Source organism: Serratia montpellierensis, assembly GCF_020858655.1.
GTDB lineage: Bacteria > Pseudomonadota > Gammaproteobacteria > Enterobacterales > Enterobacteriaceae > Serratia > Serratia montpellierensis.
Genome location: NZ_VOSN01000013.1, coordinates 151,353 through 207,744, shown reverse-complemented (window position 1 = coordinate 207,744; position 56,392 = coordinate 151,353). Strand labels below are relative to the sequence as shown.

Below are 56,392 nucleotides of genomic sequence, written 5' to 3'. Positions count from 1 at the left end.
ATGGGTGCTCCAGAACGGCTGCGGCGCCCGATCGTGCAGGCGATCCAGCAGGATATCCAGATGGGTGTGCCAGCCGCCGGCGACGCTGAGCATCTCGTCGCGGTTGGCCAAGCGCCGGTGGGTCACCGTCAGCAGTACCGCGTTTCCCTGTTCCGTCAGTTCGAAAGTCACCTCGGAAGGGCGGCCCTGATCCTGTTCGGCCCAGGTAAAGCTCAGCAGACGCGGCGGGAACAGGCAGGTGATGTGGCCGCGGTTGCTGACGCAGCCGCCGTGCTGTTTGTACTTGGCCGGCGGTGGTTCGTGCTCGCCCGCCAGATCGGAGTTGCGAAACTCCAGCGCCAGCGGCGCGCCGTTTTCCAACTTCATGGCGCCGGCCGCCAGCCAGGTGGCGCGCTTGTCGGATTCGGTCAGGTAAGCCCACACCCGCTCGATGGGGCCGGGCAGCAGCCGCTGGATGCGCAGCGTGCCGGGTTCGATAATCATGCCGTAATCATTCATGGTTCACTCCTTGGGAGGAAGCTGTTCGGGCTGCAGCAGCGCCTGTTCGAGCGCATCCAGCCGTTCAGTCCAGAAATGTTCATAGGTTTGCAGCCATTGCATGGCCTGCGCCATAGGCTCGGGTTCGAGCCGGCAGATATGGTTTCTTCCTTGCACGGTGCGTTGCACCAGGCCCGCATGTTCCAGTGCTTTCACGTGCTTGGAGGCGCCGGCGAACGACATCTGCAGCGGCGCGGCCAGTTCGCCGATGCTGCGTTCACCGCCGGCCAGCGCGCGTAACATCGAGCGGCGGGTCGGGTCGGCCAGCGCATGAAAAATGGCGTCCAGCTGTGAGGAAGATAATTCAACCATATGGTTGAATATAGAACAGGCAGGCTAATATTCAACCGTTTTGTTGAATATTTTTTGCCCCGGCGAAAAACCGGGGCGAGGATCAGGCGCCGGCGTGCGTCAGCAGCGCGTTCAGCAACACGTCGGCACCGGCGGCGGCCCAGGCGGGGGTGATGTCTTCCCGTTCATTGTGGCTGATGCCGTCCACGCAGGGGATGAAAATCATGGCGGTCGGGGCGACGCGGTTAAGGTAACAGGCATCGTGGCCGGCGCCGGAAATCATGTCGCGATGGCGATAGCCCAATGCTTGCGCGGCGTGGCGTACGCTGTCGATGCAGCCCCGATCGAAAGCGATCGGAGGATACTGAAAGATGCGCTCGGCGCGAGCGGTCAGGCCGCCGTCGTTGACGTGGGCGACCGCCGCCAGCAGGCGCTGCTCCATTTGCTCCAGTGTAGCCTCCTCAGGATGGCGGAATTCGACGCTGAAAAAGACCCGGCCCGGCACCACGTTGCGTGAATTGGGGGTGATGTGCGCCATGCCCACCGTGGCGCGCGCGTCGGGCGCGAAATCCCAACCGATGCGGTTGACCGCCGTCACCAGCTCCGTAAAGCCCAACAGGGCGTCGCGGCGGCGATCCATCGGCGTGGTGCCGGCATGGGCGCTGAAGCCGACGACTTCCAGCTCGTACCAGCGCTGCCCTTGTGCGGCGGTCACGACGCCGATGTCGAGGTGTTCCGCTTCCAGAATCGGCCCTTGTTCGATGTGCAGCTCGAAGGCGGCGTGGATCGGCATGCCGCCCACCGGATGCTCACCGGCGTAACCGATGCGCTCCAGCGCGTCGCCGAGGCTGACGCCATGTTCGTCGCGGCGCGACAGGCCGTACTCCAGGTCGAAGACCCCGGCGAACACGCCGGAGGCGATCATCGCCGGCGCGAAGCGTGCGCCTTCTTCGTTGGTCCAGTTGATCACTTCAATTGCGCGTTCGGTGACGATCTGCCGATCGTTAAGCGTGCGAATAACCTCCAATCCGGCCAGCACGCCGTAGATGCCGTCGAAACGGCCACCGCGGGGCTGCGAGTCGCCGTGAGAACCGGTAACCACCGGCGCCAGCTCGGGCCGGGAGCCTTCACGGCGCAGGAACATGTTGCCCATCCGATCGACGCGCACGCTGCAACCGGCCTCCAGCGCCCAGAGGCGCAGCTGGTCGCGCGCCTGCCGATCCTCTTCGCTGAGCGCCAAGCGGGTGACGCCGTTTTCGGCGATGGCGCCGAACTGCGCCATCGCGTGCAGGCTTTGCCACAGGCGCTCGCCGTTGACCCGATACGTCATTATTCTTCTCCCGGTGTTTTGGCGGTGTAGCGGAAATCGCAGCAGGGGGCGCCGGACATGATGGTTTGGCTGCGCTGCAGCTCGACCTCCGGGGCATAACCGACAATGAACTGGCTGTCGCGCGCGCAGGAGAGCAGGTGGCCGATTTCCCCCAGCCCCATCTCGTGATACATCTCGGCGTAGCGGCAGCGGGTGACGTTATAGTCGAAGTGCTGTTCGTCCTGGTTGATCACCTCGACGCGCAGCGCATCGTCTTTTTCCCACAGGTACTGTAAGGCGGCGAAGCTGCGCAGATCCGCGCCGTTCGGCTCCTGGGCGGCGAACTGTTTGCCCGCTGCGATGGCGGCATTCTCGATGGCTTCGCCGATCACCGCCTGAGCGCGCACCTTGCCGATTTCACGCACCAGGATCTGGTAGATCGGTTTGATGATCTCCGCTTCGATCTTTCTGCGGGCCAAAATGCCCAATTCGTTATTTGCACAGCTCATCGCCTTGCTCCTCTTGATTTATTGTGGTTTGGCGCCGCCCAACACGGTTTGCGGCTGCCATTTGCCGTCGACCACCCGGTACAGGGTGAAGCTCGGCTGCTGCAGGTTGCCTTGCGCATCGAAGGCGATGGCGCCGGTCACGCCCTGGTAATGTATGGCGCGCAGTGTCGGCAGATAATCGGCCGGATCGGCCGAGCCGGCCTGTTCGATGGCGGCGATCAGCACCCGGGTGGCGTCGTAGGCGAAGGGCGCATGCAGTTCGATGTGGGTGTGGTAACGATCGCGGTAGGCTTGTTCAAACGCCTTGCCGCCCGGCATCTGTTCCAGCGGCAGCCCTGGCTCCAGCGCCACCACGCCTTCGCCTTCCCGCTGCGCCAGCGTCAGGAAGGTCTGGCTGACAAAGCCGCCGGCGCCCATCAGCTGCGCGCTCATGCCCAGCTGTTTCAGTTTGCGCGCCAGCGGCGCCGCCTGGGAGTCCACGCCGCCGAAGAAGATCAGATCGGCGTTTTTGCTGCGCACGGTGGTCAGCACGGCGCTGAAATCGACGGTCTTGTCGTCGACATACTCGCGGGTGACCGGCTGCACGCCCTGGGCCTGCAGCGATTTGATGAACTCATCCGCCAGGCCCTGGCCGAAGGCGGTGCGATCGTCGATTACCGCGATGCGCTGGGCTTTCAGCGTTTTCACCGCATATTGCCCGGCGTAGTTGCCGCCGTCGTCGTCGTGGCCCATCACGCGGAAACTGGTGTCAAAGCCTTGCTGCGTGTAGCCGTGACCGGTCGCCACCGGCGCCACCTGAGCGATGCCGGCGTCGTGGTAGATGCGTGCCGCCGGGATGCTGGTGCCGGTGTTCCAGTGGCCGACCACGCCGGCGACGCCTTCGTCGACCAAACGCTGCGCCACGGCCACGGCGGTGCGCGGATCGGACTGATCGTCCTCCGACAGTAATTTGAAGGTGACCGGTTTACCGTTCAGCGTTGGTTTTTGCGCGTTGGCGTCGGCGATCGCCAGGCGCGCGCCGTTTTCAAGATCTTTGCCGATGCGTGCAGAAGGGCCGGTCAGCGGCCCGGCCAGGCCGATCAACACGGTGTCATCCGCCAGCGCCGGGAGGCTCAGGATGATCGTCACGGCGGCCAGCGCCAACGGTTTGATGCGAAAGTTCTGCTGCATGTCATACTCCTGGTGCGGTTAAGGTAACAACGGTTATTCACCCAAATAGATCTGTTTGATTTTTTCATCGTCCAGCATGTCGGCGGAGCGGCCGCTGTGGCTCAGGCTGCCGCTGTCCAACACATAGGCGCGATCGGTAGACTCCAGCGCCAGGCGGGCGTTTTGCTCGACCAGCAATAGCGTGACGCCGTCACGAGCTAACTGTTTGATGACCGAAAAAATGGCCTCCACCACAATCGGCGCCAGCCCCATCGACGGTTCGTCCAATATCAACAGGCGCGGGCGGCTGAGCAGCGCGCGGCCCATTGCCACCATCTGTTGTTCGCCGCCCGAAAGCAGCCCGGCCGGTTGATGCAGGCGCTCGTTCAGCCGGGGGAAGGTGGCGCACACCCGTTCGAAATCGTGCCGTACCGCCGATGCGTCACGGCGCGCATAGGCGCCCAGCTGCAGGTTTTCTCGCACCGTCAGGCGGGTGAAAATGCCACGCCCTTCCGGCACCATCACCAGCCCCTGTTGCAGCAAGCGGTGCGGCGGTACGCCGCGAATCGAACGGCCGTCGAACAGGATGTCGCCCTCGAACGGCTGCAGGCCGATCAGCGCCCGCAGGCTGGAGGTCTTGCCTGCGCCATTGGCGCCGATCAGCGTGACCTGTTCGCCGGCGTTCACCGTAAAATCGATGCCTTTGACCGCATGAATGCCGCCATAAGACACTTTGAGTCGTTTAACGCTCAGCAAGGCTTCAGACATGCGCGCCGCCTCCCAGATAGGCCTGAATGACCGCCGGTTCACGCCGAACCTGCGCCGGTTCGCCTTCGGCAATCGCTTTGCCGTAGTCCAGCACCGTCAGACGATCGCACAGGCCCATGACCAGTTTGACGTCGTGTTCGATCAACAGCAGCGTTTTGCCGCTGTCTCGGATGCGCAGCAGCAGCTCGCGTAGCGCCACTTTTTCTCCGGCGTTCATGCCGGCCGCCGGTTCGTCCAGCGCCAGCAGCCGGGGCTCGGTCGCCAGCGCGCGGGCGATCTCCAGGCGGCGCTGGTGACCGTAGGCGAGATCGCCGGCGCGGTAATGGGCGAATTGGCCGATGCCGACATACTCCAGCAGCGTATGGGCCTTGTCGCGCACCGCCTGTTCCTCCTCCCTGGCGCGGCGGTGGCGGGCGATCGCCGCCCACAGACCGTTGCGGGTGCGTACGTGACAGCCGACCATCACGTTTTCCAGCACGCTCATTTCGTTGAACAGCCGCAGGTTCTGGAAGGTGCGGGCGATGCCGGCCTGCGCCACTTTATCGATCGCCTGGGGCCTGTAGCGCTGGCCCGACAGGCGAAATTCGCCCTCGTCGGCACGGTACAGGCCGGTGATCAGATTGAAGCAGGTGGTTTTACCGGCGCCATTCGGCCCGATCAGGCCGTAGATTTCCCCCTGGCGGATGCTCATGCTGACGTCATCCACCGCCGTCAGGCCGCCGAAGCGTTTGCTGACGTGGTGTAAAGCGAGCAGCGGCGTCATGCGGCGTTCCCTCTTAGGTGGCGGGCCGGCCACAGGCCCGCCGGGCGATACAGCATCACCAGGATCAGCGCCAGGCCGTAAAACAGTTGGCGGATAATTTCCGGATCGATCAGCACCTGGCCGAACAGCGCCTGCTGCAGCGGCCCCATGCTGCTGCGCAGCAGCTCCGGCAGGGCGGCCAACAGCAGCGCGCCCAGGATCACGCCGGGGATGTGCCCCATGCCGCCGAGCACCACCATCGCCAGTACGGCGATCGATTCTTGCAGGGTGAACGATTCCGGCGATACGAAGCCCTGAAACGCAGCGAACAGCGCGCCGGCCACGCCGCCGAAGGTGGCACCGATGGCGAAGGCCAGCAGCTTGAAGTTGCGAGTGTTGATGCCCATCGCCCGGGCGGCGTCCTCGTCTTCACGGATCGCCGTCCACGCGCGGCCAATGCGCGAGTTTTGCAGCCGCAGGCTGATAAACAGGATCGCCAGCAGCAGCGCGGCGAACAGGTAGTAGTAGAGATACAGCCCGGAGAAACGCACGCCGAACCACTCATGCATGCCGGAGAACTTCAGGCCGAACAGGCTGACCGGGTCGATGCCGGAAATGCCTTTAGGGCCGTTGGTGAGGTTGACCGGGCGATCGAGGTTACGCATCAGAATGCGCACGATCTCGCCGAAACCGAGCGTGACGATCGCCAGATAGTCGCCGCGCAGCCGCAGCGTCGGCGCGCCAAGCAGGATGCCGCACGCCGCCGCCAGCAGCGCCGCCAGCGGGATCAGCCACAGCATCGACAGGTGCAGCCCGTCGGGGAACCACTGCAGCAGCAGCGGGAACTGTTGCGTCAGATGCGGTGACGACAGCAGCGCGGCCAGATAGGCGCCAACGGCGTAAAAAGCGATAAAGCCCATGTCCAGCAATCCGGTCATGCCCACCACGATGTTCAGCCCGAGCGCCAGCATCAGATACAGCAGGGCGAAGTCGACGACGCGCACCCAGTAGTTGCCGCCGGCGGCGCCCGCTACCCAGGGCGCCAGCATCAGGGCGAGAATGAACAGCGTCAGCCCCAGCCTGGCGCGCCGCGGCGTGGCCAGGGGAAGCGTGGAAGTTAAAACGGTCATCGTGATGTCCTTATGCGCGTGTGGCAATGCGTTCGCCCAACAGCCCGGAGGGGCGGAAGACCAGTACGGCAATCAGCACCAGAAACGCGAACACATCCTGGTAGTTGCTGCCGAATACGCCGCCGGTCAGCTCGCCGAGATAGCCGGTCCCCAGCGACTCGAACAGCCCCAGCAGCAATCCGCCGAGCATCGCCCCGCGCAGGTTGCCGATGCCGCCGAGCACGGCGGCGGTAAACGCCTTGATGCCGGGCAAAAAGCCCATTGAGAAACCGGCGTTGCCGTAATTGCTGGCCATCATGATGCCGGCCACCGCCGCCAGCGCGCCGCCGAGCGCAAAGGTCAGAACGATGATGCGGTCAGGACTGATGCCCATCAGGCCGGCGACCTGCGGGTTTTCCGCCGTGGCGCGCATGGCGCGGCCGAAACGGCTGTGTTCGACCAGCAGCCAGAGGCCGGCCATGACCGCCACGGCCACCACCAGCGTGACGATCGCCGTGCCGGTGATCACCGCCGGTGCATGTTCGGCGCTGCCTGCGGTCAGGGCGATGGGCGTCATCGGCAACAGCTGTGGAAACATCAGGGGATTGCGTGACCAGATCAGCATCGCCAGGGTTTGCAGCAGCAGCGAGACGCCGATGCCGCTGATCAGCGGGGCCAGGCGCGGTGCAGTACGCAACCGGCGATAGGCCAGACGTTCGATCGCCATCGAGGTGATGGCGCAGACGGCCATGGCGAACAGGGCCGCCAGCAGCAGCGTGGCGTAGGGCGGTAACGCGGGGAAATGATGCTGCAACACGCCGATCGCCGACAGCGCGCTGAGCGCCCCGACCATCAGCACGTCGCCGTGCGCGAAGTTGATGATGCGCAGGATGCCGTACACCATGGTGTAGCCGAGCGCGATCAGCGCATAGATGCTGCCGAGCATCAAACCGTTGACGGTTTGCTGTACCAGCGTATCCATAGGGAGAGTCCGGAGATAATGAGTCAGGAGGCTCACAGTAGAGAATTTAAAAAAATTGTAAAATACGGAAAAATACTTTCTTATACAAAAAACGAGTGATTTTAATGCTTTGATTTTTATGTATATTAAATAAATCCTTCTTCCAGATTTTCCATAAAACAATCGATATATGAAAAAAACAGAACAGTACGAAGAGCCGCTGCCGACGTTGCCGAACGATCCGCCGCTGCGCGCCGTGCGCGCGTTCGAGGCCATCGCGCGCCTGGGCAGCATCAGCGCAGCGGCAAAGGAGCTGATGATTTCGCCTTCGGCGGTCAGCCATCAGCTGAAAACGCTGGAGGCATTCTTGCAGATGCCGTTGACCGAAAGGCAGGGGCGTCATCTGGTGCTGCGCAGCGAGGGGCGAGAATATTACCGCTCGATCCGCTCGGCGTTTAACGTGCTGCGCCAGGCGACCGAACACGTGCGCGAGCAGTCCGCATCGCGGCAGGTCACCATCAGCCTGATCCCGCTGTTCGGCATGGGCTGGTTCATTCCGCGGCTGCGTGGCTTTTTGCGCGAAAATCCGGATATCGACATCAATGTGGTTTACGCCAACCACCGCAATTACCTGAGCGACGCCGCCGATCTGTCGATCCGCTTCGGGGTTGGGCAGTGGACCGGTTATCGCAGCGAAAAGCTGATGTCTGGCCAAATGGTGCCGGTGTGCAGCCGGGCATTCAGTAAACTGCACGGTTTGCTGGATACGCCGGATCAGCTGGCGACGCTGCCGCTGCTGCACGACGAGGAGCGCAATACCTGGATGCAATGGTTTCAGCTGGCCGGCGTTAAACGCCCGCTGCGCAGCATCGGGCCGATGTTTGAAGACGGATTGTTGACGCTGGCGGCGGTGCAGGCGGGATTGGGGTGTGCCTTGATGCGCGAGCCGTTAATTGCCCAGTATCTTGAGAGCGGCGAGTTGATCAAAATGTTCGATCTGCCGATCGACGACGGCCGTGATTATTACCTGTGTGCTCGTCTGGATAGCGAACTGTCGCAGGAAGGCGAAAACCTGCGGCAGTGGCTGCGCCGCGAAGCCGATGGGCGCAGGCTCGCTTAGAATTCGACGTCCTCCAGGCTGAAAAACGCCGTTTGATCGTTGTAGGAGAAGATCTCGGCGTAACGGCCCCAGTTGATTACCGTATCCAGCGTCTCTTTGGCGGCGCTGTCCGACAGGGAATCCTCCAGCTCTTGCTCGAAACGCACGCGCGGCGCGCGGTGCCCCGGCCGTTCGTCCAACACGTTTTTGATCAGCGCGGCCAGCGGCACATAGCGTAGCAGATGTTCCGCGAACAGCACTTTGCGCGCCTGAACGTCGCCGTCGGCGAAGGCGCGCGCCGGCGGCGTCAGGAAGATGTCGCCTTCGCGCACGTCGGCGAAGCCCAGCGACTGCAGCACTTCGGCAATGGGGAACAGCTCATCAACCTCCAGGTGCAGCGAGAGGGCGATCTCCGGCATGTCGGCGCGGCCGAAATAGGGCGCGGCGGCCAGCGTTTCGATCAGGCCGGCGATCAGGTTGGTGGAAACGTGCGGCAGCCACGTTCCGAGCTTCAGCCCTTTCTTGGCGGTGCCGTCAGTCGGGCGGGCGGTCATCTTGGCGTACACGTCGTCTACCAGGCGGCGGAACTGTGGATCCAGCCGGTTGCGCGGGTGGCTGAACGGCACCTTGATTTCGGCGATCACCCGGCCGGGGTTGGACGAAAGCAGCAGGATGCGATCGCACATGAAGACCGCTTCCTCGATGTTGTGCGTGACGATCAGCACTGACTTGATCGGCATTCGCCCCTCGGTCCACAGATCCAACAGGTCGGTACGCAGCGTTTCGGCGGTCAAGACGTCCAGCGCCGAGAACGGCTCATCCATCAGCAGCAGCGTCGGATCCACCACCAGCGCCCGGGCAAAGCCTACGCGCTGGCGCATGCCGCCGGAAAGCTCACGCGGGTAGGCGTTTTCGAAGCCGTCCAGGCCGATCAGATCGATGGCCGCCAGCGCCCGTTCACGCCGTTCGGCAGGGGCGACGCCCAGCGCCTCGAGCCCGGCCTCGACGTTTTGCAGCACTGTCAGCCAGGGGAACAGCGCGAAGGTTTGAAACACCATGGCGACGCCTTTGGCGGGGCCGTGCAACGGCTGCCCCAGATAGTTCACCACCCCGGCGGTAGGGGTGACCAGGCCGGCGATGATGCGCAGCAGCGTCGATTTACCCGAACCGGAACGGCCCAACAACCCGACGATCTCGCCCGACCGCAGCGACAGATTGACCCCGTCGAGGATCAGCAGCTCGCCGTGTGCCTTGTCATAGCCATGGCTGACCGCGTTGACCGCTAAAATTTCCTCGCCGGGCGAGTGCGTCGCCTGCGTTGGGTGAAGTTCTGACATCTGAACGGCTCCTTAATCGATGCGGAAGCGGGATTCGGCGTAGGCGTAAAGCGGCCGCCACAGCAGACGGTTGAACAGCGTGACGAACAGAGACATCACGGCGATGCCCAAAATGATCTTGGGGAAATCGCCGGCGGCGGTGGTTTCGGCGATGTAGGCGCCCAGCCCATGCGCCTTCACCTGGGTGCTGCCCCATTGCACGAACTCCGCCACGATGCTGGCGTTCCAGGCGCCGCCCGACGCGGTGATGGCGCCGGTGATGTAATAGGGGAAGATGCCCGGCAGCATCACCTGGCGCCACCATTGCCAACCGCGAATGTGAAAATTGGCGGCGGCCTCGCGGTAGTCGTTGGGCAACGCGGTGGCACCGGCCACCACGTTGAACAGAATGTACCACTGGGTGCCCAACACGATCAGCGGCGACAGCCAGACATCGGGGTTCAGCCGGAAGTGGACGATGGTGATGACGAACACCGGGAACAGCAGGTTGGCCGGGAACGCGGCCAGAAACTGGGCGATCGGCTGGATTTTCCCGGCCAGCGTCGGGCGCAGGCCGATCAGTACCCCGAGCGGCACCCAGATCAGCGACGACAGGGCGATCAGCACCGTCACGCGCAGCAGCGTGATCAGCCCAAGCACCATCACATGGCCCACGTCATTGAGCGTCACGCCGGTCTGCACATAGAGAATGACGCGCCAGGCGATCGCCAGCGTCAGCAGGATGACGATGGCGCTCCAACACCGATCGATCACGCGTGAACGTCGCCGCCGTTGGGCGCTATTGCCGTGGCGCGGCGAGCGGGCGGGCAGGCTCAGTTTCAGGCGCGCGGTTTTGGCCAGCAGCACGCCCAGCGGGGTCAGCAGCAGGTGGATCAGGCGCGTGCGGCGCATCAGGTTCAACAGCCAGGAGGTCGGGGCGCTCGCCGAGCGGGTGGTTTCCATGCGGAATTTGTCCGCCCATGCCACCAATGGCCGGAACAGCAGCTGATCGTAGGCCAGGATCACCACCGTCATGGTGAGCAGCACCCAGCCGATCGCAGGCAGATCCTTGCTGAGGATCGCCTGCGCAAGATAAGCGCCGATGCCCGGCAGCGTAAAGGTGTTGTTGCCGACGGTGATCGCTTCCGACGCCACGATAAAGAACCAGCCGCCGGACATCGACATCATCATGTTCCAAATCAGCCCCGGCATGGCGAATGGCGCATCCAGCTTCCAGAAACGCTGCCACGGGCTGAGGTGAAACCCGCGCGCCACTTCTTGCAGATCGCGCGGCACGGTGCGCAGCGACTGGTAGAAGCTGAAGGTCATATTCCACGCCTGGCTGGTGAAGATGGCGAACATCGCCGCCAGCTCGACCCCCAGCACCCGGCCGGGGAACAGCGCGATGAAAAAGGTGACGGTGAAGGAGATGTAGCCGAGTACCGGCACCGACTGCAGGATGTCGAGGATTGGCACCAGCACCTTTTCGGCGCGCCGGCTCTTGGCCGCCAGGGTGCCGTAGGCCAGCGAAAACGCCAGCGAGGCCGCCATGGCCACCAGCATGCGCAGCGTGGTGCGCAGGGCGTATTCCGGCAGGTTGGCAGGATCGAGCGATATCGCCTGCGTTTTCAGCGTGACGATCGGCTGCAGGGTTTGGTGCAGGCCGATGGCCATCATGGCGATCAGGCCGATGATCAGCGGAAAGGCGATGACGTCCCAGCCGTTGGGCAGCAGGCGCCGGGCGGAAACATGGGTGTTGAGCCGGACGTTCATTTCACTTCTCCCACGGCGGGCGCAAACAAGAAAGTGACAAGCGCATAAGGACTATAGACCATCCGGCGCGGGCGATTCTAAACCGTTGCTCACCGGCGGCGGTTTCTGTGCCGCAAACGGGCGATACTGTAACCCGTGAAGATGACGGTTAAGTTATGCTTATCGCTGCCGAGCGAGTGGCGCGGCGGCAATAAAGTGACAATAATTCCAACTCACTGTGCAAGGCTAAGGAGCAAGCAGATGTCTGTCGGCAATGATACGGAAACCTCGAACAAGACCGGCTTGACGCCGTTGGCGTTGGGCGCATTGGGCGTGGTGTTCGGCGATATCGGCACCAGCCCGTTGTACACCCTGAAAACCGTGCTGTTTCTCTCCGGCGATGCGCCTTCTGCGCCGGTGATCCTTGGCCTGCTGTCGCTAATTTTCTGGACGCTGGTGATTGTCACTTCGCTCAAATATGCCATGTTCGCCATGCGCATCGGCAACCGGGGCGAGGGCGGCATCATGGCGCTGATGTCGCTGCTGGTCAGCAGACGAAAATCCCGGCCGCTGGTGTTGTTCGCCGGCCTGTTCGGTGCAGCGTTGATCTACGGTGACGGCGCCATCACGCCGGCCATCTCGGTGCTCTCCGCCCTCGAGGGGTTGAACATCGTGCTGCCGGCGTCGCAGCCCTATATTCTGCCGGCGGCGGTGGTGATTTTACTCAGCCTGTTCGCCATTCAGCCACTGGGCACCGCGCGCATCGGCCGCGTGTTCGGGCCGATCATGGCGCTGTGGTTCCTGTCGATCGCCGCATTGGGCGTGTGGGGCATCATCCAGCATCCGGCGGTGCTGCTGGCGCTGAACCCGCTGTACGGCATTCATTTCCTGTTCTCCAACGGACTGACCAGCTTCCTGGTGCTGGGCGGCGTGTTTCTGTGCGTCACCGGTGCCGAAGCGCTGTACGCCGACATGGGGCATTTCGGCAAACGGCCGATTTGGCTGGCCTGGTTCGGCATCGTTTTTCCCAGCCTGTTGCTTAACTACGCCGGCCAGGCTGCGCTGATCCTGAGCGGCGCCGACGTCACGCAGAACATCTTTTTCCGTCTATGCCCGCCGGCTTTGCTGATCCCACTGGTGATCCTGGCCACGCTGGCGACGATCATCGCCAGCCAGGCGATCATCAGCGGCGCGTTTTCGATGACCCGCCAGGCGATCCAGCTGGGGTGGCTGCCGCGGCTGCGGGTTAAACAAACCACTGAGGAAAGCTATGGGCAGATCTACATCGGCGCCATCAATTGGCTGCTGATGGTGGTGACGCTGTTCCTGACGGTGTTCTTCAAATCCTCGGACAATCTGGCTGCCGCCTACGGCATCGCCGTCTCGCTGACCATGATCATGACCACCGGCTTGCTGTTCGTGGCGATGCGCGAGGTGTGGCGCTGGGGATTGGTCGCCAGCCTGTTGGTGGCGGGGTGTTTCTTCGTGGTCGATCTGAGCTTCCTGACGGCCAACCTGACCAAGGTATTGCAGGGCGGTTACATCCCGCTGCTGCTGGCCGCCGCGGTCTATACCGTGATGCTGATCTGGCATCGCGGGGTGCTGGCGGCCGTGCGCACCCTCGGCGAGACGACGGTGCCGATAGCGGATTTCCTGGCGAAAATCCAGCGTGAATCCGTACCGCGCGTGCCGGGCACCGCGGTCTTTCTCACCCGCAGCCTGCAGGGCACGCCGCCGGTAATGAAATGGCACGTCAAACGCAACGGTTCGCTGCACGCCAACGTGCTGGCGCTGACCATAGCCATTGTCAATGAACCGCGGGTATCGAATGCCGAGCGTCTGGTGATGCGCGAACTGGCGCCGGGGTTTTGGTGCGGCGTGGCCAGTTACGGCTTTATGGAGCGGCCGAATATCCCGCAGCTGCTGCAGCACGTCGAGGCGCAAAAATGCGGCCTGAACTTCGACGAGGCGACTTACTATCTCGGCCATGAAACCGTAGTGCGCCGCGAGGCAAACGACCGGTTGCCGGCCTGGCAGCGCAACCTGTTCGCGCTGATGGTGCGCAACGGCATGCACGTCACGGATTATTATTACCTGCCCAGCGATCAGGTGGTGGAGATCAGCCGCCGGGTGCCGGTCTAGAAAGCGAAAAAGGCATCGCCGCAATTGTGGCAGGCCTCACACAACGCGGATTGCATTTCATTCTTGGCCGCCATAACCTGACAAGAAACGGATTGTTACTGACGCGATCAGGCAAAACCTAACTTCTCCCCCGCATCAAACATGGCGGGATGGGCGGTTAGGTTTTTTTTTGTAAAAAGGAGAAGGGAATGAAACTTGTTGTCGCTAATGACTACCAGGAAATGAGTGAGCTGGCCGCCAGCCTGTTGTTGAGTTATATGCTGCGCCCACAGCGCGTCAATCTGGCTATCACCGCCGGCTCGACGCCCAAACGGATGTATGAATTGTTGGCTCCGCGCGTCAAGGGCCACGCGGAATTCGCCAACGCGCATTACTATAATTTCGATGAAATTCCTTACGCCGGCCGACCGGGCTACGGCGTCACCATGGAGAATCTGCATCGCATGTTCTTCGGCCCAGCGGCGATCCCCGAGCGGCAACTGCACGTCTTGAATTCGGACAACTACCTCCAGCACGATCGGCGCATCGCCGAGGATGGCGGGCTGGATGCGATCGTGATGGGCGTCGGGGCGGACGGGCATTTCTGCGGCAATCTGCCGGGTACCACCGCCTTCTCAGACCGCACCTGCCGGGTGCCGGTTTCCGCCAGGCCGGATATGGCAGACATTTTGCTCAAAGAGGTGGGCGGCCGCGCTGAATATCTGCCCGATCATTACGTCACCCTGGGGCCTGCGAGCGTGATGGCCGCCAAAAAACTGGTGCTGCTCGTCAACGGTTCACACAAAGCAGACATTTTACGGCGCATTGTCAGCGGGCCGGTAGAGGCCGGAGTTCCCGCCAGCGTTTTGATGCTGCATCCGGATCTGCTGATTATCGCCGATCGGGAGGCCGCGGCGCGGCTGCCTTAAGCCTTCATCCGGCGCGTTTCGCCTCAGAACCAACGGTCATAACCTGCAACCAAAGCGTCTTTCCCTGCGGCGCAGAATCAGGCTAGAGTGCGTTTTTCATGCACCAGAGGAATTCCGATGCTGTTCGATTTAAACCTGCAGGCGGCCGAACTGCCTGAGGCCTGGCGTTCTACCGTGCTGGGCCGTGTCGGTGCGGCCAATATCAAAGTGCTGCGCATGGACGCGCGCAGCATTGCGGATGAAGTGCATGATTACAGCGAAGGATTGCTGGTAATCAGCGGCCACCTGCGGCTGCAGGTGGCGGGGGAAGTGGTGGTGGTGCGGGCCGGTCAGCTATATCAGGCTGCGGCCGGCGTGCCGCATCGCGTGTTGCCGGGCAGCGAAGGCACGCTGGTGATTGTCGATCTGCCCGAAGATCAAGGGAGCCTGGCTTGCGACTAAGCGCTTCCTCCCAGGGCGGTGAGCGCCACGTTCACCGCCGCCAATAGTCGTGTTTCAGTGACGCCGTCACGCGCCTGAATCGACAGGCCGTGCAGGAAGACGGCGAAAAAGTCCCCCAGGCTGTCGGCGTCGGTGCCGGCCGGCAGTTCGCCGGCTTGCACCGCCTGCCGCAGACGTTCGACGATCTGCTGGGTACGCTGCAACCGATGCTCTGCCAGCCAGGTTTTGAGCCCCTCGTTTTCCGCACTGACGCTGGCGGCGGAGGAGACCACCATGCAGCCCTGCGGCAGATCCGGCCGGCTGTAGAGCCGCACGGCATCTTCCAGCATACGTTGGATCGCCGGGCGAATGCCGCTTTCCTGTGCGAAGGCGCGATCGGCGAAGCCGCCTTCCTCGGTTTCGTAACTGGCGATTGCCTCGCGGAACAGCTGCTCTTTGGAGCCGAACGCCTTGTAGATGCGCGCGGAAGCAATGCCCAATTCTGCCACCAGATCCGACATCGAGGTGCCTTCGTAACCCTGTCGCCAAAATAAGTTTCGCGCCTTCAAGAGCGCCTGTTCGCGGTCGAACTCGCGCGGTCTGCCAGCCATTCTCTGCTCCAATTTACCTGCCATTCAGCGACATAGGATCGCTTAAATCGGCGGGAATACCAATGTCTTTATAAATTTCGCTTGCGGTCATCGCGCCTTGCTTCTATTGTTTGTCAATCGACAACCAATAGGAGTTTACGATGAAAACCCTCAAAGGTCCAAGCCTGCATCTCGCGCAGTTCAGCGATGAGACAGCGCCGTTCAACAGCCTGCCGGCCATCGCCGAGTGGGCGGCGCAAACCGGTTTTACCGCCTTGCAGATCCCGGCCTGGGATCGGCGTTTATTTGACGTGGCCACCGCCGCGGAAAGCCAAACCTACTGCGACGATCTGACCGGCATGTTGGCGGAGCAGGGGTTGGTGGTCAGCGAATTGACCAGCCATATCTTCGGCCAGCTGATGGCGGTACACCCGGCTTACGATGCGCTGTTTGACAGCTTCGCGCCGCCGGCGCTGCAGGGCAATCCGCAGGCGCGCGGCGAGTGGGCGCGGCAGCAAATGCTGCTGGCGGTGAAGGCGTCGGCGCGGCTCGGGCTCAGCGAGCTGGGCACCTTTTCCGGTTCGCTGGCCTGGCCCTATCTGTTCCCGTTCCCACAGCGCCCGGAAGGATTGATCGACACCGCGTTCGACGAACTCGCCAAACGCTGGCTGCCGGTGCTTAACGCCTGCGACGAGCAGGGCATCAACCTGTGTTATGAAATTCACCCGAGTGAGGATCTGCACGACGGCGTGACGTTCGAGATGTTTCTTGAGCGCGTCGGCCATCATCCGCGCTGCCGGGTGCTGTTCGATCCGAGCCATATGGTGCTGCAGCAGCTCAACTATCTGGAGTTTATCGATATCTATAAAGAGGTTATCGGCATGTTCCACGTCAAGGACGCCGAGTTTAATCCGACCGGTCGCCAGGGCATTTACGGCGGCTATCAATCCTGGGTCGATCGCGCCGGCCGCTTCCGCTCGCTGGGCGACGGCCAGGTTGATTTCAACGGCATCTTTTCGCGCCTGACGCAGTACGGCTATTCGGGCTGGGCGGCATTGGAGTGGGAATGTTGCCTGAAAAACCCGCAGGACGGCGCGCGCGAAGGTGCAGCCTTCATTCGCGATCGCATTATCCGCGTCACCGACAAAGTGTTCGACGACTTCGCCGGCGCACCGGTCAACCCGCAGCAGATCAACGCCTTGCTCGGCATTCGCTGAGCCCAATCCTTAAGGGAGTCACCCCATGCAATATCGACAGAACGAGATCCCGTTGGCGGATCTCGCGGCGGAACACGTCTATCTCCAGGTCAACGGCCGGCGCCTTCACTGCGTGGTGGCCGGTGAAGGGCGGCCGGTGCTGCTGATCCCCGGCTGGCCGCAAACTTGGTACACCTGGCGCCATGTGATGCAAGCACTGGCGGCGGCCGGTTTTCAGGCGATCGCCGTCGATCCGCCGGGCATCGGCGATTCTGACAAGCCCGCTGGCGGCTACGACACCGGCAGCGTCGGTGCGGCGCTGCACGCAATGATGGCGCAGCTGGGCCATGAACGTTACCAACTGGTTGGCCACGACATCGGTATGTGGATCGGCTACGCCATGGCGAGCGATTTCCCGCAGGCGGTGGAGCGTCTGGTGCTGACGGAGGCGGTGATCCCCGGGCTGGCGCCGCCGCCGCCGATTTTCGTCGCGCCGGAGGAGAACATCTTCCTGTGGCATTTCATGTTCAACCAACTGGCGGATTTACCGGAGACCCTGACCCAGGGGCGTGAGCGGGAGTATCTTGGCTATATCTTCAACCGCTGGTCCTATCGGCGCGATCGGGTGGCGGCAGAGGTGTATATCGCCGCCTATTCGGCGCCGGGCGGCCTGCGCGCCGGATTCGACTATTACCGGGCGATCCCGGAGACCGTGCGGCAGAACCGGCTGCGCGCCGCCACGCCCTTGACGATGCCAGTGTTGACGGTAGGGGCGGAGCACGCCACCGGCGACGCGCCGCTGACGACGCTGCGGGGCAATGCGCACGATCTGCGGGGCGAAACGGTCGCCGGCTGCGGGCATTTCATCACCGAGGAGTGCCATGAGGAATTTATTGCCCTGATTACGCCGTTCCTGGCAGGAGAACCCCATGCCGCTCGATGAACGCATCGCTGCCTTTTTGACGGCGTCGGCCGATGCGCTGCCCCCCGCGTCGCTGGCGGAAATGCGTGCGGCCACGGAAACCGGTTTACGCCGGCTGCAGGGCGAGGAGGAAGCGAGCGGCGGCGTCAGGGACTATACGGTAGTCGCCGCCGATGGACACAGAATTGCGCTGCGCACTTATCTACCGGCGGGGGTAAACCGCGCGAACGCGCAGCCGGCGATGCTGTTCGCCCACGGCGGCGGCTGGTGCCTCGGTTCGCTGGCGCTGTACGATCGGCCCTGTCAGGCACTGGCCAACGCCACCGGCCGGGTGATCCTGTCGGTCGACTACCGCCTGGCGCCGGAATATCCGTTCCCACAGCCGCTGGAAGATGTCTATCAGGCGCTCCGCTGGGTGGCGCAACGGGCGCCGCAGTTGGGGATCGACGCGCAGCGCCTGGCGGTGGGCGGCGACAGCGCCGGGGGCAATCTGGCGGCGGCGGTCGCGCTGTTGGCGCGGGATCGCGGCGGCCCGCACATCGAGCGCCAGCTGCTGCTGTACCCGGCGCTCAGCCGCGAGATGGCGACGACGAGCTATTGCGAATTTGCCGAGGGGCACTTTCTGACGCGCGACGCGATGGTGTTTTGTTGGCAGCAATATCTGGCCCAGCGGCGCGATCCTGGCGCCGAACCGCTGCATGCCGCCACGCTGCGCGGGTTACCGCCGGCCACCATCCTGAGCTGCGAATACGATCCGCTGCGCGATGAGGCCGAACAGTATGCGCAGCGGCTGCGTGAGGCGGGCGTGTCGGTACGTTGCGAACGGCTGCCGGGCATGGTGCATGCCTGCATTCACATGCTGGGGCTGACCCCGGCGGCGCGGCGGCTGTTCGAGCTGGCCGGCGAGTAAAAAAAAGCCCCGCACTGCGGGGCTTTTGGCGATTCATCCGACGCGCGATTAACGGCCGGCGACGGTGACGAAGCGGGTTTCCAGGTAGGACTCGATCGCTTCGCTGCCGCCTTCGGTGCCGTGACCGGAGTCTTTCACGCCGCCAAACGGCGTTTCCGGCAGGCCGAAACCGATGTGGTTGATGCTCAGCATGCCGCTCTCCACGTCGCGCCCCAGAGCATTGACGGTGGCGATGTTGCGGCTGTAAGCGTAGGCGGCCAGGCCGTACGGCAGACGGTTGGCTTCGGCGATCGCCTCGTCATAGGTGGCGAACGGGCGCAGCAGGGCGACCGGGCCAAACGGCTCTTCCGACATCGCGCGCGCGCTCAGCGGCACGTCGCGCAGCACCGTCGGCTCGAAGAAGTTGCCTTTGCCCGCCACGCGCTTGCCGCCGGTGCAGGCTTTTGCCCCGTGGGCGACGGCATCCTGCACCAGCGCCTCGATATTGTCGACGCTGCGGCCCAGCACCATCGGCCCCATGGTCACGCCGTCTTCCAGCCCGTTGCCGAGCTTGAGCTCACGCACGGCGGCGGTGAATTTCTCCACGAAGGCTTCATAAACGCCTTGCTGGATCAGGAAGCGGGTCGGGGCGATACAGACCTGGCCGGCGTTGCGGAACTTGGACTGCGCCAGCTCTTTGGCCGCCGCGTCGAGATCGGCGTCGTCGAAGATCAGCACCGGCGCGTGGCCGCCCAGCTCCATGGTGGCCTTTTTCATGTGCTGGCCGGCCAGCGCCGCCAAATGCTTGCCCACGCGGGTGGAGCCGGTGAAGGAGATCTTGCGAATGGTCGGATGCGGGATCAGGTATTCCGAGATTTCCGCCGGGGTGCCGTACACCAGCGCGATCACCCCGGCCGGGATCCCGGCGTCGGCGAAGGCTTTGATCAGCTCAGCCGGCGAGGCCGGCGTTTCTTCCGGGCCTTTGACGATGATGGAACACCCCGCCGCCAGCGCGGCGGACAGCTTGCGCACGATCTGGTTGATCGGGAAGTTCCACGGCGTGAAGGCGGCCACCGGGCCAACCGGCAGCTTGAGGGTTTGCTGCTGTACATCGCGGGCGCGGGACGGAATGATCTGCCCGTAGGTGCGGGTGGCTTCGCCGGCGAACCAGTCGATGACGTCGGCGGCGTTGAGAATTTCGACTTTGGCCTGCGCCACAGGTTTGCCCTGTTCCTGCGTCATGACGGCGGCGATGGCATTGGCGCGTTCGCGCAGCAGCGCCGCGGCTTTGCGCATCAGATTGGCGCGCTGGTGCGCGGCGGTGTCGCGCCAGACGTTAAATCCGCGCTCGGTGGCGGCCAGCGCCAGATCGAGATCCTCTGTGGCGGCGTGCGCCACTTGACCGATTATCTCGTCGGTGGCGGGGTTGGTGACCGGCAGGGTTTTCCCGGCCAGTGCGTTGCGCCATTGTCCATCGATATACAGTTGAGTATCCGGATACATTGTTGCCTCTTGTTTGCGGAGTGTCAGGGGCCGATGAGCTTCGCGATGCGGCGCGCCTGAAAGGGACAGGGACCTTAACCCTACGCCGAATGGCGGCGATCGTCCAGGCGAGGGGCACGAAAGCGCCAGGGCGGCTACTCAACCGGCGATGTTTTGGCTATGCTGAGCAGATTGTCAGCACGGACGAGGAGGTCGGGTGCAAGGGGTACCACAACAGTTTCCGTTCGAGAAGGATTGCGCACAGTTCCGGCATTTGTCACATCTGCCGGGCGTCGAACTCTATCAGGCGCACATCGAGCGCTATGCCTTCGAGCCGCATACCCACGACGCCTTCGCCATCGGCACCGTTGATACCGGGGCGGAGCGTTTTCGCTATCGCGGGGCGCAGCACCTGGCGGCGCCGGGTGCGCTGGTGCTGATGAACCCGGACGAACTGCATACCGGCGAAGCCGAAACGCCGGGCGGCTGGTGTTACCGCATGCTCTATCTGGCGCCCGAGGCGCTGGAGCAGCTGTCCGGCGATCGGAGCCAGTGGTTCACCGATGCGGTGCGCCACGATCCGCGGGCGGCGCAGCGCCTGTCCGCCATTCTCGCCACGCTGTGGCAAACCGACGATCCGCTCACGCTCGACGGCCTGCTGCTGGAGGCGGTCGAGCTGTTGCACCCGCACATCCGCACCGGGCAGCGGGAAAAAGCCGAAGCGGCGCACCGTTTCGAGGTGGTGAAAAGCTACCTGCACGATAACTTCGCCGAGGACGTGACCCTCAGCCAACTGGCCGAGCTGGTGTCGCTCAGCCCGTACCATTTCCTGCGCAAGTTCAAGGCCGAATATCACGTTTCGCCGCAGCAGATGCTGATGGCGATCCGGCTGTCGCAGGCCAAACGCATGCTGGAGCGCGGCATGCCCGCCGCACAGGTGGCGGCGGCGGCGGGGCTGACCGATCAGGCGCACCTGACGCGCGCCTTCGCCAATCGTTACGGCGTCACGCCAGTGCGTTTCCAGAAACAGGTGAAATTGGGCTAAAACAGCAACCTGCTACAATAATTCCTCCCCGCGTTTCGTTACTCTGCCGCTGTCTTGTCGGGCGGGTTGGCCGCGCCGGCCGTTTGTCGGAGTCGTTATGTTCATTGGCGTTGTGTTTGCCCTGGCCGCCGGGCTGATGTGGGGACTGATTTTCGTCGGTCCGCTGCTGGTGCCGGATTATCCCGCCGCGCTGCAGTCCACCGGGCGCTATCTGGCCTTCGGGCTGATCACCTTGCCGCTGGCGTGGTTCGATCGCCGCCGCCTGCGCAAGCTGCGGCGCCAGGATTGGCTGGAAGCGCTCAAACTGACGGCCATCGGCAATCTGCTGTACTACCTGTGCCTGGCCAGCGCCATTCAGCGTACCGGCGCACCGGTATCGACCATGATCATCGGCACCTTGCCGGTGGTGATCGCCATCTGCGCCAATCTGTTTTACGGCAGGCACGACGGGCGGCTGGCCTGGAGCAAGCTGGCGCCGGCGCTGCTGCTGATCGTCTGCGGGTTAGCGTGCGTAAACATCGCCGAACTGCGCGGCAATGCGGTGCCGATCGACGGCTGGCGCTATCTCAGCGGCCTTGGGCTGGCGGTGTTGGCGGTGGCGTGCTGGACCTGGTTCCCGCTGCGCAATTCGCGTTGGCTGCGGGAGAACCCGACGCAGCGGCCGGCCACCTGGGCCACGGCGCAGGGGCTGGTGACGCTGCCGCTGGCGCTGCTGGGCTATCTGGCGGTCTGCGGCCAATTGGCGCTGAGCGAACCGGCGTTTGCCTTGCCGTTCGGCCCGCGCCCCGAGGTATTTATCCCACTGATGCTGGTTATCGGCGTGTTCTGCTCCTGGCTGGGGGCGCTGTGCTGGAACGAAGCCAGCCAGCGGCTGCCGACGGTGTTGGTGGGGCCGCTTATCGTGTTCGAAATTCTGGCGGGGTTGGCCTATACCTTTCTGCTGCGCCAGGCCTGGCCGCCGCTGCTGACATTGGCCGGCATCGTCTGCCTGATCGCCGGCGTGGTGTACGCCATGCGTATCAAGCCGCAGCCGGTGGTGGTGGCGCTGGAGGACAAACAGGGGTGACGCCCGCCGCGAAGGCGGGCGCGGGGGTTAACGCTTGCTGTGGTGAATGATCTCTTCGGCCACGTTGCGCGGCGCTTCGGCGTAGTGGCTGAACTCCATGGTGTAGGTGGCGCGGCCCTGCGACATCGATCGCAGGGTCGTCGAGTAGCCGAACATCTCGGACAGCGGCACCTTGGCGCGAATTTCCTTGCCGCCGCCGCCCGGGATCTCTTCCATGCCCTGCACCAGACCGCGGCGTGAGGAGAGGTCGCCCATCACGTTGCCGGCGTAATCTTCCGGCGTTTCCACCTCCACCGACATGATCGGTTCAAGGATCACCGGATCCGCCAGGCGGCAGGCTTCCTTGAAGCCGAAGATCGCCGCCATGCGGAACGCCTGTTCCGACGAGTCGACATCATGGTAAGAACCGAAGGTCAGGTGCACCTTGACGTCCACCACCTGATAACCGGCCAGCACCCCGTTGTTCAGCGCCTCGAGCACGCCTTTTTTCACCGCCGGGATAAATTCGCCCGGAATGACGCCGCCCTTGATCTCATCGAAGAATTCGAAGCCTTTGCCGGGTTCGTTGGGTTCGACGGTCAGTACCACGTGCCCGTATTGCCCTTTACCGCCGGACTGGCGCACGAACTTGCCTTCCACATCGGTTACCCGTTTGCGGATGGTTTCGCGGTAAGACACCTGCGGTTTGCCGGTGGTGGTCTCCACCCCGAACTCGCGGCGCATGCGATCGACGATGATCTCGAGGTGCAGTTCGCCCATGCCGTAGATAATGGTCTGGCCGGATTCTTCATCGGTGCGCACGCGGAACGACGGATCTTCCGACGAAAGGCGCTGCAGCGCGATGCCCATTTTCTCCTGGTCGCCCTTGGTCTTCGGCTCGATCGCCTGGGCGATCACCGGTTCGGGGAAGGTCATGCGTTCCAGCGTGATGATGGCGCCAGGATCGCACAGCGTATCGCCGGTGGTGACGTCCTTCAGGCCGACGCAGGCGGCGATATCGCCGGCGTGCAGTTCGTCGATGTCCTTACGATCGTTGGCGTGCATCTGCACGATGCGGCCGATGCGTTCCTTTTTGCCCTTGATCGGGTTGTAAACGCTGCTGCCTTTGGCCAGCACCCCGGAATAGACGCGCACGAAGGTCAGCTGGCCGACAAACGGATCGGTCATCAGCTTGAACGCCAGCGCCGAGAATTTTTCATTATCGTCGGCTTTGCGGGTGATGATTTCATCGTGTTCACCGTGGCCCTCCATCGGCGGCACGTCGAGCGGCGAGGGCATCAGTTCAATCACCGCATCCAGCATGCGCTGCACCCCTTTGTTGCGGAACGCAGAGCCGCACAGCATCGGCTGGATTTCGCCGGCGACGGTGCGCACCCGCAGCCCGTGGACGATCTCCTCTTCGCTCAGCGGCACCTGGTTGAGGTATTTCTCCATCAGTTCTTCCGAGGCTTCGGCGGCGGCTTCAATCATGTTTTCACGCCACTCCTGCGCTGAATCGCGCAGCTCAGCCGGGATCTCTTCGAAACTGAAGTTCATGCCCTGCGAGGCCTCGTCCCACAGAATGGCTTTCATCCGCACCAGATCCACCACGCCGCTGAAGTGGTCTTCGGCGCCGATAGGGATAACGATCGGCACCGGGTTGGCTTTCAGGCGCTCGATCATCATTTTGCGCACGCGGAAAAAGTCTGCGCCGATGCGGTCCATTTTGTTGACGAACGCCAGCCGCGGCACTTTGTACTTGTTGGCCTGGCGCCAGACGGTTTCCGACTGCGGCTGCACGCCGCCCACCGAGTCATAGACCATCACGGCGCCGTCCAGCACGCGCATCGAACGCTCCACTTCAATGGTGAAATCGACGTGCCCGGGGGTGTCGATAATATTGATGCGGTGCTGCGGATAATTATGCTGCATGCCGTTCCAGAAGCAGGTGGTGGCCGCCGAGGTGATGGTGATGCCGCGCTCCTGTTCCTGCGCCATCCAGTCCATGGTCGCCGCGCCGTCATGCACTTCACCCAGCTTGTGGCTGACCCCGGTGTAAAACAGAATCCGCTCGGTGGTGGTGGTCTTGCCGGCATCGATATGCGCGGAGATGCCGATATTGCGGTAACGTTCGATAGGGGTGGTGCGAGCCATAATCAACCTTTCTTAGCCGCGTGAAGGAGAGCGGCTTAAACAGCATGGATAATGATGATAATCCTCATAGGGTTATCCGTCGGATCGCAGAGCCTCGCTCTGGTCACAAACTAATCGTAGTTGAAGGCGTTGGTTTTTTTAAGCGATGGTTGTGATAGATGAAAGTTTGCGCGCATAACGGCGCCGGTAGAGAAAGGGCGATAAAAAAGGCCCTTAACGGGCCTGTTGTCGAGCGGCGCATTCGCCGCTTATTTGCGTCCCAGCAAGAAGCCGAAAACGATGCCGACCGCTGCCGCAACGGCCACGCCGGCCAGCGGGTTGGCTTCCACCTGGGTTCTTACGCTATCCGCCGCGTCTCGGGCGGCATAGCTGGCCTGAGAGGCGTATTTGCGCGCCGCGCCGCGCACCTGATGCTCCGGTGAATCAACGGCTTTGCCGAACGCTTCTTGTACCGCGCCTGCGGCTTCATTGGCTTTGTCTTCCGCTTTTCCAAACATGCAACTCTCCTGGTCCTTGTGGGTTAACGAATCCTAAGCCTAGCAGGTGAACGGCACTTTTTGCAGCATTCTGTGCGTTATAAGAGCAATCCGAGCAAAGAAATGTCTTGCCGGGCGTACGGTGACGGCTTCACCCGCGCGGTTTTTTGTGTTCTATTGGCTAGCTGTTTAACCGGGTATCGTTAACCTTTGACCGATTCGTTGAGTTGAAAGGACTCCCCATGTCAGTACTGCGTATTCTGGCGCTGCTCGCCGCGACCGCCACGTTGCCCGCCCAGGCCAAGCCTGCGGCTCACGGCGCGACGGCCGAAAACGGCGTTCGTTGGCAATCTTGTCTCAACAGCGGTTTTCAGCGCTGGTTCGATGAGGCGCCGCCGCCGGGCCTGCGCTGCGGTTACCTCGAGGTGCCGTTAGCCTATGCCACGCCGCCCGCTCATGCGGCGCAGGCGGGCGAACAGACCGTGCGTTTGGCGCTGACCCTGCTGCCCGCCACCGGGCCGAAAAAGGGCAGCGTGGTGATGATCAGCGGTGGGCCGGGGCTGCCGGGCATCAATCCTTATTTGGGCAACGACGCGCACGTCGCCAGATTGCGTAAATCCTACGACATCATCGGTTACGATCCGCGCGGCGTCGGCCAATCGACGCCGAAAATCTCCTGTCAGGTGGCCGAAGGCGACGAAACCCCGACGCCGGACGACAACGATGTGGCCGGTGCGGAGAGCCAGACGCGCACCCTGATTGCCGCCTGCATCAAACAGACCGGAGCGGACGTGCTGCAACACATCGGCACCGACGAGGCGGTCAACGATCTGAACGCGATCCGCCACGCGCTGGGCGAGCCGGGGCTGACGGCGGTGGCGTACTCTTACGGCACCAAGGTAGCGGCGCTGTATGCCGAACGCTTCCCGAAGAAAACGCGCGCGCTGGTGCTGGACGGGGTGGTGGACCTGGCGGAAGACGATTTCACCCAGCGCATGAACCAGGAGCGAGGTTTTCAGCAAAGCTTCCTGCGCTTCGCCGCCTACTGCGGCAAAACCGACAGCTGCCAGTTGGGCGGCGGCGCCAATCAGGCGCTACAACGCTACCATGCTTTGCTGCGTAAGCTGCATGAGCAGCCGTTCGTCACCGCGGCGGGTTATGAAATCTCCGCCGACGACGTGCTGACGGTCACGCGTTCGCTGCTGTTGTGGCCGGAGCGCTGGCATGAGCTGGCGACCGTGCTGCGTCAGCTCGATGCCGGCATCGCCGGGCAGCAGGTTTCCGATCTGATCGACGAAAGCTACTCACCGGATGCCGATGACGCCCTGAGCGTCATTACCTGCGCCGACGTCGCCAACCCGACGGCCGATCCGCTGCTGTTGCGCAGACAGCGGCAGGAGATCAATACCGCCGCTTTGTACGCTCACTATCTGCCGTTGCACGAGTATCCGCTGGAAATGTGCGATCTGTGGCCGTACCGAGGCAAGGATCGCCCGCACACGCCGGTGGCGTCCGCCGCGTTGCCGCCGCTGCTGTTCGTCGCCCAGCGCTACGATCCGACCACGCCGTACCGCAACGCCCAGGTGATGGCCGCCGCCTTTAAAAGCCCGCTGATCACCCGCGAACGCGACGGGCATACGCTGGCGCTGAACGGCATCGACAGCTGCGTCGACGAAAGCGTAGTGGATTATCTGCTGGCGCCGAAAAAGCCACGCCGCGACAAGACTTGCCGTTGAAAAGGCCGGGTGGAAGCCCGGCCTGACAGGTAAGTCGCCCGCGTTTTAGAATTTCACCTCTTCCGCCAACGCCAGCGTCACGAATGGCCCCGACAGGGTCTGGTTATGGTGACGGATAATGGCTTCGGCACCGAGTTCCGCCGTGTCTGAACAGCTATGGGCATCGGCGGCCAGTACCATGTCAAACCCCAATTCCGCGCCGCGCCGACACGTGGTGTCTACGCAGTATTGCGTTTTCATTCCCGAAATCACCAGCCGACCGATGCCGGCTTGTTTGAGCCGCTCCGCCAGATCAGTCTGGTAAAAACAGCTGGGGTGAGTTTTATCGATGAACCAGTCGGTTCCCGCGTCGATTTCCAGACCGGGATGAACTTGCCACAGCGGGCTGTTTGCGGCGATGGGCGAGCCTGTCGGGCCGGTGTGGCGAATAAACACTACTCACCGCCGGTTCGCGACGTTCCTGTTCGGCGATGCCGGCCGCCGCGTCCTCCCGCTTGCTTTCGCCAGTTACCACCACTATTCCATTGATAATGAAAGAAATTCAACACCGCTTTTGGTTATGACTCATAGCGATTAATGATTTAATTTATTCCACTACCACATTGCATATTGAACGCGATAAAACACTAATCAGGGATATCGACGTGAAATATTCATTTAATGGCAAGAAACTGGCTTGTTTAATCCTCCTGGCTTTTAACGCGACGACAGCTCAGGCGGCCGAGGTGCCGGCGGGCGCTAAACTGGCGCCGGTACAGGAATTGGTGCGCGCCAACGGGTATGAACCGGCGACGCTGGATCCGAACCTGGCCGAGAGCAATGTGGAGTTCTATATCTTCAACGATTTGTTCGAAGGTTTGCTGCGCGTCGGGAAAGACGGCGAAGCGATCCCGGCGCTGGCGCAGACGTGGGAGCATCAGGGCAACGTCTGGACCTTCCATCTGCGGCCGCAGGCCAAATGGTCGAACGGCGATACGGTGACCGCCGACGATTTCGTCTACAGCTGGCGGCGCCTCACCGATCCGAAAACCGCGTCGCCGTACGGCAGCTATCTGGCATCGGCCTACGTGCTGAATGCGGCGGCGATCAACGCCGGCAGCAAACCGCCGAGCGAGCTGGGCGTCAAGGCGCTGGACGCGAACACCCTGCAGGTGACGCTGTCGGAGCCCAACTCCTACCTGCTCAAGCAGCTGGTGCATTTTCCGGTCTTGCCGGTTAACCGCAAGGTGGTGGAGCAGTACGGCAAAAACTGGACTCAACCGGCGCATTTTGTCGGCAACGGCGCATTCCGTCTCAGCCAGTGGGTGGTGAACGAAAAAGTGGTGGTGGAACGCAATCCGCAGTATTGGGACAACGCCAACACCGTGCTCAACAAAGTGACGTTCTTACCGATACAGGGTTTCCCGGAGGTGGCGCGTTTTCGCGCCGGCGAGGTTGAGTTGGGGTATACCACGCCGCCGGAGCTGTATCAGCAGCTGAAAAAAACGCTCGGCGAGCAACAGCTGGTGACCTATCCGCTGCTCTCCACCAGTTATTTCGCCTTCAACAACCGCCAGGCGCCGTTTAACGACCTGCGGGTGCGCCAGGCGCTGAATCTGGCGCTGGACAAAGACATTATCGCCGGCAAGGTGCTGGGCTACGGCCAACAGCCGGCCTGGACCTTTACCCCAACGGGGGCGGGCGGCTATAGCCTGCAGCCCGGCGCTGCGGCTGGCTGGACGCCGGAACAGCGGCACGCCCAGGCGAAGCAACTGCTGGCGCAGGCCGGTTTCAACGCCGAGAACCCGCTGCGCTTTACCGTGCTGTACAGCAACGACGCCACCATCAAGAAGATCGTCATCGCCGCCGCCGCCATGTGGAAAAAGAACCTCGGGGTAGAGGCCACTTTGCAAAGCCAGGAGCGTAAAGTGACGCTGGATAATATCAACCGCGGGCAATATGGCGTGGCCTTTACCCGCTGGCTGGCGGATTACAATGATCCCTCCACCTTCCTGAACGTGTTCCGTTCCGACAGCAGCGAAAACAGCCCTAAATACCATAACCCGGACTACGACCGCATTCTGCATCAGGCAACGGCGGCGCAGACGCCGCAGCAGGTGCAGCAATACTTCCAGCAGGCCGAGGCGGTGCTGGCCGCCGATACGCCGGTGGCGCCGGTGTACTACGAGGCCAACGCCACGCTCATTAAACCCTACGTGAAGGGGATCGACTTTACCCCTCAAGGTGCCTTGTACGATAAAAACGTCTATCTTCTCGAGCACTGAGAATATAAAAACGGCTGATTTATATCAGCCGTTTTTATAGATTCGTGTTTAATAACATTATCCTAAATACTCCATAAACGACGGGCAATCTTTTCTTCCTGCCGGATAAAACAACGCCTATACTGCGCCGGTAGTTTATATGCAGTATCTCGTTTGGCGAGGCTCCTATACAAACACAGGTTACTGATCTGACGACATCGAGAGATGCCCAAGGTTAAGACAGGCTTTATCGGATTAAGGTTCAGCCCAAAGTAACTTCCGAGCAACAATTCGGATACGTTGTATAGTGCTAAAACCTGGACGCGGAGATAGGCAGTCTGCACTCCCTCTGTGGTTACGCCCCTATGCGATTCGCTGTTGAAGTTCAAAACAGAAATAGGGACTGACAAAATGATCAAGTCACATCAACATTATTCTTCTCCGGCGCTGAGCGCGACTGAAACTCTCGACGAGACCTCGATCGCCGGCTATATGAACGCCGATTTTATTACTGTTCCCGCGACGATGACGGTCACGCATGCCCGGGAATATTTACTTTCACAGCTAAAAACGGACGAAATTCCCACCCGGGTATTTATTACCGCGGACGATTATCATCTGCGCGGCACGCTGTCGGTGAAAAAACTGCTGCAGTGCGACGACGAGGATAAAGCGGTCGGCGTGATGATGGATCACAGCTATTTTCAGGTTTCACCCGACGACGATCGCAACGACGTGGCGCATCTGCTCGGCAAAGGTGGCCTGGACGTAGTGCCGGTCGTGGCGAACAACACGCTGGTCGGCGTACTGGGTGAACGCGAAATTGCCCGGCTGGTCGAGGATGAAAATACCGAGGATGCACAGCGCCAGGGCGCGAGCCTGCCGCTGGATAAGCCTTACCTGGAGACCAGCCCGTGGGCGCTGTGGCGCAAACGCTCGGTGTGGCTGCTGATGCTGTTCGTCGCCGAAGCCTATACCGGCAACGTGCTGAAGGCGTTTGAAGACCAGCTCGAAGCGGCGATTGCGCTGGCGTTCTTCATCCCGCTGCTGATCGGCACCGGCGGCAACAGCGGCACCCAGATCACCTCGACGCTGGTGCGCGCCATGGCGCTGGGCGAGGTCAGCCTGCGCAACCTGGGCGCGGTGATCCGTAAAGAGGTCACGACCTCGCTGCTGATCGCCGTCACCATCGGTCTGGCGGCCTGGGTGCGCGCCTGGATCATGGGCGTCGGCATGGAGGTGACATTGGTGGTCAGCCTGTCGCTGGTGGCGATCACCGTGTGGAGCGCGATTGTGTCGTCGATCATTCCGATGCTGTTGAAACGGCTCGGCATCGATCCGGCGGTGGTGTCGGCGCCGTTTATCGCCACCTTTATCGACGGTACCGGTCTGATTATTTATTTCAAAATCGCCCAGTACGTTTTGGGGATTTAAACGGTTCCCGCTCTAAACAGGGCGGGAGTGTGACAACAAAGAGGAGGACGTTAAAAAACCATGGATACCGACCAACCCCGATATTTAACGCAAGGGGCTTTTATCGATAACATTTAACCTGAGGACAAAATAATGGGAAACATGACTATTTTTATGGGATTCCTGGCAATGATCAGCTCACTGGGTCTGTTGGCGGCCTATATGAGCACCAAATGGGATGATTGATGAACGCTAAAGATCCGCCTAGATGCATCCTCCCCGTAACCGCTATTTATTATGGGGAGGATTTAGCGGCGCGCTGAACGCGCAGCCTGATACGGGAGTTGATAATAATGACGATTCTTATTCTGGGATTGCTCTACGCCATTTTAATGATCTCGGTAGGCGTTAATGAGATTTATTTTTATTCCACCGGGAAATCCAATTTTCTTACTAGCCTCATGCTGACATTTTCTGGCAGTATGCTGCTGATCGCCTTTGTCTGGCAATTATCCTCTAAAGTAAAAAAATAAATCACCGTCCGAATGTGAGCAGCATCATGCAAAATGAAAAACAGGCCGTAGCCAGAAACTCGATGATCGCCAGCGGGTTACTGGCTACGGGCAAGTTCGTCGCCGGCATTTTCACCGGCAGTATTGGCCTGATATCCGAAGGTATCCACTCTTTTACCGACTTTATCGCCACCAGTATCACCTGGCTGGCGGTGCGCATCAGCGATAAGCCCGCCGATGACGATCACCATTTCGGCCACGGCAAGGTGGAAAACCTGGCGGCGCTGTTCGAGGTGCTGCTGTTGCTGGGTGCCGCCGGCTGGATCGTTTATGAGGCGGGCAGCAGCCTGCTCGGGCAGCCGCATGAGATCGTCGCCGCACCGGTGGTGATTGCGGTGTTGCTGATTTCCATCTGCGTCGATTTCTTCCGCGTGCGGGCGCTCAACCGCGTCGCCAAAGCGACCGACAGCGCGGCGCTGGAAGCGGATGCGCTGCATTTCTTCTCCGATATGCTTTCGTCCGGCGTGGTGCTGCTGGGCATGGTGTTTGTGCTGCTGGGCTTTGGCCGCGCGGACGCCATCGCCGCGCTGATCGTCGCCGGCTTTATCTTTATCGCTGCGATCAAACTGGGTAAACGCTCCTTCGACTCGCTGATGGATGCCGCGCCCGCCGGGGCGACCGAGGCGATCCGTGCCACGCTGGCGCGTTTTCCGGCGGTGTTGGCCTGCGACAGCGTGCGCATACGCAACGCCGGCGCGGTGCTGTTCGTCGAAATCACGGTGGCGGTGTGCCGCACCTTGCCGCTGGAACGCATCGACGCGCTGAAGCGAGAAATTGTTGAGCGACTGCGGGAGCAATACGCCAGGGCGGAATTCACCGTCATCGCGGTGCCACAGACCCGCAGCGATGAGGACATGGCGACCCGCATTCGGGCGATTGCCGCCAACCACGGCGCGCAGGTGCAGAATGTGACCTTGCAGCAGCTGCCGACGCGTATGGCGATCGGCATGGATTTGGCGGTGCCGGCCAACGCCAGCGTGGCGCAGGCGCATGACATCGCCACGGAGATAGAGGGGATCCTGCGTCAGGCGATCGGTGAAGACACCGAGATAGAGACGCACCTGGAGCCGCAGACGCCGCATTGGCTGACCAGCGAAGATGTCGATGCGACGGAGCTGGCGAATATTCGGCGGATCTTGCAGTCGGCGCTGGAGCAGGGAGAGAGCGTGCAAGACGTACATAACGTCCGCGCGCGCAAGACCGACGGGGGCATCATCGTCAATTTCCACTGCCGGGTGTCGCCGGCGGTCACCATCGCCGCGGCGCACGATGCGGTCGATCGGGTCGAGCGCCGGCTGCGCTCGCTTTATCCGGCCATCACGCGCGCGATAGGGCACGTCGAGCCGATCAAGCCCGGCATTTGAATCAGCTCGGCCAACTGCGGATAGAGCGCCGCGTTGGCCAGCAGCAGCGGGTTGCCGCGCCGCAGCCCGTCATGGTGCATAAAGTCATTCGCCATGCCGCCGGCTTCGCGCGTCAGCACCCAGCCAGGCAGGCTGTCCCAGGCATTCATGTGCGGTTCGTAATAGCCCAGCAGCCGACCGGCGGCCACCTGGGCGGTCATCAACGCGCCGGAGCCGCTGCGCACAAACATTCCTCCCGCCTGCAGCAGGCGACAGAGAAAGCCGCTGAATTCCGCCGCCGAGGCGCGCGGTGATATCCCGACGCCCATCACGCCATCCGCAACGCTGCGCCCGGCATGCACGCCTATCGGTTCCCCGTTGAGGAAGGCGCCGTGGCCGCGGCAGGCGCGGAACATCTCGCGGTGGTTGGGATCGTAGACCACGCCGATCGTCGGCTCGCCGTCAATTACCACGCCTATCGCGATACACCAGGTATGCAATCCGTTCAGGAAGCAGGCGGTGCCATCGATAGGATCGACGACCCAAACGCAGGCGGCGTGCTCGCCGCTGCTGCCGCTCTCTTCGCCGAGAAAGCCATCCTGGGGAAACCGGCGATTGATCATGCGGCGGATCAGCGCTTCGACGCGGCGGTCGGCTTCGCTGACCACGTCCTGCAGCCCCTGTTTAAAGTCGACCGCCAGGCTTTGCCGCCGTTGATAAAAGCTGAAAGCGAGATCGGCGGCGGCGCGGGCAATCTCACGCGCGAAGCGGTAGCGCGCCTCGATGTCCCGTGGGGAAAGTGAAGTCATGGCAGGCTCGATAGCAAAAAACGAATCAGCTTACCCTGCCATAAAAGGATGAAGGTAATGTGTCGCTCAGGGCGGCGGGGATGAAAAGCGCAGCTGCATCATGGCATCGGGGGCCGAAAGTGGTTGAGTCATGGCCCCGGCCGGTACTACCGAGCGCCAAAACGCCAGCCCACGCGGATTATCCTGGCTGACCGACAGCGACCAACCGCCGGGATGCCGCGCGAACAAGGCGCGGGCAGCCCGTTGCCCCATCCCGTTGCGTCGCCATTCGGGCTTGATGTAGAACTCCGCCATTTCGACGGTGGCGCTATCGAGACGCCTGACCAACGCGAACCCGGCGGTTTGCCGATCGCTCAACATCAAATAGGGGTAGCGGCCGGCCTCGCGCCAGTAGAGCGGCAAATAGGGGTAATCCCCATCGACGCCCAGCTCGCGCAGGCAATCAGACAGCATGGCCGCCAGCAGCGGCCGCTGCGCGAGTGAGGCCTGCTCAAGGGAAAATGCCATGTCGCACTCCGTCAAAAAACAGGCCGCCGGAGGGCGGCCTGTCAAGGTTAGCCCAGATTCAACCGGGCGGTGATGTCGGCAATCTCGCGGCGCCAGCGCGCCTGAAGCTCCGGTTTCTGGTGCTTCGGCTTGCGCGCCAGGTCGTCCTCCAGTTTGTTTTCGAGGGCAAACAGGGCGGTCAGCAGCGCTTCTTCGCCTTCCAAGCGCTCGTCCGGCGTCGGGGCGTCTGCATCGGCCTTGCCCGCCATCGGTAGCGCCGGTGCTTCGCCCGCCAGGCGCTGATACACCGGCGCCAGATCGTGCCACTCCTCCAGTTTTTGCTGGTCGATCAGCCAAAAGCGGTTGCAGCTCTGTTCGATCAGCATCCGGTCATGGGTGACCAACATGATGGCGCCGGCGAACTGGCGCAGCGTTTCCGCCAGCTCTTCTTTGCCTGCCATGTCCAGGTGGTTGGTGGGCTCGTCCAGCAACAGCAGCGAATGGTTGGCCAGCGTCAGGCCGACGAACAGCAGCCGCGAACGCTCGCCACCGCTCAGCGAACGGATCTGCTGATGGTGGCGCAGGTAAGGAAAACCGGCGCCGATCAGCGCCATTTTCCGCTGTTCCTCGGTCAGCGGCGCAAACTGTGCCAGCGCTTCGCTCAACGTGTCCTCATCGCGTAGCTGTTGCAGGCTCTGATCGTAATAGCCGATGCGCACGCGCGGATGGAACAGCGCCGGGCGCTGCGTTTGTTGCTGATACTCGCGCCACAGCAAGCGCAGCAGCGACGATTTGCCGCAGCCATTGCGCCCGACGATGGCGATGCGATCGCCGCTTTTCACGCGCAGATGTTCCAGGCTGAACAGCACCGGCGCATCCGGCGCCGGGCGCACGGCCCAGTGCGGCAGCGCCAGCAGGCGATCGGCGTCCAGCGCCTCTCCCTGTAAGCGCAGCCGCCACGGGCTGCCGGCGGTCAGGGTGGTTTGTTCTTCCTTCAACCGATCGACGCGCTTCTCCATTTGCTTGGCTTTGCGCGCCAGGTCTTCGTTGTCATAGACCTTGCCCCAGGTCGCCAGGCGTTTGGCGCTTTTTTCCACCCGGTCGATCTCCTTTTGCTCTGCCTGGCGCCGATGCTCGTCCGCAGCATCCTGTTCCGCCAGTGCGGCGCGCGCAGCGGAGCAGGGCAAACGGAAGAACTGCAGCGTTTTGTCGCGCAGGATCCAGGTGCAGTTGGTCACCTGATCGAGCAGATAGCGATCGTGCGATACCAGCACGAAGCTGCCGCTCCAGCTGCGTAAGAACTGTTCCAGCCACAGCAGCGTGGGCAGGTCCAGGTGGTTGCTGGGCTCGTCGAGCAGCAGCAGATCGGGCTGGCGGATCAGCGCGCGCGCCAGCAGCAGGCGGGTATGTTGGCCGCCGCTGAGGGTGCCGGCGGTCAACGCCCAGCTCGCCGGCTCAAACCCCAACTCGACAAGCAGCGCTTCACAGCGCCAGCGTTCGCTGAGGTGTTGGCCCGCGGGCAACTGCGCCAGTACCGCATCCAGCAGGGTGCTGGCGTGCAGCTCAGGCGGCAGGTGCTGTTCGATGCGCGCCATCAGACATTGATGTGACAATGTCACCGTTCCGCTGTGGATGGGCAGGGAGCCGCTGAGAATTTGCAGCAGGGTACTTTTGCCGCAGCCGTTGTCGCCGATCAAACCGATGCGATCGCCTTTTTTCAGGCTGAAGGAAATCTCGCTCAGCAGGACGCCGAACGCGTTGTCGTAACCGACAGATTGTGCAGACAGTAATGTGCTCATTGCTTACTCAAGAGTTACAGGCATGACAATGCCTATCGTCAAACATCGCTGACGACAACCCGGTAAGCCGGAGGGAAGATCCTGAATTTTAGTAAGCTTCGCTCAAGCTGGGTTATCGCAGCACGATACCGGTAATGCTTGAGCGGCGACGATTACCAAAGAAGTGTGAGTGAACAACACATTCACACGTCAGCATAGTAAGTCTCCTTTTATTGGTTGCAGGTTAATCGGTGGCAGGAGTATAGAGCGCTTTGTGCCGCGCCGCCAGTGTAAAAGCGCCTGAATAATCAGTAGGCTAAGGAGGGTACGGACGCGTGGCACACAATGGGAATAATTACTGTATTTCGGCCGACATTAAGCAGCTATTATAATTAGCGTTTATGGTTAAGCGACGGTTCATCCGCCGCCTGTTCGTCTGTCTATCAGATAATGATGCTGAGCACTGAATTTATGTTAAAGCCCCGTCCGTTCCTGCTGTTGTTGTTATTGCTGTTGGGTTTGCAGCTGACGCCACTCGGCGCCGTCGCCGCCACCCAGGATGATCCCGCCGCCGAAAGCGCGCCCGATCCCGCCACGCAGCTGAAAGCCGCGCAAAAGCAGTTGGACAGCATGAAGCAGCTGGTTTCCAAAGCCACCACCGACACCCAGCTCAGCAAGCTGCGGCTGGCGACCGACGACTTGGTCGCCAGCATGGATAAATTGTCCGCCGATCTGCAGCCGCTGCAGGAAAAACTGCAGGCGCAGCTGGACGTGCTGGGGCCGGCCCCGGCGGCCGGCGCGCTGCCGGAAACCCCGGCCGTCGCCCAGCAGCGCAATGCGCTGAACAACAGTAAAAAACAGTTGGACGATGCGGTAAAACGCGCGCAGGCCATCAAGACCAGCACCTTCGATCTGGGGCAACAGATCAGCGATCTGCGCCGGGTGGCGTTTAAAACCCAGCTGGCGCTGAATACCGGCAGCATTCTCGGCGTCAAATTCTGGACGCCGGTGGTGCAGCCGTCAGCGGATGACGTCCAGCGGCTGGATCAGTTTAATGCCGAGATGAAAGCAGCCTGGGACGCCAGTTGGCAGGACGAATGGCGTTACGGTACGCTGGCATTGCTGGCGCTGGCGGTGCTCGTCTGGTCCTGGGGGCGCTATTTGTCCGAGCGTTTCCTCGCCTGGGTCAGCATTCGCTTCCTGCCGGACGGGCGCCTGCGCCGCAGCTTTATGGCGATCATCACCGTGGCGGTGACGGTATTCACTACCTCTATCGCGCTGAATCTGCTGTATTACGTCTTTATTCGTGTGCAGCCGCTGCCGGTGATGCTGGAAGACTTCGCCGAAGGCTTTAACCGTCTGGGGATTTTCTGCGCGCTGATCGCCGGGCTGGGGCGTGCGGCGCTGTCGCTGAATCGTCCGTCGTGGCGTTTGGCGTCGCTGGACAATGAAGTGGCCGCCGGGCTGCGTTACTTCTCGCCGCTGCTGGCCGGTCTGGCGCTGGCGTTCGGCACCGTGGAACTGATCAACAACGTCGTCAGCGCTTCATTGGCCACCACCATCTTCGGCAACGGCCTGGTGGCGGGGTTGATCGGCATGGTGCTGCTGGCGGCGCCGCTGCGCGGCCAGCGCATTCGCCGCCGCCTGGAGCAGCAGGGCACGCACCTGGAAAAACGCACGCTGGTCGGCGGGCTGGTGCACATCGTCACCCTGATCTGTTCAGTGGTGATCCTGCTTTCCTTGCTTGTTGGTTACATCGCCTTCGCCGCCGAGGCGGTTGCATCGCCTGCCGATCTGCCGCTGGATCGGGTGGACAGCTTTATCAGCCTCACCGCAGACGGCCGGGTGACGGCCTTCAACGGCCACGTCGATCTGGGTACCGGCATTCGCACCGCGCTGGCGCAGATCGTCGCCGATGAAATTTGCGTGCCGTTCGAGCAAGTCACGATGATCCTTGGCGATACGCAACGTACGCCGGATCAGGGGCCGACTATCGCCAGCGCCACCATTCAGGTGACGTCGGTGCCGCTGCGACAGGCGGCGGCGCAGGTGCGGTACATGCTGACGGCGTTGGCGGCCAAAGCCTTCGAACTGCCGGCCGAACAGCTGACGGCGGCGGCGGGGCAGGTATTTGTGACCAAAAACCCGGGGCGCTCACTGAGCTATGCGCAGCTGGCGAGTGGGCAGAATCTGCACGTGATGCTGGATAAAAACGTTCAGTTGAACAGCGAACACCAGAATCGCTACGTCGGCCGCGCCGTTGCCCGGGTCGACATTCCGGCCAAAGTGAGCGGTGGGCTGACCTACGTGCACGACCTGCGCTTGCCCGGCATGCTCCATGGCCGGGTGGTGCGGCCGCCTTACGTTGGCGCCGACAGCAGCGCGCCGTTGGGCGGTGGCCTGCTGTCGGTGGATGAAAATTCGATCGCGCACCTGCCGGGCATCGTGAAACTGGTGGTGATCAACGATTTCATCGGCATCGTGGCCGAGCGCGAGGAGCAGGCGATCGCCGCCATGCGCCAACTGAAAACCACCTGGAAACCCTGGGCCGGATTGCCGGATCTGTCGCCGGAAGCGCTGCCCACCGCGCTGGAAGCCAATCCGAAAACCGACCGCGTGCTGCGCGACGACGCGGGCACGGACGCCGCGCTGGCGGCGCTGCATACCGACGTGCAGGCCGACTATGTCTGGCCCTACCATCAGCACGCCTCGATCGGCCCTTCCTGCGCGGTAGCGGAGGTCAAAGACGGGCGGGCGCAGGTGTGGTCCGGCACGCAAAACCCACACGATCTGCGCAAAGACATCGCCACGCTGCTCGAGCTGCCGCCTGGTCAGGTGCACATCACCCGCATGGAAGCCTCCGGCTGCTATGGCCGCAACTGCGCCGACGACGTCTCGGCGGACGCGGCACTGCTGGCGCGGGCCACCGGCCGCCCGGTGCGGGTGCAGCTGATGCGCGAACAGGAGTCCGGCTGGGAACCGAAGGGCACCGGCCAGCTGATCCGGGTGCGCGGCGGCCTTGACACGCAAAACCGGGTGGCGGCCTACGAATTGAAAACCAGCTATCCCTCCAACAATGCGGTGACCTTGCCGCTGGTGTTGACCGGGAAGGTGGCCAACCGGGCCGACGTGCAACAAATGGGCGATCGCACCGCCATTCCGCAATACGCGTATCCGCACATGCGGGTGATCTGCCAGGACGCCGCGCCGATCGTGCGGGCTTCGTGGATGCGCGGCGTTTCAGCGTTGCCCAACGTGTTCGCCCATGAGTCCTGGATCGATGAGCTTGCCTGGCGTGCCGGCGAGGACCCGATCGCGTTTCGCCTGCGTTACCTGAACGATCCGCGTGCGGTGGCCTTGATTGAGGCCTTGAAACGGCAGGCGAACTGGCAAGACGGCCCGGCGCACCGGGCGCGCGCCGCCGGCGCCGAAGTGGTGAGCGGCCGCGGCTTCGCCTACGCGCGCTATTTCCACAGCAAATTCCCCGGATTCGGCGCCGCCTGGGCGGCCTGGGTGTGCGATCTCAGCGTCAACCGCCGCTCCGGTCAGATCACGCTCGATAAAATCTTCGTGGCGCATGACTGTGGCCGCATGATCAACCCGGCCGGGGTGCGCCATCAGGTGCACGGCAACATTATCCAGTCCGCCAGCCGGGTGCTGAAAGAGTTTGTGACCTTCAACGAGACGGGGGTGACGTCACTGGACTGGGGCGGCTATCCGATCCTGCGCTTCGACGAATTGCCGCAGATCGATATCCAGCTGATCGATCGCCCGAACGAAGCGCCGATGGGTGCCGGAGAGTCTGCCTCGGTGCCGAGTGCGGCGGCGATCGGCAATGCGCTGTTTGACGCGCTTGGCGTGCGCCTGCGCGAGGTGCCGTTCACACCGGCGCGGGTGCTTGCCGCGCTGCGCGCTCAGGCCGGCCATTAACCCCCCGTAACGAACAAGGACAGCAAAGATGAGTAAGATGAAAAAAATCGTCGGGTGGGGTGGCTTCACAGTGCTCGCCGTTGTGGTGGCTGGCGTTGTCGCCAGTTGGCAGCCGGAAATCGCGCCGCTCGCCGCCGATGCGACCCACAGTTTCAGCGAGGCGCAGATCGCGCGCGGCAAAACGCTGGCCGATCTCGGCGACTGCGCCGTGTGCCACACCCGTGCGGGCGGCGAGCGCAACACCGGCGGGCTGGCGATGGAGATCCCCTTCGGCACCATTTACACCACCAACATCACGCCGGACGTGGAAACCGGCATCGGTAGCTGGAGTTACGCGGCGTTCGAACGCGCCATGCGCCATGGCGTCGATCGCCAGGGCCGTTATCTCTACCCGGCGTTTCCCTACACCGCCTTTACCCGCACTCGCGACGACGATCTGCAGGCGTTGTACGCCTACCTGATGTCGCAGCCGGCGGTCAAGTACCGGCCGCCGGCCACCGATCTGCACTTTCCGTTCAATATTCGCCAGGGCATCTTTGCCTGGAATCTGCTGTTCCTGACGCCGGGCGCGATGCAGGACGAGGCGGCCCAGAGCGCCGACTGGAACCGCGGCGCGTACCTGGTCGAAGGGCTGGGCCACTGCAGCGCCTGCCATTCGCCGCGCAACGTGCTGTTCGGCGAGAAAACCGGTGACGAGCACCTGGCCGGCGGCGTGGCGGAAGGCTGGACGGCGCCCGCGTTGACCGGCCGCTCGCCCGCGCCGCTCGATTGGACGCAGCAGGATCTGACTGATTTCATGCGTACCGGCTACTCGGCCAACCATGGCGTCGCCGCCGGCCCGATGGCGCCGGTGATCGAAGAAGGGCTGTCACGCTTGCCGCAGGCCGATCTGCAGGCGATCGCCGTCTATCTGCGCAGCTATCATCCTGAAACGGCGGCGGGCGCGACGGCGGCCACGTTAAACGTTCAGGCGGAACGGCAGGTGGAGCCTCTGAGTTCGGAAGGGGCGCGGCTGTTTTCCGGCGCCTGCATGGCTTGCCATGCGCAGGAAAAAGGCGCGCAGATGGCGGGGGTGCGGCCGTCTCTGGCGCTGAACACCAACCTGTTCGCCGACGCGCCGGACAATGCCATTCGCGTGGTGCTGGATGGCATACAGCGGCCGGCTAACGCAGAGCTGGGCTATATGCCGGGCTTTCGTCATAACCTGAATGACGCGCAGATTGCCATCCTGCTCAACTACCTGCGGCAGCACTACGCCGGTCAGGCGCCGTGGCCTGATTTGACGGCGCAGATCGGCCGTTTGCGCGCCGAAACCGCGCAGAAATAGCCGCCGGGGGCTGGACAGCCGCGCCGCGTTGGCGACAATAGAACTTTTCACATGGACAGAGGCAGTAAAATGAATACGTTAGACGCGATCCGCCAACGCCGCGCCACCAAACAGTTCGATACGCAGCACGTGATGACGCTAGAAGAAAAAAAAGCGCTGTTGAACATTGCGCTGCAGGGCGCACCCAGCGCGTTTAACCTGCAGCACTGGCGCCCGCTGCTGATCGAAGATCGCGCCCAGCGCGAGAAAATTCGCGAGGCGGCGTGGGGGCAGGCGCAGGTGACCGACGCGTCGATGCTGGTCGTGCTGTGCGGCGATCTGTCGAGCTGGGAGTCACAGGTAAAAAACGTCTGGGCCGAGGCGGCCGAGCCGGTACAGCAGTTCATGATCCCGGCCGTCGATCAGTATTATCGCGGTAAGCCGCAGGTGCAGCGCGACGAAGTGATGCGCAGCAGCGGCATCTTCGCTCAGACGCTGATGCTGGCGGCCAAGGCGCAGGGCTACGACTCTTGCCCGATGGACGGGTTTGATTTCGACGCCGTGGGCGAGATTATCAACAAACCGGCGCATTATCAGATCGCGCTGATGGTCGCCATTGGCAAGGCGGCGGGGCAGCCTTATCCGCGCATCGGCAAACTGCCGTTCGACGACGTGGTGAAAACCGACCGTTTCTGATCTGAGCGGTGAATGACAAAAGGGAAGGCTTGCGCCTTCCCTTATTTTTTTGTGACGCACAGTTCGTTCCAGTAGCTGAAACGGATGCGCCGTTGCAGGCGGTGATGCCACATAGAACACTCCTTCTACCCTACACGGTTTAAATAAATAACACCGCGCCGGACGCAAGGCGAATGTCTTATTGTGCATAGCTTGCTCGCCGAGTGGGATTAGCGATATTTGTTGACGTTGGCGACGGCGGAATCTAATGACGTTACCTTATATTTCCAATAGGTTATTTTATTGGCCTGCGCTGCGCCCACCGCACCGAAATAGGCTTGCCACGCCGTGCCACTGGTCAACAAATCGCTAAACATCTGCCCGAGATCGGTCACGCTCCACAGGGTACGGTAGCCTTTCACCGCAGAAGGCGCCGGCGGCGTATGCTGAACATAACCGCCAACCGAGTACCGGTTCTCGTAGGCCATAAATACGGTGTAGACTCGTCCGTGCGGCGCCGTATGTTGGTACCAGGGGATCACCACAAAATGGTGTACGGGAGGGCCAATCATGAAATGCCAAACGGCGGTTTCCGAGTTCGCCCCAGAGAACCCCAGCGCAGTATTGATATTTTTTTGCATATCACGGTTATTTTCGATCGCGGTTCCGGCTCCGCTATCGTCTTGTGTTTTGCCATAAACGGCCCGGCTCATTTGGGCGGGAACGCCAGGACAATTATTTATTGCCATCAGGAAAGGATTGCTGACGATGGCATTGATTAATGTCTCACCGGTATTGCTCATATTGATATTTCTCCACACGCAAGGTAAATAATCTAATTATTTTCATGCTTAATAATTAGAATGGATTAAATAGACTGAGTGGCAGCATCAATAATAAGGTTAGACAAAAAAGACGTTGGCATTCGTTTATGCCCACTTATTTTTCTGTCTCACGGCGGCAGGTTCGGCTGCTGCTGAGGTTGAATGGGCGTTTATAAAACATCATGCCCGCCGCGGCACCCAGGATTGCCAGCGTGCCCAGCAATTGCAGCAGGCTGAGGCGGTGGCCGAACACCGCCCAGTCCACCACGATCGCCACCGCCGGGTAGATGAACGACAGGGCGCCGACCAGGGCCGTGGGGATCTTCTGAATGGCGCCATATAACAACGTGGACATCAAACCGGTATGCACCAAGCCGAGGGTCGCCAGCAGCAGCCAGTCGAGGGGGGCCGCAGGCGGCGTGGCCAGGCCGGCGAACGGCGCCAGCGCCAACGTGCCAACGGTCAGCTGAATCAACACGATGAGCTGCGGCGGCAACGCGGCCAGCCGTTTGACGATCGCCGCCGCAATGGCGTACATCAGGGCCGCACCGAGCGCCAATACCACGCCGAGCAGGTAGTCATCGCCGCTGCCGCCGCTTTGCCGGCCGGCGACGATCAACACCATCCCCGCGAATGCCAGCAGAAGCCAGCCCAACCGATCAGCCGTCAGTTTTTCGCCGAACAGCAGCGCCCCCAGCACCACCAATATGAACGGCTGAACGTGGTAGGTCACGGTGGCGACAGCGATCGAGGCATGCTTATAGGCGGCAAACAGCAGCGTCCAGTTGAGCACCAGCGCGATGCCCCCCAGAATGGCGAAAGCCAGCTGGCGGCGGTTGATCGCGCCTTGTTTCAACTGACCGAGTGCGGCGCAGGTCGCCAGCATGGCCAGCGCGCCGAACGCGCAGCGCCAAAACACCACCGTCGCAGGCGGCTGCCCTAAAACGAGTACCGGCCACCCCACGGTGCCGGAGATGGTCATGGCGAGGATCATTTGCACTGCGCCGCGCGTTGTCGTTTTCATGTCGTTTCCCTCGCTGCCTGACCGTACTTGTGGTGAAGCGGCTTAATCATTAAAATGAACAATCGAACATTATGATGAACGCGCACACAGTCGTTCGTCAAGCCGAACAAATGAATGGTATAGCGAACGATGAGCGATAACCGAATGCAGAACATCACGCCGATCGGCCTGCTGTCGGCGGCGATCCGCCGCGAGCGGGAGCGGTTGAACCTGTCGGTGACCGAGCTGGCGAAGCGCGCGGGCATCGCCAAGTCCACGCTGTCGCAGCTCGAAGCCGGCAGCGGCAATCCCAGCCTGGAAACGCTGTGGGCGTTGGCGATGGCGTTGGACGTGCCGGTCAGCCGGCTAATTTCACAGCCGAGCAGGCAGGTGCAAGTGATCCGCGCCCATGAAGGAACGCCGGCGCTGTCGGAGCAGGGCAACTACGCCGCCACGCTGTTGGCCACCTGCCCGCCGGGCGCGCAGCGCGACATTTACCGGCTGCGGGTGCAGCCCGGCGAAGTCAAACTTTCCCGGCCGCATCCCCCCGGCACCGTCGAGCATGTGATCATCAGCAGCGGGCGAGCGCGCCTCGGGCCGGCGGATCAGCCGCTGGAGCTGAGCGCCGGCGATTACATTAGCTACTCCGCCGATCGCGAGCATGTTTTCGAAGCGCTGGAGCCGGAGACCACCGCCGTGATGCTGATAGAACAGGGTTAACCCGGGCGTTGAAGGTCCGTTTATTGAAAATGATTCTCAATTATATTAGTGTGCCCGCCTGTTTTGACGCCGGGACGGGCGCGTAGCCCGGCGTCGCCGTTTATTGCCCTTCAAGGACCGAAGATGAAAATCGCTATTCCTTCCCTGCTGTTATTCGCCGGTTTGACGGCAACGCACCCGGCCACCGTGTTGGCCGCTACACCGCCCGTCGCGGCGGATCAGGGCCAGAACGACACGGCCAACAACGATTTCAGCTTCGTGCGCTATCGCGCGGATTACCGCGTCAACGCCAACGCCACCAACGTGAAGACGGAAAGCTACGAAGTGCTGCTGAAAACCAAGGCGGCGGTCGAAAAATTCAGCCAGATCCGCCTGAGCTACAGCGAAAAAATGGAAACGCTGGAGGTGGTCGCCGCCTACACGCTGACCGCCGACGGCCAGCGCCACGACGTGGCGCCCGATCGCATCTATACCCAGGAGAGTTACTCCAGCGCCACGGCCCCGCTGTATGCCGACCGCAAAGTGCGCGTCATCGTGTTCTCCAACCTGGCGCCGGGCTCGCGGGTGGTGTATGAGCTGCGCCGCACGCAAAACACGCCGTATTTCCCCGACTATTTCGGCCTGTGGGAGACGTTCAGCGTTTTCGATCAGTTCGACGACGCCGAAGTGACCCTGCAGGCACCGGCCAAGCTGCCGATGCATATCTTCACGCGTGGCATGGAAGGCGGGGACAAGCCGCAGATCCGCAACGGCCAAGCGCACTGGCGCTGGCATTATTCGCGCAGCGCGCCGATGAAATCACAAAACTGGGCAGCGGACAGCTGGACCTTCAGCCCGACCATCATGGCGAGCACCTATCGCGAGTGGCCGCAGTTGGCCAAGGCCTATCAGCTGAAGGCCGGTGCGGCGGCGAAGGTGACGCCGGGCATCCAGGCACTGGCAGACAACATCACCGCCGGTATCAGCGATCGGCGCGAGCAGGCAGAGGCCCTCTACCGCTGGGTGGCGCAAAACATTCGCTACGTGGCGGTGTACCTGGGCAACGGTGGGCTGGAGCCGAATTCGGCGCAGAGCATTCTCGACAACCACTACGGCGACTGTAAGGACCACGTGGTGATCCTGGAGGCGCTGCTCGCTGCCAAGGGTATTGAAAGCTCACCGGTGCTGATCGGTATGGATGAAGGCCCGTTGCTGCCTAAAGTGCCGCTGCTCAGCCGCTTTAATCACGCTATCACCTATGTGCCGGAGTTCAAACTGTACCTGGACTCCACCAATCCCTGGGCGCGGTTCGGGCAACTGCCGCAAGGCGATCTGGGGGCGCCGGTGCTGCTGACGCGCGACGCCAAGCTGGCGCGCACGCCGGGCAGCGATGAGCAGCCGGTCAAGAGCGCGCTGAGCGTCGATTTCGTGTTTGACAAAGCGGGCAATCTGCACGGGCAAACCGAGCGTCGGCTGAGCGAAGTGGAAGAAATTGACCTGCGGGGCTATTTCTCGCAGATCAACCGGCAGAACCGGGCGCAGGCCGAAGCGTCGATCATGTCCGCCTCCGGTATCGACGGCAGCGGCGAAGTGGCGATGAACAGCGATCCGCTGGATCTCAAAAAACAGTTCGGTTACCGCTTCCGCTTCAAGGCGGACGACTACGTCGATTTCGGCGTGGTGGGCGGCATGACGCTGCCTAATCCGCCCGGTGGCAAATCGTTCCGCACGCTGTATACCACCACGGCGGCACCGGACAACGAAACGCCGTTCTACTGCAGCGCGCAGCGCTACGACGAAACCTACCGTCTGCAGCTGCCGGCCAACGTGCCGATCATCGCCATTCCGCAAGACAGGCAGTTCCGCAATGCGGCGGGCGACTATCGCGTAGCATGGCGGCGCGACGGGCAGCAGGTGATCGTCAATCACCGCCTGCAGGTGAACGCCATTCGCGGCAAGGAGGCGCTGTGCCAAGCACAGGATTACCCGGCGTTCCGCGAGCTGTTCCAGCAGGTGCGGCGCGGTTTCCGCGGCCAGGTGGTGTACGGCGAATTGGCCAACGGCAAATAAGCCGCTGCCCCGTAGTCGGATAAAAATGGCCCCCAATCAGATGCCTGTGGGGGCCAAAGCGTTCCTACCAAGCGATCTTAACCGCGCGCACCTCTTTGGATCTCAACTTCACGCGGATTAGCACCGATTTGTACGAAGGCGTGCCGCTCTCCTCATCGATGTAATGCAGCGGCACCAGCACGTTGGCTTCCGGGTAGTAGGCGCGGCGCTTACATTTTTGTTATGCCTTTAGTTAATGCCACCATTTGTCGCCATACCAAAATTTCAGCCAAAGCATCTTCTAACGTCTGAGTATTGTGTTTTTCTTCGCCTGCTGTGAGGCTAACAATGGTATTTGCGCACATTTTTCCTCCTTGCACTTGTCCTTCCACTAACTTTGAGCAGCTCTGGATATATTCAAATGTGACTCTTTCTATTTCTTCCTCACACTGTAATTTAAGTTGAGCGATCTTTGGACGGATGATAGCCAGTACGGTCCCGCCATATTCAAGCGCCTCTTCCTTTGTGGGGATTTTTCCTTTATGAATAACGCTATTCCTAAAACCTGTATCCTTACTGGATAAGAGTTGCGGCAACTCACCAAACTCGCTCGCCCAAAGAAACAGAAAAGCACCGAGTTGCCGTTCGGATTGGTTAGAAACCTGTTTCCATACAATTGAGAAAACATCGTTTTCAATGTTTCTCTTTTTACAGAGAACTTTTATACAAAACTCATAAAAGCGCTCCAAGCTTGACGTAAAAGACGATACAGCTTCTCGGTAATAGCCATCCAAAATTGGTTTGCACCGATATCAAAAAGGATTTCGAATTTCTGCTGTTGCAATACGGTTACCGACTTATGTCCACGTGTACAACATGTTTCGTATCGCCCGTCATCGCGAAATTCAAACGTAGTTAATTCATTTGTAGGATGGCCAAGCTCTTGGAAACATGCCATGCATGGCATTAATAATTTCATTAATCTGTCCTTAGTTATCATGACATAGAGCAAAGAGGTGAAGTGCCCAGAGTTTTGCCATTATTATATGTTTTTTAGGCATTTATTGAGGATAAACGTCGTTGTTTTTCCATGAACTGTCGTCAAAATTATCGTCATAATATCTCTGATGAGATTTTTATTGTATAGCATCATAGATAAATGACCTATTCCATGCTCATTAGATACACATGGAATAGGCGGGCCGCCGACGCGTTACTTTTTCACCACCAGGCCAACGCCGCGGCCGCGCGGATCGGACGCGGTTTCCGGTGTGCGGCCATCGATGCGGATAGCCTGTATATCCCCCATGTTCCAGCCCTGGTCTTCGAGGGTGTAGCCCATGGCTTTCAGCTCGTCCGCCGGTTTGCCGGTCAGCGGCGCAAAGCTGTCATAATAGAGGGTGTCCTTCGGTAACAGCTGATGGTGTACGCGCTGGGCGGCCACCGCCTGCGCCAGCGGCAGATGGTAATCGTAGAGATTGTTGATCACCTGGAAGATCGACGTGAAGATGCGCGATCCGCCCGGCGTGCCGATCACCAGGCTGACCTCGCCGTCGCGCGTGATGATGGTCGGGCTCATCGAGGAGAGCATGCGTTTGCCCGGCTCGATGGCATTGGCGTCGCTGCCCACCACGCCGAAGGCGTTGGCGACGCCGGGTTTGGCGCTGAAATCGTCCATCTCGTCGTTGAGCAGGAAGCCGGCGCCTTTGACCACCACACCGCTGCCGAAGTCCCAGTTGAGCGTATAGGTGTTGCTGACCGCGTTGCCGGCGGCATCGACGATCGAGAAGTGGGTGGTTTGGTGGGTTTCCAGCCCCGGTCGCACCCGTTCGGTCGGCGAGATCGCCGTCGGGTTGATCTCGGCGGCGCGTTTTTGCAGGTAGTCGGGGGCGATCAGCTGCGCTTCTGGCACGTTAGTGAAATCAGGATCGCCGAGGTAGTCGGCGCGATCGGCGAACACGCGTTTTTCGATTTCCGCCAGCAGGTGGATATAGCGCGCCGAGTTCAGCGGCACGCCCTTGAAGTCGGCGGCGCGATCTTCTTTGATCCCCAGCAGTTGCGCCAGCGCAATGCCGCCGGAGCTGGGCAGCGGGGCGGTATACACGGTGTTGCCGCGCCAGCTGATGCGCATCGGTTCACGCCATTTCACCCGATAGTCGGCCAAATCCGCCGCGCCGATCAGCCCGTTATCACGCTGCATTTGCGCCACCAGCAGGCGGGCGGTTTCGCCGTGATAAAAATCGTCGGCGCCCGATTGGGCGATGCGCTCAAGGGTGGCAGCCAGCTCCGGCTGTTTGAACACCGTGCCGGGCTTCATGGCGCCGAAATAGTCGCCAAAGTTGGTTTTGCCGGCGAACAGCTTGTTGGCGTCTTCACGGTACTGATACTGCTGATCCGCCACGGTGAAACCTTGCCGGGCGTAGCCGATCGCCGGCGTCAGCAGCTCGGCCCACGGCAGTTTGCCGAAGCGTTTATGGGCTTCCCACAACCCCAGCACGGTGCCCGGCACGCCGGCGGCGCGGCTGCCCACCAGGCTGAGATTTTCGATCACTTCACCTTTCTCGTTCAGGTATAGGGTTTTGCCGGCGGCCTTGGGGGCCACTTCGCGGTAGTCGAGAAAATAGGGCTTGCCGTCGACGTACAGCGTCATAAAGCCGCCGCCGCCGATATTGCCGGCTTCAGGGTAGGTGACCGCCAGGGTAAAGGCGGTGGCGACCGCCGCATCAACCGCGTTGCCGCCGGCCTGCAGAATGTGCGCGGCGACTTTTGCGCCATACTGATCCGGAGCGGCGACCGCGCCGGCGGTCAGATCGGCGGCAAAGGCGGCGGGAACGGTGCAGGCCAGGGCTACGCTCAGAGCTATCGTTTTCAATAAACCGGCAGACATAGAAGATCCTTTTAGCGATGTTCAATTATCAGGTGAATTCAACTAATTATTTTGAAACAGCAGGTTAGCGCATTTTCTTCGGGCTATTGCGGCGCTTTATTGAAGGTAGCAGCGGTCAGGCGGGGCCGCCTGACCAGAGTCGTGAAGCGTGACGTGGCGCGTTATGCGCCGGCGGGCAGCGCCGACTGCAGCCATTGGCAAAAGTGCCGGGCGAGCGGGTTGTGTTCGCTGTCGCGGTGCAGCAGCCACGCCCAGTTGGCGCCGCGCACGCGTTGCTCGGTTAACGGTTGCAGCAGCCCGGCGTCGTGCGCGTGCTGCGCCAGCAGTTGGCTGACCAACGCGATGCCAAGGCCATTGCAGGCAGCGTCCAGCAGCAGACCGGGATCGGAGAAGTTCAGCCCGCTGTCGCGCTGGCCGACGTGCGCGCCGCCCGCCACCGTCCAGTGGCTCCAGTCCATCTCCCGTTCGCCGTGCAGGGTCACGCGCTGCTCCGCCGCCAACGCCAACAGACTCGGGTGGCAGGCGGGATAGAGTCGGTCGGTGCAGAGAACCTTGAAGGTGCAGTCTGCCTGCGCGCTGAGATCGTCGCGGATCGCCAGATCGATGCTGTCCGTCGCCATATCCGGCGGTTCAAAGCTGGTGAACAGCCACAGGTCGACCTGCGGGTGCTGCCGATTGAAGTCGCCCAGCCGCGGCGTTAGCCAGTGGCGGGCAAAGGCCGGGGTGGTGTTAACGATCAGTTGGTTGGGTTTGCGGTACTGATCCAAACGGCGAATGCCGACGGCCAGCTGTTGCAGCATCACCTGTGCGGTGCTGAACAGATCGTGGCCGGCGTCGGTCAGCACTACGCTGCGGCCGGTGCGGAAGAACAGCGGCTGTTCCAGAAACGCTTCGAGGCTGCGGATCTGCTGGCTGATGGCCGACTGGGTGAGGTGCAGCTCTTCGGCAGCCTGATGAAAACTGCCCAGGCGCGCTGCCGCTTCGAAACCGCGCAGGGCGCTCAAGGGGGGCCAGTGTTTTAACATTATCGATAAGCCTGTCTAATCAGATATCCGCTAAATATATCGTTTGTCGCGGTGGCAGGGGAAGACTAGCATGAGATTCAAGTGCCGGAACGCAAATAATTCGGCTAACCGTTTGAATTTAAATTAATTAAAAGAGGTTATTTATGTCAACGCGTCGCACCTTTATCAAGCAGCTTTCGGCGGTGGCCGGTGTGAGCTTGACGGCATCATTGGGCATTCCATTACGCGGTCACGCGAAAGCTGAGCTTAATCCGGCCTGGCGGATGCCCGACGAAGGGGAACCGCAGCAGCGGGCATTTCTCGCTTTCGGCGCGCAGCGCGCGATTTGGGGCGGGTTCACCGCGGACGTGCAGGCAGCCCAGGGGCGCATCGCCCGCGCCATCGCTGAATTTCAGCCGTTGACGGTATTTTGCCGCGAGCGCGAACGGCAATTGGCCGAGGCCACCTGCGGCAGTCACAACGTCAGCTATGTCGTCACCGAGCTGGATGACATCTGGATGCGCGACATCGGCGCCAATTTCGTCGTCAATGCCGCCGGTGAACTGGGCGCGGTGGATTTCAACTTCAACGGCTGGGGCGATAAGCAGCAGCATGCCAGCGATGCGCGTCTGGCAGGGTTTGCCGCCAGGCGATACGGCGTTGCTCAACCGCGCCGCAGCGCGCTGGTAGGCGAAGGCGGCGGCATCGAAGTGGATGGGCACGGCACCGGCATCATGACCGAGAGCAGCTGGGTGAACGCGAACCGCAACCCCGGCTGGAGCCGGGAGCGGGTTGAGCAGGAGCTGAAGGCGATGCTCGGCCTGCGCAAAATTATCTGGCTGCCGGGCATTAAAGGCCGGGACATCACCGATGCCCACGTCGACTTTTACGCCCGTTTCGTGCGGCCGGGCGTCGTGGTGGCCAACCTGGATACCGATCCGGCCTCTTATGATCATGCGGTTACCCAGGCGCATCTGGCGATCCTCAAGGCAGCGACCGACGCCGACGGCCGCCGGCTGCAGGTGCATACGCTTTCGCCGCCGCTGGCACCGCGCGAAAGCCGATTCAGCCGCCGCAATCCCGATTTCGCGGCGGGCTACATCAACTATTTCGTCATCAACGGCGCGGTGATCGCCCCTGAATTTGGCGACCCGCAGGCGGATAAGGCGGCGCTTGAGCTGCTGACGACGCTCTATCCGCAGCGCAAGGTGGTGCAACTGGAGATCGACGCCATCGCCGGCGGCGGCGGCGGCATTCACTGCGTGACCAGCCAACTGCCGGTGCATGGCAAGCCAGGCCATTGAATGTTCGAAAAATGCGCATGCGGTTGTTTGCCGCCATAGGGTGTGGTTGGCTGAGTGGAAACATAAGGAGGCCATAATGACCGACTCACCCTTGAGTATTCCCACCTGGTATCGCGATCCGCTCGCAGAACAGGCCATGGCCGAAGGCCATGCGCCCATCTGGCGGCATCTGCTGGGCCTGGTGCCGGAACATGAACTGTCCGGCGTCAGGGTGCTGGACTTCGGCTGCAATCAGGGCGGTTTTCTGCGCCTGTTGCACCAAATCCGGCCATTTCGTGAAGGGATCGGCGTCGATATCGCCCGCCAGTCCGTCGAACACGCCAACCGCCTGAAAGGAAACCTGCCGATCGTTTATCAGACCGACACGCGGTTGACGGGTTATGAGAACCACTTCGATATCGCCTTCAGCCATGAAGTCATCTACCTGATCGAAGATATCGCGCAACATGCCGCCGATATGCTGCGGGCGCTGAAGCCGGGCGGCGTTTACTATGCGGTGACCGGTTGCCACACCGACAACCCGCTGTGGCCGCAATGGCGCGAAAGGGTGGCTGAGCAGACGCATACCGTGGTGCAGGATCGCTCGCTGGACGACTATGCGCGCATTTTCTCCGCCGCGGGGTTCCAGGTCTCTGCCCGCCGGCTGGGTTTTTCCGGCTTCGTGCCCTATGAACCAGACGGTTGGATGCCGAATATCGCGGCGGCGATCGACTATTATTGGCACACCAAAACGGTGTTTAGACTGGTTAAACCCCCAGTGCCGGTGAGTTAACGCGCCGGGCCGATGCCGGAGCGCAGCAGGGCGACGGCGTGGCGGGCGATATCTTCGGCGTTTAGCTGGCCTTTATCCCGTTCGCGCCGCCATTTGGGCGCGGTGGCCAGCGGCAGCAGCGTGATGCCGAACAGCGTAAAGAACAGCAGGGCAGGCTCGAGATCGGGATTGAGTTTACCCTGCACCTGCCAGCGTGCGATGGCTTGCAGCGCGATCTGATGGCGTTCATTACCGAATCGTTCATCCATTCTCTGTTTCAATACGCCACTTTCACTCATGACCTCCCGCAGCCACAGCGGGGCGAACCAAGGGTGTTCCAACGCGATGTCGATAAAGCGTTGCGCCAGCTGGGTGAAGGCGGTGACGGGATCGTCCGCGTTGGCGTCGAACACTTCGCCGGCCATCTTGCGCACCGGCAGAAAGCGCTCTTCGATCAGCACGTCCAGCAGCTGTTCCCGGTTATGAAAGTAGTAGTGCAGCATGGCCGGGGTCACGTTTGCCTCGCGCGCAATGGCATTCAATGAGGTGTCTACGATCCCCTGGCGGGCAAACAGGTTCAGCGCGGTATCAAGCAAATGCTCGCGTTTGTCCACCCCTTTGGCGCCGCCGCTCGGCCGGCCGGGACGGCGAGGCTTGGCGGGAGTTTGAACGTTTCGTGCTGTCATCGCGATGAGATCCATTGACCGGAGAAAAGGATGACTCATATATTAATTATGCGATTAATTAATTACAAGTGAACTGACTTCGATGGCGATTGAAAACCCGACAATCCGGCCCGATCACGGCGGGGCGCCTGCCAAGGCGCCTTCGCTCCCGTTGCTGTTTTCCGCGTTGCTGCTGGTGATGCTGCTGGCGGCGCTGGATCAAACTATTGTCTCCACCGCGCTGCCGACCATCGTCGGCGAGTTTGGTGGGCTTGAGAAACTGTCCTGGGTGGTGACTGCCTATCTGCTGTCTTCCACTATCGTGGTGCCGCTGTACGGCAAATTCGGCGATCTCTTCGGCCGCAAGATTGTGCTGCAAATCGCTATTGTGCTGTTTTTGCTTGGGTCGGTACTGTGTGGGCTGGCGCAAAACATGACGCAGCTGATTCTGATGCGCGCGCTGCAAGGATTGGGCGGCGGCGGGCTGTTGGTGGTCACTCTGGCGGTGGTCGGCGACGTGATCCCGCCGGCGGAACGCGGCCGTTATCAGGGGCTGTTCGGTGGGGTATTCGGCCTGGCCACGGTGGTGGGGCCGTTGATCGGCGGCTTACTGGTGCAGCATTTTTCCTGGCGCTGGATTTTCTACATCAATCTGCCGCTGGGCCTGTTCGCCCTGTTGGTGATTGGCGCGGTGTTTCAGTCGCAGGTTAATCGAGTGCGACATGAAATCGACTTCCTCGGCGCCGGTTACCTGGCGATGGCGCTCACCTGCATCATCCTGTTCACCAGCCAGGGCGGCACGGTAATGGCCTGGTCGGACGGCCAGCTGTGGTGCATTCTGGCCTTTGGCCTGGTGTCGCTGGGCGGCTTTATCTATGAGGAACGGCTGGCCGGTGAACCGATCATTCCCCTCGGGCTGTTTCGCAACCGCACCTTCGTGCTGTGCGGCCTGATCGGCTTTATCGTCGGCATGTCGCTGTTCGGCTCCGTGACTTTCCTGCCGCTGTATCTGCAGGTGGTGAAAGGCTCGACGCCATCGCAGGCCGGGATGCAGCTGCTGCCGCTGATGGGCGGTATTATGGTCAGCTCGATCATCAGCGGGCGGATCATCAGCAAGCGCGGTAAATATCGCCTGTTCCCGATCGTCGGTACCCTGTGCGCGCTGGGGGCGATGACGCTGCTCGGCACTCTGACCAATAACACGCCGGTACAGCAACTGTATCTGTACCTTTGCCTGCTGGGATTGGGGCTGGGCATGGTGATGCAAGTGATGATTTTGGCGGCGCAAAACAGCGTGGAGCCCCGACATATCGGGGTCGCGACGTCCAGCGCTACGCTGTTCCGCTCTATCGGCGGTTCGATAGGCGTGGCGGTGTTCGGGGCGATTTTCACGCAGGTGTTGCACACCCGTTTGGCGGCGCTGTTGCCGGAAGGCGCGCAGCTGCCGCGCGCGCTCGGCGCAGAAGCGGTGCACCATTTGCCGGCGGCACTGCAGCAGGATTACCTGCAGGCCTTCGGCGGGGCGATCCATTCGGTGTATCAAATTGCCGCCGGGGTGATGGCGCTGGCTTTTGCGCTGACCTGGCTCTTGAAAGACGTGCCGCTGCGGCACAAATAATCCCGACGCCGGCCGCTCCGACCGGTTCTTCCCGACGGACTTTTACCGAATCCTTACGCAACCCTTTCAGAAGCGAATGTCGGCATTCGATATATTGAGAATAGTCATTCTCAATGGGATCGTATTGCAATGCAGAGAAAAACGCTTTTGGTGCTTGGGCTGTCGCTGTTGCTGGCCGCCTGCGATGGGCAAAACGCCGCTGCGCCGACGGGTGCAGGCGGTGAGCTGGAGGTCGGCGTCGTCACGCTGCGCGGCCAGTCAGTGACCCTGAGCAGCGAGCTGACCGGCCGGGTCAACGCCACCATGACTTCCGACGTGCGGCCGCAGGTTGACGGCATCATCAAACAGCGGCTGTTCACCGAGGGGGCGGAGGTGAAGGCCGGGCAAGTGCTGTATCAAATTGATCCCGCCAGCTATCAGGCCAGCTACGATCAGGCCGCCGCCCAGCTGAAAAACGCCCAGGCCACGGTGCAATCCACCCGGCTCAAATCGCAGCGCTATGCGGCGCTGGTGAAAGAGAACGGCGTTTCTCAGCAGGATGCGGACGATGCCAAAGCCGCCTATCTGGCGGCCGTGGCGTCGGTGGCCCAGTATCAGGCGGCGCTGGAGACGGCGCGTATCAACCTCGCCTATACCCAGGTGCGGGCGCCGATCGCCGGGCGCATCGGTATCTCATCCGTGACGCCGGGCGCGTTGGTCACCGCCAGCCAAACCGATGCGCTGGCCACCATCCGCGCGCTCGACCCGATCTATGTCGATCTGACCCAGTCCAGCGCGCAGCTGCTTAAACTGCGACGCCAGCAGGCGGCGTTACAGCGCGGCGCGGTCACGCCGGTCGCCATCAAGCTGGAGGACGGTACGTCTTATGCCCACGCCGGCAAGCTGGAGCTGACCGAGGTCGCGGTGGATGAGGCCACCGGTTCGGTCACGCTGCGCGCGGTGTTCCCCAACCCCGAACATGAGCTGTTGCCCGGCATGTATGTCCACGCCACGGTGGATAACGGCGTCGATCCCAAAGCCATTCTGGCACCGCAGCAGGGCATCACCCGCAACGCCAAAGGGGAAGCCACCGCGTTGGTGGTGGACGAGCAAAACAACGTGGCGCAGCGCACCGTCAGCGCCGAACGGGTGGTGGGCAGTAATTGGCTGATCGGCAGCGGGCTGAACGAAGGCGATCGCCTGATCGTCGAAGGCACCAGCAAGGTCACGATCGGCGCCGCGGTGAAGCCGGTTGAGGTTTCGGTCGACAAAAACCAACGCGGGGAGCAGTGATATGGCGCAGTTCTTTATCCGGCGGCCGGTATTCGCTTGGGTGATCGCCATCATCATCATGCTGTGCGGCCTGATGTCGATCAATTCGTTGCCCGTCTCGCAGTACCCGGACGTCTCACCGCCGCAGATTTCCATCTCCGCCACCTACCCGGGCGCGGACGCGGAAACGCTGGAAAACAGCGTCACGCAGGTGATTGAGCAGCAGCTCACCGGCCTGGACGGCCTGCTGTATTTTTCTTCGACCAGCAGCTCCAGCGGCTCGGTCAGCATCAACGTCACCTTTGATCAGGGCACCGATCCGGATATCGCTCAGGTGCAGGTGCAAAACAAGGTGCAGCAGGCGGAAAGCCGTTTGCCGAGCGCGGTCACCGCGCAGGGCGTGACGGTCAAGAAATCCCAGAGCAGCTTCCTGTTGATCGTCGGGCTGTATGACGAAAGCGACAAGGCGACGATGGCCGATATCTCCGACTATCTGGTCAGCAACCTGCAGGATCCGCTGTCGCGCATCGAGGGCGTGGGGGACGTGCAGGTGTTCGGCTCGGAATATGCGATGCGCATCTGGCTGGATCCGACCAAGCTGGCGAGCTATGCGCTGATGCCTTCCGACGTGCAGACGGCGATCGAAGCGCAAAACACCCAGGTGTCCGCCGGCAAGGTAGGCGATCTGCCGGCCGCCGCCGATCAGCAGCTGACCGCCACGGTAAAGGCGCAGTCGCGGCTGCAAACGCCGGAACAGTTTCGCAATATCATCCTGAAAAGCGACAGCAGCGGCGCGCTGGTGCGGTTGGGCGACGTGGCGCGAATTGAGCTGGGCAACGAGGACTACTCCGCCAGCGCGCACCTCAACGGCCACCCGGCGGCGGGGATCGCGGTCAAGCTGGCGGCGGGCGCCAACGCCCTCAATACCGCCAAGCTGGTTAAGGCCAAGGTGGCGGAATACCAAAGCGCGATGCCGCAGGGCTACAAGGTGGCCTACCCGAAAGACAGCACCGACTTTATCAACATCTCGATCGAGGAGGTGGTGAAAACGCTGTTCGAAGCGGTGGTATTAGTGGTGGTGGTGATGTTCGTGTTCCTGCAAAACCTGCGCACCACGCTGATCCCGACCATCACCGTGCCGGTGGTATTGCTGGGCACCTTCGGCGTGCTGGCGGCGTTCGGCTATTCGATCAATACCCTGACGCTGTTCGGTATGGTGTTGGCGATCGGGCTGT

General features: G+C 61.7%; 49 protein-coding genes, 2 pseudogenes and 1 riboswitch (1 of these 52 running past the window's edge). Of the genes and pseudogenes, 25 read left to right on the top strand and 26 right to left on the bottom strand.

What is annotated here, in order from left to right; translation table 11 throughout:
• The 9 genes from FUU19_RS12790 to FUU19_RS12750 form a co-directional block, all read right to left on the bottom strand.
• Window positions 1–498, bottom strand: the 5' portion of a protein-coding gene (locus FUU19_RS12790; protein ID WP_202669539.1) for an SRPBCC family protein. Its footprint begins 36 nt before the window's first position; only the first 498 of its 534 coding nucleotides appear in the window; the start codon lies at window positions 496–498; the stop codon falls past the left edge of the window.
• Between the two features lie 3 nt (window positions 499–501).
• Entirely contained in the window at window positions 502–849 is a 348-nt protein-coding gene (locus FUU19_RS12785; RefSeq protein WP_060439874.1) for an ArsR/SmtB family transcription factor, read from the bottom strand.
• An 82-nt stretch (window positions 850–931) separates the two neighbouring features.
• Window positions 932–2,158, bottom strand: coding sequence for a Zn-dependent hydrolase (locus FUU19_RS12780; RefSeq protein WP_141968652.1), 1,227 nt, complete (start codon window positions 2,156–2,158; stop codon window positions 932–934).
• Window positions 2,158–2,646, bottom strand: a complete 489-nt coding sequence (locus FUU19_RS12775) for an L-2-amino-thiazoline-4-carboxylic acid hydrolase (RefSeq protein WP_141968655.1) — start codon at window positions 2,644–2,646, stop codon at window positions 2,158–2,160. The genes FUU19_RS12780 and FUU19_RS12775 overlap by 1 nt, the downstream gene beginning before the upstream one ends.
• Window positions 2,647–2,664: 18 nt before the next feature.
• Complete coding sequence (locus FUU19_RS12770; protein ID WP_230489877.1) at window positions 2,665–3,816, bottom strand: branched-chain amino acid ABC transporter substrate-binding protein; 1,152 nt, start codon at window positions 3,814–3,816, stop codon at window positions 2,665–2,667.
• A gap of 33 nt (window positions 3,817–3,849) precedes the next feature.
• Window positions 3,850–4,563 carry an ABC transporter ATP-binding protein gene (locus FUU19_RS12765; protein WP_230489876.1) on the bottom strand — a complete coding sequence of 238 codons (714 nt, stop codon included), beginning with the start codon at window positions 4,561–4,563 and terminating at the stop codon, window positions 3,850–3,852.
• Complete coding sequence (locus FUU19_RS12760; protein WP_141968660.1) at window positions 4,556–5,326, bottom strand: ABC transporter ATP-binding protein; 771 nt, start codon at window positions 5,324–5,326, stop codon at window positions 4,556–4,558. The genes FUU19_RS12765 and FUU19_RS12760 overlap by 8 nt, the downstream gene beginning before the upstream one ends.
• Complete coding sequence (locus FUU19_RS12755; protein WP_141968662.1) at window positions 5,323–6,435, bottom strand: ABC transporter permease subunit; 1,113 nt, start codon at window positions 6,433–6,435, stop codon at window positions 5,323–5,325. The genes FUU19_RS12760 and FUU19_RS12755 overlap by 4 nt, the downstream gene beginning before the upstream one ends.
• Window positions 6,436–6,445: 10 nt before the next feature.
• On the bottom strand, window positions 6,446–7,396 hold the full coding sequence (locus FUU19_RS12750) for a branched-chain amino acid ABC transporter permease (RefSeq protein WP_230489873.1): 951 nt from the start codon (window positions 7,394–7,396) through the stop codon (window positions 6,446–6,448).
• Between the two features lie 169 nt (window positions 7,397–7,565).
• Between FUU19_RS12750 and FUU19_RS12745 the strand changes: the two genes are divergently transcribed.
• Entirely contained in the window at window positions 7,566–8,495 is a 930-nt protein-coding gene (locus FUU19_RS12745; protein WP_141968665.1) for a LysR substrate-binding domain-containing protein, read from the top strand.
• Here the strand turns inward: FUU19_RS12745 and FUU19_RS12740 are convergent.
• A complete protein-coding gene (locus FUU19_RS12740; protein WP_230489872.1) occupies window positions 8,492–9,811 on the bottom strand; it encodes an ABC transporter ATP-binding protein in 1,320 nt (439 codons plus the stop codon). The genes FUU19_RS12745 and FUU19_RS12740 overlap by 4 nt on opposite strands.
• Window positions 9,812–9,823: 12 nt before the next feature.
• Entirely contained in the window at window positions 9,824–11,563 is a 1,740-nt protein-coding gene (locus FUU19_RS12735) for an ABC transporter permease (protein WP_202669530.1), read from the bottom strand.
• Between the two features lie 240 nt (window positions 11,564–11,803).
• Here FUU19_RS12735 and FUU19_RS12730 point away from each other — a divergent pair, with 240 nt between their 5' ends.
• The 3 genes from FUU19_RS12730 to FUU19_RS12720 all read left to right on the top strand — a co-directional run bounded on the left by FUU19_RS12730 (window position 11,804) and on the right by FUU19_RS12720 (window position 15,033).
• Complete coding sequence (locus FUU19_RS12730; protein WP_230489870.1) at window positions 11,804–13,684, top strand: potassium transporter Kup; 1,881 nt, start codon at window positions 11,804–11,806, stop codon at window positions 13,682–13,684.
• 188 nt (window positions 13,685–13,872) lie between these two features.
• Window positions 13,873–14,592 (top strand): glucosamine-6-phosphate deaminase, encoded by a 720-nt coding sequence (locus tag FUU19_RS12725; RefSeq protein WP_230489868.1) that lies wholly within the window; start codon window positions 13,873–13,875, stop codon window positions 14,590–14,592.
• 117 nt (window positions 14,593–14,709) lie between these two features.
• Window positions 14,710–15,033 (top strand): cupin domain-containing protein, encoded by a 324-nt coding sequence (locus FUU19_RS12720; protein ID WP_230489867.1) that lies wholly within the window; start codon window positions 14,710–14,712, stop codon window positions 15,031–15,033.
• Here the strand turns inward: FUU19_RS12720 and FUU19_RS12715 are convergent.
• Window positions 15,030–15,623, bottom strand: a complete 594-nt coding sequence (locus tag FUU19_RS12715; protein WP_141968678.1) for a TetR/AcrR family transcriptional regulator — start codon at window positions 15,621–15,623, stop codon at window positions 15,030–15,032. The two genes, FUU19_RS12720 and FUU19_RS12715, sit on opposite strands and share 4 nt — an antisense overlap.
• Before the next feature lie 140 nt (window positions 15,624–15,763).
• Here FUU19_RS12715 and FUU19_RS12710 point away from each other — a divergent pair, with 140 nt between their 5' ends.
• Genes FUU19_RS12710 through FUU19_RS12700 form a run of 3 tightly spaced genes read left to right on the top strand, consistent with a single transcriptional unit; the run spans window position 15,764 to window position 18,630 of the window.
• Window positions 15,764–16,819, top strand: coding sequence for a sugar phosphate isomerase/epimerase family protein (locus tag FUU19_RS12710; RefSeq protein ID WP_197834150.1), 1,056 nt, complete (start codon window positions 15,764–15,766; stop codon window positions 16,817–16,819).
• A 25-nt stretch (window positions 16,820–16,844) separates the two neighbouring features.
• On the top strand, window positions 16,845–17,741 hold the full coding sequence (locus tag FUU19_RS12705) for an alpha/beta fold hydrolase (RefSeq protein ID WP_230489865.1): 897 nt from the start codon (window positions 16,845–16,847) through the stop codon (window positions 17,739–17,741).
• Window positions 17,728–18,630 carry an alpha/beta hydrolase gene (locus FUU19_RS12700; RefSeq protein WP_230489864.1) on the top strand — a complete coding sequence of 301 codons (903 nt, stop codon included), beginning with the start codon at window positions 17,728–17,730 and terminating at the stop codon, window positions 18,628–18,630. The genes FUU19_RS12705 and FUU19_RS12700 overlap by 14 nt, the downstream gene beginning before the upstream one ends.
• A 48-nt stretch (window positions 18,631–18,678) precedes the next feature.
• On the opposite strand, the gene FUU19_RS12695 is transcribed toward FUU19_RS12700, so the two are convergent.
• Window positions 18,679–20,112, bottom strand: coding sequence for an NAD-dependent succinate-semialdehyde dehydrogenase (locus FUU19_RS12695; RefSeq protein ID WP_049195527.1), 1,434 nt, complete (start codon window positions 20,110–20,112; stop codon window positions 18,679–18,681).
• Window positions 20,113–20,308: 196 nt separating this feature from the next.
• Between FUU19_RS12695 and FUU19_RS12690 the strand changes: the two genes are divergently transcribed.
• A complete protein-coding gene (locus tag FUU19_RS12690) occupies window positions 20,309–21,136 on the top strand; it encodes an AraC family transcriptional regulator (protein ID WP_230489863.1) in 828 nt (275 codons plus the stop codon).
• A 97-nt stretch (window positions 21,137–21,233) separates the two neighbouring features.
• Window positions 21,234–22,202, top strand: coding sequence for a DMT family transporter (locus FUU19_RS12685; protein WP_141968691.1), 969 nt, complete (start codon window positions 21,234–21,236; stop codon window positions 22,200–22,202).
• A gap of 27 nt (window positions 22,203–22,229) precedes the next feature.
• Here FUU19_RS12685 and fusA read toward each other — a convergent pair whose 3' ends face one another.
• Together fusA and FUU19_RS12675 are read right to left on the bottom strand one after the other, a co-directional pair.
• Window positions 22,230–24,335 carry an elongation factor G gene (gene fusA, locus FUU19_RS12680; RefSeq protein ID WP_087762777.1) on the bottom strand — a complete coding sequence of 702 codons (2,106 nt, stop codon included), beginning with the start codon at window positions 24,333–24,335 and terminating at the stop codon, window positions 22,230–22,232.
• A 248-nt stretch (window positions 24,336–24,583) separates the two neighbouring features.
• On the bottom strand, window positions 24,584–24,832 hold the full coding sequence (locus FUU19_RS12675; RefSeq protein WP_016927634.1) for a CsbD family protein: 249 nt from the start codon (window positions 24,830–24,832) through the stop codon (window positions 24,584–24,586).
• A gap of 221 nt (window positions 24,833–25,053) precedes the next feature.
• On the opposite strand from FUU19_RS12675, the gene FUU19_RS12670 reads away from it, so the two are divergent.
• Complete coding sequence (locus FUU19_RS12670; RefSeq protein ID WP_230489861.1) at window positions 25,054–26,547, top strand: alpha/beta hydrolase; 1,494 nt, start codon at window positions 25,054–25,056, stop codon at window positions 26,545–26,547.
• A 45-nt stretch (window positions 26,548–26,592) separates the two neighbouring features.
• Here the strand turns inward: FUU19_RS12670 and FUU19_RS12665 are convergent, their stop codons facing one another.
• Window positions 26,593–26,982: an isochorismatase family protein gene (locus tag FUU19_RS12665; protein ID WP_230489859.1), complete on the bottom strand. Its 390-nt coding sequence runs from the start codon at window positions 26,980–26,982 to the stop codon at window positions 26,593–26,595.
• A 209-nt stretch (window positions 26,983–27,191) separates the two neighbouring features.
• On the opposite strand from FUU19_RS12665, the gene FUU19_RS12660 reads away from it, so the two are divergent.
• The 5 genes from FUU19_RS12660 (at window position 27,192) to FUU19_RS12640 (ending at window position 32,139) form a co-directional block, all read left to right on the top strand.
• Window positions 27,192–28,811 (top strand): ABC transporter substrate-binding protein, encoded by a 1,620-nt coding sequence (locus FUU19_RS12660; protein WP_230489858.1) that lies wholly within the window; start codon window positions 27,192–27,194, stop codon window positions 28,809–28,811.
• A 141-nt stretch (window positions 28,812–28,952) separates the two neighbouring features.
• A riboswitch (M-box (ykoK) riboswitch) is annotated at window positions 28,953–29,126 on the top strand.
• A gap of 75 nt (window positions 29,127–29,201) precedes the next feature.
• Window positions 29,202–30,224: a magnesium transporter gene (locus tag FUU19_RS12655; RefSeq protein WP_230489856.1), complete on the top strand. Its 1,023-nt coding sequence runs from the start codon at window positions 29,202–29,204 to the stop codon at window positions 30,222–30,224.
• 132 nt (window positions 30,225–30,356) lie between these two features.
• Complete coding sequence (gene mgtS, locus FUU19_RS12650) at window positions 30,357–30,449, top strand: protein MgtS (RefSeq protein ID WP_004938109.1); 93 nt, start codon at window positions 30,357–30,359, stop codon at window positions 30,447–30,449.
• 107 nt (window positions 30,450–30,556) lie between these two features.
• Window positions 30,557–30,736 carry a hypothetical protein gene (locus tag FUU19_RS12645; RefSeq protein ID WP_004938106.1) on the top strand — a complete coding sequence of 60 codons (180 nt, stop codon included), beginning with the start codon at window positions 30,557–30,559 and terminating at the stop codon, window positions 30,734–30,736.
• A gap of 26 nt (window positions 30,737–30,762) precedes the next feature.
• On the top strand, window positions 30,763–32,139 hold the full coding sequence (locus FUU19_RS12640; RefSeq protein ID WP_230489855.1) for a cation diffusion facilitator family transporter: 1,377 nt from the start codon (window positions 30,763–30,765) through the stop codon (window positions 32,137–32,139).
• On the opposite strand, the gene FUU19_RS12635 is transcribed toward FUU19_RS12640, so the two are convergent.
• From FUU19_RS12635 to FUU19_RS12625, 3 genes are all read right to left on the bottom strand, one after another.
• Entirely contained in the window at window positions 32,082–32,927 is an 846-nt protein-coding gene (locus FUU19_RS12635; RefSeq protein ID WP_230489854.1) for an inositol monophosphatase family protein, read from the bottom strand. The genes FUU19_RS12640 and FUU19_RS12635 overlap by 58 nt on opposite strands.
• A 66-nt stretch (window positions 32,928–32,993) precedes the next feature.
• Window positions 32,994–33,434: a GNAT family N-acetyltransferase gene (locus FUU19_RS12630; RefSeq protein WP_197834160.1), complete on the bottom strand. Its 441-nt coding sequence runs from the start codon at window positions 33,432–33,434 to the stop codon at window positions 32,994–32,996.
• Window positions 33,435–33,481: 47 nt separating this feature from the next.
• A complete protein-coding gene (locus FUU19_RS12625; protein ID WP_230489853.1) occupies window positions 33,482–35,212 on the bottom strand; it encodes an ABC-F family ATP-binding cassette domain-containing protein in 1,731 nt (576 codons plus the stop codon).
• Window positions 35,213–35,662: 450 nt separating this feature from the next.
• On the opposite strand from FUU19_RS12625, the gene FUU19_RS12620 reads away from it, so the two are divergent.
• The 3 genes from FUU19_RS12620 (at window position 35,663) to FUU19_RS12610 (ending at window position 41,123) form a co-directional block, all read left to right on the top strand.
• Window positions 35,663–39,121 (top strand): DUF3772 domain-containing protein, encoded by a 3,459-nt coding sequence (locus tag FUU19_RS12620; protein ID WP_230489851.1) that lies wholly within the window; start codon window positions 35,663–35,665, stop codon window positions 39,119–39,121.
• A gap of 28 nt (window positions 39,122–39,149) precedes the next feature.
• The gene (locus FUU19_RS12615) at window positions 39,150–40,448 is read left to right on the top strand and encodes a c-type cytochrome (RefSeq protein WP_202669509.1); all 1,299 of its coding nucleotides are present in this window, start codon (window positions 39,150–39,152) and stop codon (window positions 40,446–40,448) included.
• Window positions 40,449–40,517: 69 nt separating this feature from the next.
• Window positions 40,518–41,123: a nitroreductase family protein gene (locus FUU19_RS12610; protein WP_141968748.1), complete on the top strand. Its 606-nt coding sequence runs from the start codon at window positions 40,518–40,520 to the stop codon at window positions 41,121–41,123.
• 209 nt (window positions 41,124–41,332) lie between these two features.
• Here the strand turns inward: FUU19_RS12610 and FUU19_RS12605 are convergent, their stop codons facing one another.
• Window positions 41,333–41,905 carry a hypothetical protein gene (locus tag FUU19_RS12605; RefSeq protein ID WP_185742290.1) on the bottom strand — a complete coding sequence of 191 codons (573 nt, stop codon included), beginning with the start codon at window positions 41,903–41,905 and terminating at the stop codon, window positions 41,333–41,335.
• 136 nt (window positions 41,906–42,041) lie between these two features.
• Window positions 42,042–42,950: a DMT family transporter gene (locus FUU19_RS12600; protein ID WP_141968750.1), complete on the bottom strand. Its 909-nt coding sequence runs from the start codon at window positions 42,948–42,950 to the stop codon at window positions 42,042–42,044.
• Between the two features lie 129 nt (window positions 42,951–43,079).
• Here FUU19_RS12600 and FUU19_RS12595 point away from each other — a divergent pair, with 129 nt between their 5' ends.
• A complete protein-coding gene (locus tag FUU19_RS12595) occupies window positions 43,080–43,649 on the top strand; it encodes a helix-turn-helix domain-containing protein (protein ID WP_230489850.1) in 570 nt (189 codons plus the stop codon).
• 123 nt (window positions 43,650–43,772) lie between these two features.
• Window positions 43,773–45,698 (top strand): DUF3857 domain-containing protein, encoded by a 1,926-nt coding sequence (locus FUU19_RS12590; RefSeq protein ID WP_141968752.1) that lies wholly within the window; start codon window positions 43,773–43,775, stop codon window positions 45,696–45,698.
• A gap of 64 nt (window positions 45,699–45,762) precedes the next feature.
• On the opposite strand, the pseudogene FUU19_RS12585 reads toward FUU19_RS12590, so the two are convergent.
• The 4 genes and pseudogenes from FUU19_RS12585 to FUU19_RS12570 all read right to left on the bottom strand — a co-directional run.
• Window positions 45,763–45,900: pseudogene (locus tag FUU19_RS12585) on the bottom strand (hypothetical protein); the annotation flags it as partial.
• A 7-nt stretch (window positions 45,901–45,907) separates the two neighbouring features.
• Window positions 45,908–46,471: a hypothetical protein gene (locus tag FUU19_RS12580; protein ID WP_230489848.1), complete on the bottom strand. Its 564-nt coding sequence runs from the start codon at window positions 46,469–46,471 to the stop codon at window positions 45,908–45,910.
• Between the two features lie 419 nt (window positions 46,472–46,890).
• A complete protein-coding gene (ggt, locus tag FUU19_RS12575; RefSeq protein ID WP_197834178.1) occupies window positions 46,891–48,564 on the bottom strand; it encodes a gamma-glutamyltransferase in 1,674 nt (557 codons plus the stop codon).
• A gap of 161 nt (window positions 48,565–48,725) precedes the next feature.
• Entirely contained in the window at window positions 48,726–49,589 is an 864-nt protein-coding gene (locus FUU19_RS12570; RefSeq protein WP_230489847.1) for a LysR substrate-binding domain-containing protein, read from the bottom strand.
• A 143-nt stretch (window positions 49,590–49,732) separates the two neighbouring features.
• Between FUU19_RS12570 and FUU19_RS12565 the strand changes: the two genes are divergently transcribed.
• Both FUU19_RS12565 and FUU19_RS12560 read left to right on the top strand, forming a co-directional pair.
• Window positions 49,733–50,872 (top strand): agmatine deiminase family protein, encoded by a 1,140-nt coding sequence (locus FUU19_RS12565; RefSeq protein WP_230489845.1) that lies wholly within the window; start codon window positions 49,733–49,735, stop codon window positions 50,870–50,872.
• A gap of 76 nt (window positions 50,873–50,948) precedes the next feature.
• Window positions 50,949–51,644 (top strand): class I SAM-dependent methyltransferase, encoded by a 696-nt coding sequence (locus tag FUU19_RS12560; protein ID WP_141968773.1) that lies wholly within the window; start codon window positions 50,949–50,951, stop codon window positions 51,642–51,644.
• On the opposite strand, the gene FUU19_RS12555 is transcribed toward FUU19_RS12560, so the two are convergent.
• Window positions 51,641–52,309: a TetR/AcrR family transcriptional regulator gene (locus tag FUU19_RS12555; RefSeq protein WP_230489843.1), complete on the bottom strand. Its 669-nt coding sequence runs from the start codon at window positions 52,307–52,309 to the stop codon at window positions 51,641–51,643. The genes FUU19_RS12560 and FUU19_RS12555 overlap by 4 nt on opposite strands.
• An 82-nt stretch (window positions 52,310–52,391) precedes the next feature.
• Here FUU19_RS12555 and FUU19_RS12550 point away from each other — a divergent pair, with 82 nt between their 5' ends.
• From FUU19_RS12550 to FUU19_RS12540, 3 genes and pseudogenes are all read left to right on the top strand, one after another.
• Window positions 52,392–53,906 carry an MDR family MFS transporter gene (locus FUU19_RS12550; protein ID WP_230489842.1) on the top strand — a complete coding sequence of 505 codons (1,515 nt, stop codon included), beginning with the start codon at window positions 52,392–52,394 and terminating at the stop codon, window positions 53,904–53,906.
• 129 nt (window positions 53,907–54,035) lie between these two features.
• Window positions 54,036–55,178 (top strand): efflux RND transporter periplasmic adaptor subunit, encoded by a 1,143-nt coding sequence (locus FUU19_RS12545; RefSeq protein ID WP_230489841.1) that lies wholly within the window; start codon window positions 54,036–54,038, stop codon window positions 55,176–55,178.
• Window position 55,179: 1 nt separating this feature from the next.
• Window positions 55,180–56,392, top strand: a pseudogene (locus FUU19_RS12540) (efflux RND transporter permease subunit); the annotation flags it as partial.

What these genes read in the sequence shown, in the direction of transcription:
- FUU19_RS12785 (WP_060439874.1), bottom strand. Translation starts at nt 849, where the DNA reads ATGGTTGAATTATCTTCCTCACAGCTGGACGCCATTTTTCATGCGCTG.
- FUU19_RS12740 (WP_230489872.1), bottom strand. Translation starts at nt 9,811, where the DNA reads ATGTCAGAACTTCACCCAACGCAGGCGACGCACTCGCCCGGCGAGGAA.
- FUU19_RS12655 (WP_230489856.1), top strand. Translation starts at nt 29,202, where the DNA reads ATGATCAAGTCACATCAACATTATTCTTCTCCGGCGCTGAGCGCGACT.
- FUU19_RS12600 (WP_141968750.1), bottom strand. Translation starts at nt 42,950, where the DNA reads ATGAAAACGACAACGCGCGGCGCAGTGCAAATGATCCTCGCCATGACC.
- FUU19_RS12760 (WP_141968660.1), bottom strand. Translation starts at nt 5,326, where the DNA reads ATGACGCCGCTGCTCGCTTTACACCACGTCAGCAAACGCTTCGGCGGC.
- FUU19_RS12715 (WP_141968678.1), bottom strand. Translation starts at nt 15,623, where the DNA reads ATGGCTGGCAGACCGCGCGAGTTCGACCGCGAACAGGCGCTCTTGAAG.
- FUU19_RS12745 (WP_141968665.1), top strand. Translation starts at nt 7,566, where the DNA reads ATGAAAAAAACAGAACAGTACGAAGAGCCGCTGCCGACGTTGCCGAAC.
- FUU19_RS12570 (WP_230489847.1), bottom strand. Translation starts at nt 49,589, where the DNA reads ATGTTAAAACACTGGCCCCCCTTGAGCGCCCTGCGCGGTTTCGAAGCG.
- FUU19_RS12735 (WP_202669530.1), bottom strand. Translation starts at nt 11,563, where the DNA reads ATGAACGTCCGGCTCAACACCCATGTTTCCGCCCGGCGCCTGCTGCCC.
- FUU19_RS12755 (WP_141968662.1), bottom strand. Translation starts at nt 6,435, where the DNA reads ATGACCGTTTTAACTTCCACGCTTCCCCTGGCCACGCCGCGGCGCGCC.
- FUU19_RS12670 (WP_230489861.1), top strand. Translation starts at nt 25,054, where the DNA reads ATGTCAGTACTGCGTATTCTGGCGCTGCTCGCCGCGACCGCCACGTTG.
- FUU19_RS12625 (WP_230489853.1), bottom strand. Translation starts at nt 35,212, where the DNA reads ATGAGCACATTACTGTCTGCACAATCTGTCGGTTACGACAACGCGTTC.
- FUU19_RS12705 (WP_230489865.1), top strand. Translation starts at nt 16,845, where the DNA reads ATGCAATATCGACAGAACGAGATCCCGTTGGCGGATCTCGCGGCGGAA.
- FUU19_RS12595 (WP_230489850.1), top strand. Translation starts at nt 43,080, where the DNA reads ATGAGCGATAACCGAATGCAGAACATCACGCCGATCGGCCTGCTGTCG.
- FUU19_RS12635 (WP_230489854.1), bottom strand. Translation starts at nt 32,927, where the DNA reads ATGACTTCACTTTCCCCACGGGACATCGAGGCGCGCTACCGCTTCGCG.
- FUU19_RS12560 (WP_141968773.1), top strand. Translation starts at nt 50,949, where the DNA reads ATGACCGACTCACCCTTGAGTATTCCCACCTGGTATCGCGATCCGCTC.
- FUU19_RS12620 (WP_230489851.1), top strand. Translation starts at nt 35,663, where the DNA reads ATGTTAAAGCCCCGTCCGTTCCTGCTGTTGTTGTTATTGCTGTTGGGT.
- FUU19_RS12640 (WP_230489855.1), top strand. Translation starts at nt 30,763, where the DNA reads ATGCAAAATGAAAAACAGGCCGTAGCCAGAAACTCGATGATCGCCAGC.
- FUU19_RS12710 (WP_197834150.1), top strand. Translation starts at nt 15,764, where the DNA reads ATGAAAACCCTCAAAGGTCCAAGCCTGCATCTCGCGCAGTTCAGCGAT.
- FUU19_RS12675 (WP_016927634.1), bottom strand. Translation starts at nt 24,832, where the DNA reads ATGTTTGGAAAAGCGGAAGACAAAGCCAATGAAGCCGCAGGCGCGGTA.
- mgtS (WP_004938109.1), top strand. Translation starts at nt 30,357, where the DNA reads ATGGGAAACATGACTATTTTTATGGGATTCCTGGCAATGATCAGCTCA.
- FUU19_RS12555 (WP_230489843.1), bottom strand. Translation starts at nt 52,309, where the DNA reads ATGACAGCACGAAACGTTCAAACTCCCGCCAAGCCTCGCCGTCCCGGC.
- FUU19_RS12695 (WP_049195527.1), bottom strand. Translation starts at nt 20,112, where the DNA reads ATGTATCCGGATACTCAACTGTATATCGATGGACAATGGCGCAACGCA.
- FUU19_RS12605 (WP_185742290.1), bottom strand. Translation starts at nt 41,905, where the DNA reads ATGAGCAATACCGGTGAGACATTAATCAATGCCATCGTCAGCAATCCT.
- FUU19_RS12645 (WP_004938106.1), top strand. Translation starts at nt 30,557, where the DNA reads ATGACGATTCTTATTCTGGGATTGCTCTACGCCATTTTAATGATCTCG.
- FUU19_RS12550 (WP_230489842.1), top strand. Translation starts at nt 52,392, where the DNA reads ATGGCGATTGAAAACCCGACAATCCGGCCCGATCACGGCGGGGCGCCT.
- FUU19_RS12565 (WP_230489845.1), top strand. Translation starts at nt 49,733, where the DNA reads ATGTCAACGCGTCGCACCTTTATCAAGCAGCTTTCGGCGGTGGCCGGT.
- fusA (WP_087762777.1), bottom strand. Translation starts at nt 24,335, where the DNA reads ATGGCTCGCACCACCCCTATCGAACGTTACCGCAATATCGGCATCTCC.
- ggt (WP_197834178.1), bottom strand. Translation starts at nt 48,564, where the DNA reads ATGTCTGCCGGTTTATTGAAAACGATAGCTCTGAGCGTAGCCCTGGCC.
- FUU19_RS12615 (WP_202669509.1), top strand. Translation starts at nt 39,150, where the DNA reads ATGAGTAAGATGAAAAAAATCGTCGGGTGGGGTGGCTTCACAGTGCTC.
- FUU19_RS12770 (WP_230489877.1), bottom strand. Translation starts at nt 3,816, where the DNA reads ATGCAGCAGAACTTTCGCATCAAACCGTTGGCGCTGGCCGCCGTGACG.
- FUU19_RS12610 (WP_141968748.1), top strand. Translation starts at nt 40,518, where the DNA reads ATGAATACGTTAGACGCGATCCGCCAACGCCGCGCCACCAAACAGTTC.
- FUU19_RS12725 (WP_230489868.1), top strand. Translation starts at nt 13,873, where the DNA reads ATGAAACTTGTTGTCGCTAATGACTACCAGGAAATGAGTGAGCTGGCC.
- FUU19_RS12730 (WP_230489870.1), top strand. Translation starts at nt 11,804, where the DNA reads ATGTCTGTCGGCAATGATACGGAAACCTCGAACAAGACCGGCTTGACG.
- FUU19_RS12775 (WP_141968655.1), bottom strand. Translation starts at nt 2,646, where the DNA reads ATGAGCTGTGCAAATAACGAATTGGGCATTTTGGCCCGCAGAAAGATC.
- FUU19_RS12720 (WP_230489867.1), top strand. Translation starts at nt 14,710, where the DNA reads ATGCTGTTCGATTTAAACCTGCAGGCGGCCGAACTGCCTGAGGCCTGG.
- FUU19_RS12700 (WP_230489864.1), top strand. Translation starts at nt 17,728, where the DNA reads ATGCCGCTCGATGAACGCATCGCTGCCTTTTTGACGGCGTCGGCCGAT.
- FUU19_RS12685 (WP_141968691.1), top strand. Translation starts at nt 21,234, where the DNA reads ATGTTCATTGGCGTTGTGTTTGCCCTGGCCGCCGGGCTGATGTGGGGA.
- FUU19_RS12765 (WP_230489876.1), bottom strand. Translation starts at nt 4,563, where the DNA reads ATGTCTGAAGCCTTGCTGAGCGTTAAACGACTCAAAGTGTCTTATGGC.
- FUU19_RS12590 (WP_141968752.1), top strand. Translation starts at nt 43,773, where the DNA reads ATGAAAATCGCTATTCCTTCCCTGCTGTTATTCGCCGGTTTGACGGCA.
- FUU19_RS12780 (WP_141968652.1), bottom strand. Translation starts at nt 2,158, where the DNA reads ATGACGTATCGGGTCAACGGCGAGCGCCTGTGGCAAAGCCTGCACGCG.
- FUU19_RS12630 (WP_197834160.1), bottom strand. Translation starts at nt 33,434, where the DNA reads ATGGCATTTTCCCTTGAGCAGGCCTCACTCGCGCAGCGGCCGCTGCTG.
- FUU19_RS12750 (WP_230489873.1), bottom strand. Translation starts at nt 7,396, where the DNA reads ATGGATACGCTGGTACAGCAAACCGTCAACGGTTTGATGCTCGGCAGC.
- FUU19_RS12545 (WP_230489841.1), top strand. Translation starts at nt 54,036, where the DNA reads ATGCAGAGAAAAACGCTTTTGGTGCTTGGGCTGTCGCTGTTGCTGGCC.